This window comes from Mitsuokella apri (assembly GCF_047974105.1).
Taxonomy (GTDB): Bacteria; Bacillota; Negativicutes; order Selenomonadales; family Selenomonadaceae; genus Mitsuokella.
On the sequence record NZ_JBHYRS010000003.1, the window covers coordinates 287358 to 345028 of the forward strand.

At 52.4% G+C, this 57671-nt stretch carries 46 protein-coding genes (2 of these 46 cut by a window edge); 38 read left to right on the forward strand and 8 right to left on the reverse strand.

Translation table 11 applies throughout. The annotated features are described in order from the left end of the window. From iolG to ACE419_RS06350, 4 genes are all read right to left on the reverse strand, one after another. Nucleotides 1–503: the start of an inositol 2-dehydrogenase gene (gene iolG / locus ACE419_RS06335; RefSeq protein ID WP_435721384.1), read on the reverse strand. It extends 505 nt beyond the left edge of the window; the window shows 503 of its 1008 coding nt (coding positions 1–503); it begins with the start codon at nucleotides 501–503; its stop codon lies beyond the left edge, outside the window. A gap of 208 nt (nucleotides 504–711) precedes the next feature. After that, a complete protein-coding gene (locus tag ACE419_RS06340; RefSeq protein WP_435721423.1) occupies nucleotides 712–2259 on the reverse strand; it encodes a response regulator transcription factor in 1548 nt (515 codons plus the stop codon). 55 nt (nucleotides 2260–2314) lie between these two features. Then, nucleotides 2315–3253: a sugar ABC transporter substrate-binding protein gene (locus ACE419_RS06345; protein WP_432647121.1), complete on the reverse strand. Its 939-nt coding sequence runs from the start codon at nucleotides 3251–3253 to the stop codon at nucleotides 2315–2317. A gap of 16 nt (nucleotides 3254–3269) precedes the next feature. Continuing rightward, nucleotides 3270–5051 carry a cache domain-containing sensor histidine kinase gene (locus ACE419_RS06350; protein ID WP_435721385.1) on the reverse strand — a complete coding sequence of 594 codons (1782 nt, stop codon included), beginning with the start codon at nucleotides 5049–5051 and terminating at the stop codon, nucleotides 3270–3272. Nucleotides 5052–5539: 488 nt separating this feature from the next. Here ACE419_RS06350 and ACE419_RS06355 point away from each other — a divergent pair, with 488 nt between their 5' ends. The 4 genes from ACE419_RS06355 to rfbA all read left to right on the forward strand — a co-directional run bounded on the left by ACE419_RS06355 (nucleotide 5540) and on the right by rfbA (nucleotide 10461). After that, nucleotides 5540–7084, forward strand: coding sequence for a capsule assembly Wzi family protein (locus ACE419_RS06355; protein ID WP_435721386.1), 1545 nt, complete (start codon nucleotides 5540–5542; stop codon nucleotides 7082–7084). Between the two features lie 219 nt (nucleotides 7085–7303). Then, nucleotides 7304–8809, forward strand: a complete 1506-nt coding sequence (locus ACE419_RS06360) for an IMP dehydrogenase (protein ID WP_435721387.1) — start codon at nucleotides 7304–7306, stop codon at nucleotides 8807–8809. A 179-nt stretch (nucleotides 8810–8988) separates the two neighbouring features. Then, nucleotides 8989–9555, forward strand: coding sequence for a dTDP-4-dehydrorhamnose 3,5-epimerase (gene rfbC / locus ACE419_RS06365; RefSeq protein WP_435721388.1), 567 nt, complete (start codon nucleotides 8989–8991; stop codon nucleotides 9553–9555). Nucleotides 9556–9588: 33 nt separating this feature from the next. Next, nucleotides 9589–10461, forward strand: a complete 873-nt coding sequence (gene rfbA, locus ACE419_RS06370) for a glucose-1-phosphate thymidylyltransferase RfbA (protein ID WP_435721389.1) — start codon at nucleotides 9589–9591, stop codon at nucleotides 10459–10461. Nucleotides 10462–10501: 40 nt separating this feature from the next. Here the strand turns inward: rfbA and ACE419_RS06375 are convergent, their stop codons facing one another. Beyond that, nucleotides 10502–11392 carry a DMT family transporter gene (locus ACE419_RS06375; RefSeq protein ID WP_435721390.1) on the reverse strand — a complete coding sequence of 297 codons (891 nt, stop codon included), beginning with the start codon at nucleotides 11390–11392 and terminating at the stop codon, nucleotides 10502–10504. A gap of 97 nt (nucleotides 11393–11489) precedes the next feature. After that, nucleotides 11490–12932 (reverse strand): translocation/assembly module TamB domain-containing protein, encoded by a 1443-nt coding sequence (locus tag ACE419_RS06380; RefSeq protein WP_435721391.1) that lies wholly within the window; start codon nucleotides 12930–12932, stop codon nucleotides 11490–11492. Between the two features lie 305 nt (nucleotides 12933–13237). On the opposite strand from ACE419_RS06380, the gene ACE419_RS06385 reads away from it, so the two are divergent. The 4 genes from ACE419_RS06385 (at nucleotide 13238) to ACE419_RS06400 (ending at nucleotide 18212) form a co-directional block, all read left to right on the forward strand. Next, nucleotides 13238–14623 carry a protein O-GlcNAcase gene (locus ACE419_RS06385; protein ID WP_435721392.1) on the forward strand — a complete coding sequence of 462 codons (1386 nt, stop codon included), beginning with the start codon at nucleotides 13238–13240 and terminating at the stop codon, nucleotides 14621–14623. Next, nucleotides 14610–15350 carry a 3'-5' exonuclease gene (locus ACE419_RS06390; protein ID WP_435721393.1) on the forward strand — a complete coding sequence of 247 codons (741 nt, stop codon included), beginning with the start codon at nucleotides 14610–14612 and terminating at the stop codon, nucleotides 15348–15350. The genes ACE419_RS06385 and ACE419_RS06390 overlap by 14 nt, the downstream gene beginning before the upstream one ends. A gap of 341 nt (nucleotides 15351–15691) precedes the next feature. After that, on the forward strand, nucleotides 15692–16624 hold the full coding sequence (locus ACE419_RS06395) for a LysR family transcriptional regulator (RefSeq protein ID WP_435721394.1): 933 nt from the start codon (nucleotides 15692–15694) through the stop codon (nucleotides 16622–16624). A gap of 316 nt (nucleotides 16625–16940) precedes the next feature. Further along, nucleotides 16941–18212: an MFS transporter gene (locus ACE419_RS06400; protein ID WP_435721395.1), complete on the forward strand. Its 1272-nt coding sequence runs from the start codon at nucleotides 16941–16943 to the stop codon at nucleotides 18210–18212. Nucleotides 18213–18325: 113 nt separating this feature from the next. Here ACE419_RS06400 and ACE419_RS06405 read toward each other — a convergent pair whose 3' ends face one another. Then, a complete protein-coding gene (locus ACE419_RS06405) occupies nucleotides 18326–20092 on the reverse strand; it encodes an Rqc2 family fibronectin-binding protein (RefSeq protein ID WP_435721396.1) in 1767 nt (588 codons plus the stop codon). A 177-nt stretch (nucleotides 20093–20269) separates the two neighbouring features. Between ACE419_RS06405 and dapF the strand changes: the two genes are divergently transcribed. From dapF to coaBC, 6 genes are all read left to right on the forward strand, one after another. Continuing rightward, complete coding sequence (dapF, locus tag ACE419_RS06410; RefSeq protein WP_435721397.1) at nucleotides 20270–21106, forward strand: diaminopimelate epimerase; 837 nt, start codon at nucleotides 20270–20272, stop codon at nucleotides 21104–21106. Nucleotides 21107–21162: 56 nt separating this feature from the next. After that, nucleotides 21163–22041 carry a YicC/YloC family endoribonuclease gene (locus ACE419_RS06415; RefSeq protein ID WP_432647369.1) on the forward strand — a complete coding sequence of 293 codons (879 nt, stop codon included), beginning with the start codon at nucleotides 21163–21165 and terminating at the stop codon, nucleotides 22039–22041. Between the two features lie 61 nt (nucleotides 22042–22102). Next, the gene (gene remA / locus ACE419_RS06420; RefSeq protein ID WP_432647368.1) at nucleotides 22103–22399 is read left to right on the forward strand and encodes an extracellular matrix/biofilm regulator RemA; all 297 of its coding nucleotides are present in this window, start codon (nucleotides 22103–22105) and stop codon (nucleotides 22397–22399) included. Continuing rightward, nucleotides 22396–22998, forward strand: a complete 603-nt coding sequence (gene gmk, locus ACE419_RS06425; RefSeq protein ID WP_432647367.1) for a guanylate kinase — start codon at nucleotides 22396–22398, stop codon at nucleotides 22996–22998. The genes remA and gmk overlap by 4 nt, the downstream gene beginning before the upstream one ends. Then, nucleotides 22995–23225: a DNA-directed RNA polymerase subunit omega gene (gene rpoZ / locus ACE419_RS06430; RefSeq protein ID WP_295713876.1), complete on the forward strand. Its 231-nt coding sequence runs from the start codon at nucleotides 22995–22997 to the stop codon at nucleotides 23223–23225. Before gmk ends, rpoZ begins: the two co-directional genes overlap by 4 nt. A gap of 17 nt (nucleotides 23226–23242) precedes the next feature. Then, nucleotides 23243–24463 (forward strand): bifunctional phosphopantothenoylcysteine decarboxylase/phosphopantothenate--cysteine ligase CoaBC, encoded by a 1221-nt coding sequence (gene coaBC / locus ACE419_RS06435; protein ID WP_435721398.1) that lies wholly within the window; start codon nucleotides 23243–23245, stop codon nucleotides 24461–24463. A 61-nt stretch (nucleotides 24464–24524) separates the two neighbouring features. On the opposite strand, the gene ACE419_RS06440 is transcribed toward coaBC, so the two are convergent. After that, a complete protein-coding gene (locus ACE419_RS06440) occupies nucleotides 24525–24974 on the reverse strand; it encodes a hypothetical protein (protein ID WP_432647365.1) in 450 nt (149 codons plus the stop codon). 207 nt (nucleotides 24975–25181) lie between these two features. Between ACE419_RS06440 and ACE419_RS06445 the strand changes: the two genes are divergently transcribed. The 24 genes from ACE419_RS06445 to ACE419_RS06560 all read left to right on the forward strand — a co-directional run. Next, entirely contained in the window at nucleotides 25182–25994 is an 813-nt protein-coding gene (locus ACE419_RS06445; RefSeq protein ID WP_435721399.1) for a hypothetical protein, read from the forward strand. Between the two features lie 104 nt (nucleotides 25995–26098). Further along, the gene (locus tag ACE419_RS06450) at nucleotides 26099–26560 is read left to right on the forward strand and encodes an Rrf2 family transcriptional regulator (RefSeq protein WP_432647363.1); all 462 of its coding nucleotides are present in this window, start codon (nucleotides 26099–26101) and stop codon (nucleotides 26558–26560) included. A 6-nt stretch (nucleotides 26561–26566) separates the two neighbouring features. Beyond that, the gene (locus tag ACE419_RS06455) at nucleotides 26567–28084 is read left to right on the forward strand and encodes an ArnT family glycosyltransferase (protein WP_432647362.1); all 1518 of its coding nucleotides are present in this window, start codon (nucleotides 26567–26569) and stop codon (nucleotides 28082–28084) included. Between the two features lie 20 nt (nucleotides 28085–28104). Continuing rightward, the gene (locus ACE419_RS06460) at nucleotides 28105–29130 is read left to right on the forward strand and encodes a glycosyltransferase family 2 protein (protein ID WP_432647361.1); all 1026 of its coding nucleotides are present in this window, start codon (nucleotides 28105–28107) and stop codon (nucleotides 29128–29130) included. Further along, the gene (locus tag ACE419_RS06465; RefSeq protein ID WP_435721400.1) at nucleotides 29120–29527 is read left to right on the forward strand and encodes a GtrA family protein; all 408 of its coding nucleotides are present in this window, start codon (nucleotides 29120–29122) and stop codon (nucleotides 29525–29527) included. Before ACE419_RS06460 ends, ACE419_RS06465 begins: the two co-directional genes overlap by 11 nt. A gap of 171 nt (nucleotides 29528–29698) precedes the next feature. Further along, the gene (locus ACE419_RS06470; protein WP_435721401.1) at nucleotides 29699–31267 is read left to right on the forward strand and encodes a nitrite/sulfite reductase; all 1569 of its coding nucleotides are present in this window, start codon (nucleotides 29699–29701) and stop codon (nucleotides 31265–31267) included. Between the two features lie 288 nt (nucleotides 31268–31555). After that, a complete protein-coding gene (gene thiS, locus ACE419_RS06475; protein ID WP_435721402.1) occupies nucleotides 31556–31753 on the forward strand; it encodes a sulfur carrier protein ThiS in 198 nt (65 codons plus the stop codon). A gap of 122 nt (nucleotides 31754–31875) precedes the next feature. After that, the gene (locus ACE419_RS06480; protein ID WP_435721424.1) at nucleotides 31876–32643 is read left to right on the forward strand and encodes a thiazole synthase; all 768 of its coding nucleotides are present in this window, start codon (nucleotides 31876–31878) and stop codon (nucleotides 32641–32643) included. Nucleotides 32644–32659: 16 nt separating this feature from the next. Then, complete coding sequence (thiH, locus tag ACE419_RS06485) at nucleotides 32660–33922, forward strand: 2-iminoacetate synthase ThiH (protein ID WP_435721403.1); 1263 nt, start codon at nucleotides 32660–32662, stop codon at nucleotides 33920–33922. Next, nucleotides 33909–34541 (forward strand): thiamine phosphate synthase, encoded by a 633-nt coding sequence (locus ACE419_RS06490; RefSeq protein ID WP_432647720.1) that lies wholly within the window; start codon nucleotides 33909–33911, stop codon nucleotides 34539–34541. The genes thiH and ACE419_RS06490 overlap by 14 nt, the downstream gene beginning before the upstream one ends. 261 nt (nucleotides 34542–34802) lie before the next feature. Further along, nucleotides 34803–35012 carry a sulfur carrier protein ThiS gene (gene thiS, locus ACE419_RS06495; protein WP_432647721.1) on the forward strand — a complete coding sequence of 70 codons (210 nt, stop codon included), beginning with the start codon at nucleotides 34803–34805 and terminating at the stop codon, nucleotides 35010–35012. Next, on the forward strand, nucleotides 35009–35827 hold the full coding sequence (locus ACE419_RS06500) for a HesA/MoeB/ThiF family protein (RefSeq protein ID WP_432647722.1): 819 nt from the start codon (nucleotides 35009–35011) through the stop codon (nucleotides 35825–35827). The genes thiS (ACE419_RS06495) and ACE419_RS06500 overlap by 4 nt, the downstream gene beginning before the upstream one ends. Before the next feature lie 24 nt (nucleotides 35828–35851). Next, the gene (locus ACE419_RS06505) at nucleotides 35852–36271 is read left to right on the forward strand and encodes a M67 family metallopeptidase (protein ID WP_432647723.1); all 420 of its coding nucleotides are present in this window, start codon (nucleotides 35852–35854) and stop codon (nucleotides 36269–36271) included. Nucleotides 36272–36802: 531 nt separating this feature from the next. Next, nucleotides 36803–37663, forward strand: coding sequence for a ferredoxin-like domain-containing protein (locus ACE419_RS06510; RefSeq protein WP_435721404.1), 861 nt, complete (start codon nucleotides 36803–36805; stop codon nucleotides 37661–37663). Then, nucleotides 37660–37914 (forward strand): sulfurtransferase TusA family protein, encoded by a 255-nt coding sequence (locus ACE419_RS06515; protein ID WP_432647725.1) that lies wholly within the window; start codon nucleotides 37660–37662, stop codon nucleotides 37912–37914. The genes ACE419_RS06510 and ACE419_RS06515 overlap by 4 nt, the downstream gene beginning before the upstream one ends. Nucleotides 37915–38293: 379 nt before the next feature. Beyond that, nucleotides 38294–39595: an ammonium transporter gene (locus ACE419_RS06520; protein ID WP_435721405.1), complete on the forward strand. Its 1302-nt coding sequence runs from the start codon at nucleotides 38294–38296 to the stop codon at nucleotides 39593–39595. A 5-nt stretch (nucleotides 39596–39600) separates the two neighbouring features. Then, nucleotides 39601–39981 carry a P-II family nitrogen regulator gene (locus ACE419_RS06525; RefSeq protein ID WP_435721406.1) on the forward strand — a complete coding sequence of 127 codons (381 nt, stop codon included), beginning with the start codon at nucleotides 39601–39603 and terminating at the stop codon, nucleotides 39979–39981. Between the two features lie 442 nt (nucleotides 39982–40423). Beyond that, nucleotides 40424–40960, forward strand: a complete 537-nt coding sequence (cobO, locus tag ACE419_RS06530; RefSeq protein WP_435721407.1) for a cob(I)yrinic acid a,c-diamide adenosyltransferase — start codon at nucleotides 40424–40426, stop codon at nucleotides 40958–40960. 96 nt (nucleotides 40961–41056) lie between these two features. Next, nucleotides 41057–42709: a dihydroxy-acid dehydratase gene (gene ilvD, locus ACE419_RS06535; RefSeq protein WP_435721408.1), complete on the forward strand. Its 1653-nt coding sequence runs from the start codon at nucleotides 41057–41059 to the stop codon at nucleotides 42707–42709. Nucleotides 42710–42836: 127 nt separating this feature from the next. Beyond that, entirely contained in the window at nucleotides 42837–44495 is a 1659-nt protein-coding gene (locus ACE419_RS06540) for an AAA family ATPase (RefSeq protein WP_435721409.1), read from the forward strand. 41 nt (nucleotides 44496–44536) lie between these two features. Then, nucleotides 44537–46210, forward strand: a complete 1674-nt coding sequence (locus tag ACE419_RS06545; RefSeq protein WP_435721410.1) for an AAA family ATPase — start codon at nucleotides 44537–44539, stop codon at nucleotides 46208–46210. Between the two features lie 324 nt (nucleotides 46211–46534). Further along, a complete protein-coding gene (locus ACE419_RS06550; RefSeq protein ID WP_435721411.1) occupies nucleotides 46535–53149 on the forward strand; it encodes an ESPR-type extended signal peptide-containing protein in 6615 nt (2204 codons plus the stop codon). A gap of 41 nt (nucleotides 53150–53190) precedes the next feature. Beyond that, nucleotides 53191–53418 carry a helix-turn-helix domain-containing protein gene (locus ACE419_RS06555; protein ID WP_435721412.1) on the forward strand — a complete coding sequence of 76 codons (228 nt, stop codon included), beginning with the start codon at nucleotides 53191–53193 and terminating at the stop codon, nucleotides 53416–53418. Nucleotides 53419–53579: 161 nt separating this feature from the next. Next, nucleotides 53580–57671, forward strand: the 5' portion of a protein-coding gene (locus ACE419_RS06560) for an ESPR-type extended signal peptide-containing protein (protein ID WP_435721413.1). The gene runs 3477 nt beyond the window's last position; the window shows 4092 of its 7569 coding nt (coding positions 1–4092); its start codon is at nucleotides 53580–53582; its stop codon lies off the right edge, out of view.

Here is a 57671-nt window from a genome sequence, read left to right on the forward strand (position 1 = left end):
CCGCCCGAAACTTTTACATAGTCGATGGATGGCGGCTCCGGGTCACGCGAGCTGATGCGGATGAGGTGCGGCTGTCCGACTTTGCCGGATTTTACCATATCGTAAACAGCGCGGTGATTGTGGTCGAAGCGGCGGCAGAAGCCAATCTGCAGCTTGACGCCAGCTGCTTTGGCCGTGTCGATGGCTTCGTGAACGCGCTTGAGGTCGTAGTCAATTGGCTTCTCGCAGAAAATGTCCTTGCCGGCTTTAGCCGACTCAATGATGAATTTTGCATGGGTATTCGTCGAGGACGCGATGATGACAGCCTTGATTTCCGGGTCATTCAGGATGTCAGCAGCGTCTTTCGTGACATTCTCGATGCCGAACTGCTTGACATAGGCTGCTGTCTTATCATTCATGAACGGGTCAGCGACCGTCTTGATTTCCATGTCTGGTACGAACAGGGAAATGTTGCGGATGTGAACCTTGCCGATGCGTCCTGCGCCGATGATACCAATTTTCATGATGAAAACCTCTCTTTCATTTGTATAAGTGCTGTTCCGTTTGACAGTTACTATTATAGTTTATTATCTATTGTACGTGTTTTTGAGCTTTTTGGATGGTTTGTCATTTCCTTGGCTGATTTTTGACAGCAGGACGGATAGGCATAAAAAAATACGGCAGCCTTGTCTTTTTTTGACAAGAGTTGTCGTATTTTTGGATAAGGGATTGTTAAATTTTTTGAGAGCGGTATTCCTGCGGTGTCAAGCCAACGAGGCGTTTGAAGAGCCGGCAGAAATAGGGATAATCATCAAAGCCCTCCGCTGCAGCGATGTCCTTGATGCGTTCCGTGCTTTCGGCTAAACGTTGCTTGACGGCTTTAATGCGGCGCTCGGCTAAGTATTCGCTGAAGCCCTTATTCATATTCTTTTTGAACAAAGTCGAAAAGTAAGCCGGATTCAGATGTACGGCTGCGGCAATGTCTGCCTGCATGAGGTTTTCGTGGTAATGCTCTTCAATAAAGCGCAGGGCCTGGCGGATGGACGGATGAAGCTGACTTTCGGCCTGTTCTCTGGCAAGCATTTGACCGAGTTCCTGCTGCAGGGCTTTGTAATCTTCTGCCTGTCGTAATGCTGCCCAACTGGCTTCTGTGAGCTGTGGAAACTTTTTTTCCAAGCATGACAGGAGGGCTTCTTTTGTCAGATTTTCTTTGGCGAGCAATGGCAGAAATTTTTCGGCTGACAGGTCAGGGGATAATGACGTTGACGATTTGGCGGCGGGTAGTTCATCAGCTGTGTATATGCCATCCGGCAGATAAAAGCAGGTATCTTTTTTCGTGAGCAGTGCCCAATAGCTCGTCATGAGGTGTGCCCAGTCGGACTGCGGAGCGGTTTTCACGAGCAAAATACGCAGATCGAAGTACCGCTCGACTAAAGTCTGCAGGTGACGGGACGTTTCATAAAGCTTTGGCAGCAGTGCGGCACGGCTGACGGCATCGGGGAAGATGAGTATGAGCCCCCAGAAGCCGCTTTCTTCATCGAGCAGGAAGGGCCAGCCTTTGCAAGTATCTCGATGGCGGTCAAGAAAGGTCTGGAGCATTTCGACAAAAGCCTGATGAAAGGAGAGGCGTTCTTCTTCGTTCAGAGCCTGACGGCGTGCCTGCCAGCCGCGCAGCTGCAGGAAAAAGGCCGCTGCCAGGCGGAAAGAGGCAGGCAGCCCTGCCCGCTCTGCTGCTGTGGGAATTTCAGCGCTTGGGAGAAGCCCCTGTCTGCTGAAAGCCAAGAAGAAATCATGGCGGAGTTTTTCCTGACCGATGCGGGCCAGCTCTTCCTTTGATACATTTGAGAAATTTGATACGTTTGAGACAGATGATGCAGGTGAGGCAGTCGGACTTTCCTCTTTTTCTGATTCACAGGGGGCATCCTTTAGATGTTCCTTGAGAAAAGTCAGCATATTTTCCGGTGTCAGATCATCTTTTAAGAGATAATCATCGATGCCGAGTTTCATGGCTTCGTGAACATAGGCAAAATCATCGTGGCTGCTCAGAACGAGAATGTGGCCGGGAAGATGGCGGGCGCGCATGGCGCGGATGAGGCCGATGCCGTCTAAAACTGGCATGCAGACATCGGTGATGATGAGGGCAGGATGTTCTTTTTCGATGAGTTCCAATGCTTCCTGGCCGTTTTTAGCGTTCCCGACAATAAGAAATCCATGCTTTTTCCACGGAATCATCTGTTTCAGATAAGTGCGGACCAGAAAATCATCGTCCGCAATAATCACTTTATACAAAAAGAAGCCCCCTCTGTGTTTCTATGGTCTGTTTGTATCAACGTGTTCATTCTTCTTTGATTTGATACTCGTCGGCTTTATCCTGCGTAATAACATCATTCTGGATGAAATTATTTTCGTCAACGCCGTTGCCAGAGAGCATTCTGGTAATGACATCGATGGCCAGCTGCCCTGTTTCATGGCCGTCCTGGGAAATCATGGCATCGATGCGTCCCTGTTTCAAGGCTGCCAGCGTGTCATTCTGTGTGTCGACGCCGATGATGTGAACGGCAGGACTGTGTGTTTCCGTGGCGTCGATGGCACCGAGCGTCATCATGGCACTCGTTACGAAAAGTCCCTGTATATCAGGATGACGGCGCAGCATTTGCTCACTCTCCGTCGTGGCCTGACGGTATTTCGTCTCATCAGCTTCTACATCAACGAGATGCAGGGCATGGGTCGAAGAGAGATAATCGCGGAACCCTGCTACGCGCTGGATATGGGCATCCTGATTGGCACTGCCGGCAACGATGCCGACTGACGTTCCCACGGGCAGATGTGCCGCCATTTCCTTGGCAGCTGTCTGGCCAATGGCATAGTTATCCGAACCGACATAGGGGATGCCTGCAATCTTTTCGTCAATGGTCAGGAGCGGCAGATTGCGTTCCTGAGCTTCCCTGACCCATTGCTCCGTGTGGTGGATATTGACCGGTGAGACAATCAGGGCATCGATGCCGCCCGCAAGCAGGTCCTCAATGATTTTGTTTTGTTCGTCGTAAGCCGATTCATTTTCCGGTGTCATGACAATCAGACGGATATTTTTTTGCTGGGCAGCCTCCTGCATACTGGAACGGACGGCCAGCCAATGCTCGCTGTCCATGGCTTTGAGTACGACTCCTACGGTGTAAGTAGGACGGGCAATGGTATCTTCATGACTCTGTATGGGCAGAAGCAAGATAAAAATGCCGGTGAGCAGTGTCATGAAAATCATCATCATAATGCGCATCGAATTCCTCCTTGCTTTAAATTTCGTATTCATGGACGTCATGGGAAACAGGCAGGGTGATTTCCGCCTTCGTGAAACTTTTTCCGTCGCTTTCGTAATGAAGACGGGCCTTCTCTCCATAATAAAGATGCAGTCTTTCCATGATGTTATGGACGCCGATGCCCGACAGACCGCCATGGGCAGGAGGTCTGCCGGTCTTGGCTTTGTGCTCAAGTTCTTCGATTTGTTCCGGCGTCATGCCCTGACCGTCATCCCTGACGATGAGGTGCAGCGCATTTTTTTTGATATAGGCCGTTACTTCGATATGGCAGCAGCTCTGCGTGGCGGAGGGGCCATGCAGGATGCTGTTTTCAACAAGCGGCTGCAGGAGCATGCGCGGTACAATACAGGCAAGTGTATTGTCTTGGATGGAGAAATGCACGGTAAAGGCATCCATCAGACGGAATTCCTGCAGGGAAATATAATGGCGCAGGGTGTCAAGCTCTTCGGACAAGGGGCTGAACACGCCGCTGCGGTTGGTGCTGGCGCGCAGGAGCTCGACAAAGTCGGCCAGCAGCTTGCCGAGATTGCGCGCGCCCTGCATGATGGCGGCAAAACGAATGGCATTGAGCATGTTGTAGATGAAATGCGGGCGAATCTGATACTGCAGGGCCTTGAGCTCAGCTTCTTTTTTCTGTTCTTTTTCGCTGGCCAGACGCTCGATGAGTTCATGCATTTTCTGCAGCATCTCATTGAAGGAAAGGGCCAGATACGAGATTTCATCGCTGCCAGTCACTGGGGCACGTACCGCGAGGTTGCCGCGTCCTGCCTCGTGCATGGCCTCAGCGAGTTCTTCAGCCGGACGCGCCAAACGCAGGGAAATCCAGTAGAGGAACACGGCCGACAACAGCAGCAGAACGAGTGCGGAAAGAACGCAGAGCACCTGCATCTGTATGATTTGGGCGTGAAAATCATGTTGGGATTTTATCAGGCAGAAGACATCTCCGGAAAAAGGCAGGGACAGCCAGACGGCAAAATAATCCTGATTGTGCAGATGGAGAGAAGTCTGTCCGTCGGGATTTTGGGCAATCTTGTCGTGGAGAATGGTCTGAACGGGGCCCGCCTCGTCATCATCGAGGCTGCCGCTCAGGAGTGTGCCGTCGGCTTGATAAAGCAGGACGGCACTTTCTTTTTTCTGTACGATAGGCGCAAGGTAGGCATAATAAAGTCTGCGCTCACTGCATGACGTTGTCAGATAGGCAAGGAGCTGTCCGTCTTTATCGTATACAGGCTGATGATAAAGATAGACTTTCTGCGGTGCCGCGCCAATGAGGTCCTCACCAAGGAAGGGCTGGCGCCCTTGCTGCTGGCTGATGGTATCGAGCCACATCTTTCCTTCATTATAAGGATCAAGCATAACAGTGGAATGGTATTCATCCGAGCGAATCAACCGGCCCGAAGCGGGTTCATAGAGGCTGATGCGGTCAATCTGGGCATTGCGGTTTTGGTAGTCACGCAGGATAGCTGCGATTTCTTTGGCAGTCTCGGATGACTGGCTGTCAGCCGCGGAGAGTTTTTCACGCAGCGTCATATCAAACGCCGCATCTGCCGTGGTCTGATAGAGGGCCTGCCAGCCGCTGTCGACAAGCGCGCCGTTGGCCCTGGCCTGTTCATAGACGGCATCGGCGTATTCTTGTTCGAAGAAAGAAAGTGAACGCTGTTGGAAAAAGATGGAGATGACCAATATGACAAGAAAGTTCAGCAGCATGACCGCGGCAAATGTGCGGATGCGTAAATTGTCACGGATAAAATGTTCCATCAGCAGTCATCTTCTTTCGTTAAATACATAAGAGCAAAAAGAAGCGGCTGACAATTGGGGGAGTCAGCCGCCAAAGGCAGCCGGGGAAGTGAAAGGATACCGGCTGCGAGGGATCGGATAGTCTATCACCACTATCCACTTTCTTTTTTCGCGTTTGAACATGAAAATCCTTCTGGAGACAGAGGATATTTGAAAATTTTCATGAAGGCTGTCCAGCTTTGTTTGCTGATAAAATCATGAAAATATACACGAAAGAGGATAAAACTGATATAATGGAACATAACGTTACGCTTTGAAACATTTGATGCAGATGTATATAAAGCAGGATTGGAGGATTAAGCTGCATGGCAAGTTTTCTTGAACAGCTGCTGGCCCTTTTGGCTGTAGTTTTTATTTTCGCAGGTACAATTTATGGATACCGCAGCTATCGCAGGAATAAAATGCGTTGAGTGAACGGGTGATTCATGGAATACAGGGGGAACAAGGGAATGAAAAAATCATTAGTCATTGGCATGATGGCAGCAGCTGCTTCTGCGGTGACGCCGGGACTGGCCGGAGCGCAGGCTGTTACGGCAGATGTGCCTGTAGGCAGTGTTTATTATGATTATGTCGATAAGCTCAGCGGCATGGGCTATATCGATTCGCTGCCGGATGGCGCACGTCCGTACAGCCGCATGCAGATGGCCAAGTGGGTGCTGCAGGCCGAAGAAAAGGCCAAAGTAAAACCGATGCCGCGGTATTTGGCAGAAGAACTTGCAACTCTGCGTGAGTCTTTTGCGGCAGAAGTAGAGACGCTTGAAGGACAGCGCAAACAGGATGATTTAGCGCTGCGTCAGGCTTCAGTGCAGCTCGCGAGCTATGACAGTGACCAGTCATCGTATAAACAGAGCCTAAAACGCGGCGACGGTCAGCCGAATGCCCGTTGGCAGCCGTTTGGCAATGGTACGAACGGTTATGATTATGCCGACGGCTTCAATGCTGTGGCTAAAGCAGAGGTCTCGGGCAATATCGGCCATCAGACGGCTGTTTCCATGACACCGCGTCTGAGCTTCAATGATGATGACGATGCCAAGCTCGCCTTGGAAGAGGGCTATCTCAAGACCAAAACCGGCATTGTCGAATATACGGCGGGCCGTGAGGCACTGAGCTATGGACAGGGCAAAACAGGCAAGCTTGTTCTTGACAACACGATGAAGCCGCTGACAGCGGTGCAGGTACATCTTGAGGACGATATGCCGGTCCGGGGCTTTTTCCGTTTCCTTGGCAAACAGAATTACCATGTATTCTATGGCCGGCTGGAAGGAAACCGCAGGGACCGTGCTGTTGGTCATAATGATTACAACCATGCAGGACTTCTTGGCCTGCGGGCGGATTTCACGCCGTCGAAGGCCTTCACGTTTGGCCTCATGCGTGTGTCGATGCTCGGCGGTGACGGCAATGGTCTCTCGAAGTCGGACTGGCGCCATTGGTTCACGGGACATAATGATGATGCGGGTGAAGACCGCTGGGATGATATCGCGGGCGGCGATTTCCGCGTGCGTCTGCCGGGCGTGCAGTTCTACGGCGAAGTTTACGGCGAGGATGCCGGCGGCCTGCAGCCGACAGAGCGCGGCTACCGTTTTGGCACGTACCTGCCGCAGCTCACGAAGGACGGTTCGTGGGACATGACGATGGAATATGCTTCGACGAATCCGTTCTGGTATGTCCATCAGAAATATCATGATGGCTGGACGTACAGCGATGACATCATCGGTGATTCGATGGGCAATAATGCCAGAAAGTATTATGTCGGCGTCAACCATTATCTGCCGGGCGAGAACCAGATTGGCGCTTATTTCATGCGCACGGAGTTCGACCGCAGCACGCTGAACCATCCAAGTGTTTATGAAGCAGCCCTGACGGGACGCGTCAAGCTGCAGGACCACTTCTTTATTGACGGTTCCCTCGGTCTTGCCAAAATTGAACACGCAGACTATACGCAGCGCAACGATAAGGATGTTTTTGCAACCGCGACGGCCCGCTGGCAGTATTGACTGCGTGTACAAGCGCAAATACATGAATTTCTTTACGCCGGACGCCTGCAGGTGATATAATAAAGCTGTAAATCCGCAGGTATCGAACGTGTCTTTTATATTTGTTGTAACATTGTAAACAAAGTTTTATAAAGGAGATTGACAGCCGTTCTCCTTTATAGTAAACTAGCAACAATATATCTAAGACAGGTTTCAGTATTCAAGAAAGAAGGGGTTACGTTGGCATTCTATTTCAAAGAACCATCACACACGTTTGGAGAGTATCTTCTCGTCCCGGGGTATTCCTCGGATAAATGTATCCCGAATAATGTATCTCTTAAGACGCCGCTTGTGAAGTTCAAGAAGGGTGAAGAGCCGAAGATTTCGATGAACATCCCGATGACGTCTGCTATCATGCAGGCCGTTTCGAACGATACGATGGCCATTGCACTGGCAAAAGAGGGCGGCGTATCTTTTATCTACGGTTCGCAGAGCATTGAAGCAGAAGCTGCCATGGTATCCCGCGTCAAGAATTACAAATCTGGCTTTGTCAGCAGCGATTCGAACATCAAGCCGACGACGACGCTCGGCGAGATTCTCGACCTGCTGCAGAAGACCAGCCATTCCACGATGGCTGTTACGGAAGACGGCACGCCGACGGGCAAACTGCTCGGCATCGTGACGAGCCGTGACTACCGCATCTCGCGCATGAGCCTCGATACGCCGGCTTCGTCTTTCATGACGCCGTTTGAGAAGCTCGTTTATGCCGATGCAGACACGACGTCGCTGACGAAGGCCAATGACCTCATTTGGGAGCACAAGCTCAACATGCTGCCGCTCGTTGACAAGAACCAGCGCCTGCGTTACATGGTTTTCCGCAAGGATTACACGGACAACAAAGAAAATGAGCTCGAGCTCATCGATGACAACAAGCGCTACATCGTCGGTGCCGGCATCAACACGCGCGACTATGCTGAGCGTGTTCCGGCCCTGCTGAAGGCCGGTGCAGATGTCCTCTGCATCGACTCCTCGGAAGGTTTCTCCGAGTGGCAGCGCATTACGCTTCGTTATATCCACGAGCATTTCGGCAATGACGTCAAAGTCGGCGCCGGCAATGTCGTCGATGCTGAAGGCTTCCGCTTCCTCGCCGAGGCTGGTGCTGACTTCATCAAAGTCGGTATCGGCGGCGGTTCCATCTGCATCACGCGTGAGACGAAGGGCATTGGCCGCGGCCAGGCTACGGCACTCATCGATGTCTGCGCAGAGCGTGACCGTTATTACGAAGAGACGGGCGTTTATATCCCGGTTTGCTCCGATGGCGGTATCGTCCACGACTACCACATGACGCTGGCTCTGGCTATGGGTGCAGATTTCCTGATGCTCGGCCGTTACTTCTCGCGCTTCGACGAGAGCCCGACGGATAAAGTCAAAGTCAATGGCACATACTACAAAGAGTATTGGGGCGAAGGTTCCAACCGTGCGCGCAACTGGCAGCGCTACGACCTCGGCGGTGCACGCAAGCTGTCGTTCGAGGAAGGCGTTGATTCCTACGTTCCGTATGCTGGCTCCCTCAAGGACAACGTCAGCACGACGCTCGCCAAAATTCGTTCGACGATGTGCAACTGCGGTGCTCTGACGCTGCCGGAGCTGCGTGAGAAAGCCAAGATCACGCTCGTTTCGGCAACGAGTATCGTTGAGGGCGGTTCGCACGACGTTATCCTCAAGGATAAATTCGGCCGCGACTAAGCTCAGCGCTTTTTAGCGAACTGTATAGGATAAAATCCCTGCGGGGCTCTGTGCATCAAGGCACAGGCCTGCAGGGATTTTTTATTTCGGAGAGGCTTGCACGGTCATCGGAAAAATTCGACAGCCCAGGCAGCGCTATGTTATAATGAAACGGTAATCATTGAAGGGGGTCTTTCGTCGTGAAAGTTACGGAAACAAAGCTCAAGGGTGTATATGTGCTGGAGCCACAGGTCTTCGGCGATGCACGCGGCTGGTTCATGGAGAGCTGGTCCAAGCGCAAAATGGAGGAAGCAGGCCTGCATGTTGACTTTGTACAGGACAATCAGTCGTATTCTGCGCAGAAGGGCACGCTGCGCGGCCTTCATTATCAGCTCAATCCGATGTGCCAGGCCAAGCTCCTGCGCGCGACGCGCGGTACGATTTTTGATGTGGCTGTTGATATCCGCAAAGGTTCGCCGCAGTTTGGCCAGTGGGTCGGGGTGGAGCTTTCGGCAGAAAATAAGAAGCAGCTCTTTATTCCGCGCGGCTTCGCCCATGGCTTTATCACGCTGACAGACGATGTTGAAGTGCAGTATAAGGCCGACAATTATTATGCACCGGAATGCGACGGCAATATCCGTTGGGACGACCCCGATATCGGCGTGGCCTGGCCGATTCAGCCGGTGATTCTGTCCGGCAAGGACCAGAAGGCACCATCCTTAAAAGAGCGCGTGGCAGAGTCGCTGAATTTCGTATACGAGGGCTGACTTTTGGAGAGCCCAAAATGGGGGAAATAAGGAATGATACGTAAGGGAATCATCCTGGCCGGCGGCTCAGGCACGCGCCTTTATCCGCTGACCATCGCTGTGTCGAAGCAGCTCATGCCGGTCTATGACAAACCGATGATTTATTATCCGCTGTCGACGCTGATGCTCGCGGGCATCCGCGAAGTCCTCGTGATTACGACGCCGGCAGATAACGCGAACTTCAAGAGACTGCTCGGCGACGGCTCGCAGTGGGGCATTTCCATTTCGTATGCCGTGCAGCCAAAGCCGGAAGGGCTCGCTCAGGCTTTCCTGATTGGCGAGGATTTTCTGGCCGGCGAGGGCTGTGCTCTCGTGCTCGGCGATAATATCTTTTATGGTTCTGACCTTTCCGTGCTGATGCAGCGCGCGGCAGCGCAGGAGTCGGGCGCGACGGTCTTTGCGTATTATGTCAGCGACCCGGAGCGCTATGGCGTGGTCGAATTTGACAAGGACGGCAGGGCGGTGAGCCTTGAAGAAAAACCGGCGGCACCGAAGTCGAATTATGCGGTGACGGGGCTGTATTTCTACGATAAGGACATCGTGGATATAGCCAAATCCATTAAGCCTTCGGCCCGCGGGGAACTGGAAATCACGGATGTCAACAAGGTCTATCTTGCGCGTCAGGAACTGCACGTCGAGACGATGCGGCGCGGCTATGCGTGGCTCGATACCGGCACGCACGAATCCCTGCTGCAGGCCGCCTCGTTTGTGCAGACCATCCAGGCAAGACAGGGCCTTAAGATTGCCTGCCTCGAGGAAATTGCCTACCGCATGGGCTATATCGGCAAAGAAACTGTAGAAAAGCTTGCAGAGCCGCTGAAGAAAAATGAATACGGCAAGTATCTGCTGCGGATGATTCAGGAATAAATAAAAGCTCCCGTTTTGGGGAGCTTTTTTCATGCGAAATTTATTTTTGTCTGGCCAGGATAATGACGGTGGCGAGGATGCAGATGGTGCCCAAAAGGTCATAGAGGCCGAATGCGATATGCAGCAGGACGACGGACAGCAGGATGGCAGCGAGCGGTTCGGCCGAGCCGAGAATGCTCGTCTCACTGGGCTGGATGTATTGGAGACTGCCGAGGTAGCAGCCAAAGGCGATGACCGTGCCAAAGAGAATGATGTAGGCAAAGAGCAGCAGGGCGGTCAGATCCATCTGTCCCGTGAAATCCCAAGGCCGCGATATGGGCACGAACAGCAGTCCGCCGAGCAGCATGCCCCAGCCGGTGACGAGTGTCGGACGCCATTTGCAGATGAGTCTTTTGGGCTGGACGGTGTAGAACGCGGCGGCAAACGCGGATAAGAGTCCCCAGAACAGGGCCGCAGGCGAAATGGCCAAGGCTGCGAGACTGCCGTGGGTCACGAGCAAAAATGTGCCAAGCACGGCGAGAAATACGCAGAGTACCTCGACGGGCTTGGGCCATTTTTTTGTGCGCAGTGCTGTATAAAAGACAATGACAATCGGCATGAGATACTGGAGAACGGTACCTGTAGCGGCATTGCTGTACTTGATGGCGGCAAAATACGTGTACTGGACGCCGAGCATGCCGAAAATAGCGAAGGCGACGACTTCAAGGGCATCGCGCTTTTCGCGGAAAACGGTGAGGAGATTTTGGCGGTAAAAGATGAAATCGCAGAGCAGAAGCAGGGCACCGGAGACGAGCATGCGGACGCCGACGAGCCATTCCGTTGAAAAGCTACAGTCCTGCAGCAGGTACTGACCGGCCACGCCGGAACCGCCCCAGAGAATGGCTCCGGTGAGTGCAAGGCAAATGCCTTGACGGCGGGAAGATTGAGACATATTGGCAGCTCCTTTCCGAGGTGTATTGGCTTATGGGGGTCATTGATAGATTTGATAAATTTCGGGAAGAATTTTGCCTTGTACAACCCGTACGTCCTTATTTCTCTGGCGTATAGGTGTAGAGAGGCTGGCCGTCCGGCGAGGTGAGTTTGATGGGACTCAGACTGAGCTTGCCGTTCGTGATATGGAAGGCATCGGTCGAGACGGTAAAGCCCGGCAGCTTGATGACGGCATCGTAGAAGTGCAGGTCGCGGTAATCGTCGATGACCTTGCCGGAAAGGCTGTCAAAGGGCAGCAGATGATAGCGGCCCGGACCGGAGACAAAGGAACCGGACGAAACCGTTTCTTTGGCAGAGCCCTTTGAATGAATCTCGAGGTCGAGGTCGACGCGCGTGTGCAGCCCGCTTTTTGGCAGGGCCGCTTCTGTCTGCAGGTCCGTGCCATGGCCGTAGAGGTTGTAAAAACGCGTGTCAAGATCGTAGTCGCCATAGGCCGAGAGTTTGCCCTTGTAGACATCGGCGGTGACATCGGTGAACTGCAGCAGGGAATTTTCGTAGTAGACCTTGCCCTCGACATTGGCAAAGTCAAGTCCCGGGATATGGAGTTCGTCCATCTCGATTTTGCCTGTGCCGATGGGATGCGAGATAGGGCCTGTGAAATACGTCGAGAGCGTCATTTTATCATGAATATTCATGCCAAAACCCAGGGAGGACGGGTCGATCTGATAGAGGACAAGTGCGAGATTGCATTCGGGCTCGGGTTCTTTTTGGAAGTCGACATAGCCGTTCAGGGCGATGGCATCGCCGATCATTGTACCGCCAAAGCCGCCGATGGATATATCCATGTTGAGCCTCTTATCGGTGTTGAGATCGACGGCCATTTGTACATGACTCATGAGATAATGGCGTTCACGATAGAAAATCTCGATGTGACAGTCGTGGGCATTGAGCTTCATTTTGAGTTTCTTGCCGGCCGCATTGAAATTCTGCCAGTTCTTCTGCATTTTCTGCTGCCGGTGCTCACGGCGCCACTGACCGACTGCCCGGCGCTGGGCAGCGTCGAGACTGGAAAGATTGACTTTTTCACGCCAGTCTTCCGGTTCTTTCTTGAGGTCGTCCATGTCGGGAGATGGGCGCACAAAGTCGACCTTCATGTCATCGGAGAAGTGAACGGAAATCGCCGCATTATTGACATTGAGCTCGCGGATTGTGGTGGATTTGAAATTTTTGGTGAGGACATCCCAGACATTGACGCGGAAGTCGCCGCTCGGAATTTCAAGGATCGTATTGCCCTCGGGGTCCTGCCAGGTGAGATTCGTGAAATAAACATGGCCCGTAATATCGGAAATCAGGCGTTCGACTTTTATCGTGCCGCGCAGCATGTCCTGATTGGCCATGGCATGGTTGAAAATCTGGGCAGCACCGCGGCTGATGATTTCCAGTGCGATGAGAATGGCGATACAGGTGCAAAGCAGTCCGAGCCCCAGCCGCTGCCAAAATTTTCGGCTGGGGCGCATGCTGGAAAAAGAAGGAAAGGTCATATGGCACCTCGAAATACTTTATTTATCTTGTCTTTTTACTTTGACTAATTGCCAGAATTGACTTTTTTCATGGTCTTATTCTATCATGGAAGGAGTTATTTTGAAAGATAGACAAAATTGATGAATCTGTGAAAATTTTCTGCAGATGAGATACATTCCTGCTTAGATGTGTTATGATATAGATAGGATAAAGATACGGAATATATCCGAAGTAGGGAATATCGGAAAGGAAGAGACGCGTGAGACGAATCTGCTGTTTGGGCCGGTTTTGCCTGGCTGTGACGATAGGACTGGGGGCTGCGGCCATGCCGTTTGAGACTGCCGAAGCTGCACCCATTCCCCTGCGCGGGATCATCGAAGGCTTTTACGGCACGCCGTGGCAGATGCAGGAACGCCTTGACATTCTTTCGTTCGCCCATAAGTCGGGCTATAATGCCTATATCTATGCGCCGAAGGATGACCCGTATCATCGTGAAAAGTGGCGTGAGCCATACCCTGCCGATAAACTTGCGGAGCTCGGGCAGCTCGTAAAGCAGGCCAAGAAGGAGAACGTACATTTTATTTTTGCCGTTTCGCCCGGCCTTGACGTTTCCCTGCATGGCTATAAGAGCCTGCAGGATGAAGAGAAGATGCTCATAAAGCTTGAGTCGCTGTACAGCCTTGGCGTACGTGACTTTGCCATCTTCTTTGATGATATCAAAGATAAGGACGGAGCAGGTCAGGCCGCGTTCCTCAACCACATCTATGCGCGGATGAAACTGCGCCATGGAGACCTCGGCAATTTCCTGACGGTGCCGACCGAGTATTTCTATGAGGATATGGTTACGGCAGAGGGAACGCGCAAATCTTATACCGATGCGTTTGCCAAAAATCTGAATCCGCATATTCTCGTGCTGTACACGGGGGAGGGTGTGGCCAAGGCACCTTTGACGGATGCTGAGCTTGAGAAGGCCGATAAGCTTTACGGCCGCGCCCTTGGCGTCTGGTGGAATTATCCGGTCACGGATTATATGGAAAACAAGCTGGCCCTGGGGCCTATGGACGAACTGCCGAAAAAGGGGCTGCCCGCTGTTTTCTTCAATCCCATGAAGTATGAGGCCCTTTCCAGGATTGCCCTTGCCACAGGGGCTGATTATGCCAAAGACCCTGCCCATTACAGCCCTGAAAAATCATGGCAGCAGGCCGTCTGTAAGCAGTATGGGCCCGCAGCGCAGGATATGCTGCTTTTTGCGGCCAATTCCCGCCATCTTGAGAACGACTGGGCCAATATCGGTCTGCCCGATGACCCGGATTTCCAGCAGAAGGCGGCAAAAATGTGGCAGTCGTGGCCAAATGGCAGGACATTTGCCGAGGACTATCAGGCTGTGGCGGAAGCCGTCAAAATGCGTCAGCGTTCTGCTGTGAAACTGCAGCAGAACCTTCCGCCTGCGGTGCTGGACGAGTGCCGCCCGCAGCTTTTGCAGTATGGCAGACTGGCCGATGCGTCGGAGACAGCCCGGCTGCTCCTGTCGGCAAAGAAGCAGGGCAAGGCGGTGCAGGTGCGCAGCCTGCAGCAAAAACTTGCCTATGAAAAAAAGGTCATCGAGCAGCATAAAAAAGAAGCAACGCTGAGCGAACAGGCCATGGGCGCGTTTATTCAAAGGGCCGAGGCCGCTGAGACTGCGGCGGGGAGTGTGCATGATGCGGAGTAAAGAACAGGAAAACAAACGCCGGCAGCGCCGGCGCAAAAAACAGCTCGAACGGGCCATCCGCGCGCAGTCGGTAAACTTGGAAACACTTGGCGGCCTGACGCCGCGGGCCGTCGTTTCCTTCGACCTTGAGATGGCAGGCGCTTTTCCGGATGATATCATCGAGATTGGAGCCATCCGCCTGCCGCTCGGCCGCGATACCATCGAGGTATTTCGCCGCCTGATACGGCCGCGCACGTTCATCAACCGCGCCGTGCGCAATATGACGGGGCTGACAAAGGAAGCACTGCGCGACAAATCGACGCTCGATGTCATCCTGCCGGAATTTCTCGACTTTGTCGACCCGGAAGATCTCGTCGTGGGCCATGCCATCGGCGACAATGACCTTCTGAGCATCAATCTTGCCCTCATGCGCATGAACCGCAAGAACGGCACGAATATCCTTTTCTGTCCGCGCTATCTCGATACGGTGCGCCTGGCGCAGATGATGCTGCCCAAGCGCAAAAAGTACAATCTCGTCGACCTGCTGGCCTCGTATGGCTGGCATTCGCGGCAAAAACACCGCGCCTTTGAAGATGCCCTGTCATCTTACGTTTTGCTGGAGTGCCTGCTGCAGGGGAGAAAGGAGAAGCCGGCCTGGCTGCCGGAACTCTTTACGCGCAAAGGCGGGGAAAAACTCGTCCATTCATACCTCACGTATGAAAAGCCGACGGATGGAAATGACGCTTGATTTGTATGATTGTACAAATATTTTTGTACGAACATATGATGGTCTTGTCTTTCCGAAATGGACGGAAACGACTATAATAATAGATGAAGGGGGTAGGTTGGCAGCCTTCGGGCTTTATCTTGCCGGCTCCGGTCATGTCCATTGATTTGAACGCCAACCACAAGTCAACGCGATGGGAGCCGGCGCCCTTCGACCGGACTCATAGGGACTGCTGCAGGACTGTGGCAGTCTTTTTTATTGCCAAAAATGTATGCTTCTGATACAATGATAGTCAAACTCTTTGATAAATCGTATTTATTTTATGTTAGCTTGATGGCTAAAGAATGTGAGGCTTGGCAGATATGATTGGTGAATTACCGAGCATTCAGCAGATGGAATGCTTCATCATTTATGGCAGGGTGCAGAATTTTACGCGGGCAGCAAAAGAGGCGAATATCACGCAGTCCGCATTCAGCGCGCAGATGAAGAACCTCGAGAACACGCTTGGCGTGGCCCTGATTCAGCGCTCGAAGCGCGGCAGTCATCTGACAGAAGCGGGAGAAAAGTTCCTGAAGAGCATCACGGCGTGGATGGAAGGGCTGCACCGCATTGTTTACGAGCTGCAGAATATAGATGAAACGCAGCCGGTCGAGCTCAACGTCGGCATCCTGCGGACACTCGGCGATATCCAGATGAACCGCCATATCGCGCATTTCCGTCAGACGAACAAGAATCTGCGCTTCAACATCTTTGACCTTGAGACCGACCAGATCAACCGCGCGCTGCGCGATGACCGGCTCGATGTCGTCTCAACGTATTTTGCAGAGGACAGCATGCCGGAAGGCTCTGCCGACGAATTCGAGAGCGCGCATTTCTGCTGGGACAATCTCGTCTATTATGCGCCTTTGCTGCAGCCTGCCTCTGCTTTGGTCACGCGCGAAGAGATTTTAAGCGAACCCATTGTCATTTATCCGAAGAATTACTTTATGAACAAGACCTTTCGGCGTTATTTTCAGGGCGTCGATGCGGGCATCAAGCCGGTCGTCTCAGCAAGGCTTTCCACGCCGTACGCGATGGTCTATTATTGCCAGCAGAACGAAGCGGGGGCCCTGCTGCCGGAACGCCTTTTAAAGACCCTTGGCTGTAAGGACGGCTGGTATGAGCTCGCGGAGCCGCTGCGCGCCGATGCCTGCCTGCTCTACAAGAAGAACAGTCCCAAAATCCGGCAGATTCGCGCTTACGTCAATTATGTGCTCGAAAGCTTTGCCGCAGAGCAGGATAAGCGAAAAGAATGATTTCTATCGTCAACGATTACTATAAGATATGGAACTGATAGAAAACAGGAATTTTTTTAGCAGTACAGAGGGAACCTTCCTGCTAAAAGAGTGGAAAACTCCAGAGGAGACGGACGCTGTTATGCATGCCATGCACAGCAGCGCGGAATTTGAGAAATATCGATTTCATCGATAACGAATGATGCATGTTATCTATTTTTACGATAACATGCATCTTTTTTATGCGCTATACAAAATGGTGCGGCCCTATTATAATCTAGAACCATAACATATATAAAATATTTATTCTTCATAAGAAAGGTCGTTGGTCTTATTTATGGCTTCTACAGCTTCCGTAACTGCCAAAACTGCTAAACCAAGGTTATGGACAAAAGGTTTCATCCTTGATACGCTTGTAAATTTCCTGATTTATATCATCTATTATATGCTGATGGTCATCATCGCTTCGGAGGCCATTCATTCGCTGAATGCTTCGATGAGTGAGGCTGGCCTCGCTTCCGGCATTTTCATTCTCGGCACGCTCGTTGCCCGCCTTTTTGCCGGACGTTCCGTTGAACTTTACGGCCGCAAGAAAATGCTCTTTGCCGGCATCATCTTCTACCTCGTGACGACGTTCATGTATTTCGGCATTCACTCAATGGCTATGCTTTTTGTCGTCCGCTGCCTCAATGGTATCGGCTACGGCATTGCTTCGACGGCCACGAGCACGATTGTCTCGACGATGATTCCGGCAGAACGCCGCGGCGAGGGCATCAACTATTATGCCCTGAGCATGAGCCTCGCAGCCGCCATCGGCCCGTTCATCGGCATGCTCATGCAGCAGATGTTCCCGTTCAACGATATCGTTTACTTCTGCATCGGCATGATTGTCGTCTGCCTCGGTGCTGCTGCTGTCATGCATGTTGACGAAATGGAACTCACGGCCGAGCATCGCGCTGCCCTGAAGGAAATCCACATCGCCAACTTCCTTGAGCCGAAAGTCTGGGCCATCTCGGTCGTCGCATTCTGTGTTGCCGTCTGCTACTCGAGCGTCCTGAGCTTCCTCGCATCCTATGCAGCTGAGCTCCAGCTCATGACGGCCGGTACGCTGTTCTTCGTTGTTTATGCTCTTGCCATCACGATTGCCCGCCCGATTGCCGGTGTCATGTTTGACCGCAAGGGTGAGGACTTCGTCATGTATCCGACGTATGCCTGCCTCGCTATCGGCCTTCTGCTGCTGTCCATTACGACGCAGAGCTGGATGATGCTCGTCGCCGGTGTCTTTGTCGGCCTTGGCTACGGCACGTTCATGTCGAACGGCCAGGCCATCTGCGTCAAGCTTGTCAAGGAAGTCCGCATCGGCGTTGCCGTCTCGACGTACTTCATCGCTCTTGACCTCGGCCTTGGCGTTGGCCCGTACATGCTCGGTGCGTTCAAGGAATCCCTTGGCTTCCAGGGCATCTACTTTGCCGTTGGCGTCGCTGCTGTCGGCTGCGCTGCTCTCTACTACATCCTCTATGCCCGCCGCCGCAAGACGCAGGCTGATGAAGAAGCTGAGCTTGAGAAAGCCATGGAAGAGGAGCTCGAGAACAGCGAGGAATTCGCTTAATTCGTTCCCCTTGCCGCCTGACTGCGTCCCCCGCAGATGGGCAGCATCATAATAAACCCCAAAAAGACAGCCCGCCATCTTCTTTTCCCGATGATGGCGGGCTGGTTTTTATATCAGGACTGCAGGGCTGCGGGATCCTGTGCGAGGATGGGGGCGAGGGCCTGATCATCCGGTGTGATATAGAGCGTTTTCTGATTCGTGAAGATGACGAAGCCCGGCTTGCTGCCCGAAGGCTTCTTGACATAGCGGACTTCCGTGTAGTCAACGGGGATTTTTGAAGAGCCGCGGGCCTTGCTGAAATGGGCGGCGAGGCTCGCAGCGAGCAGGATGTCCTCTGCGGAAGGCTCGGCGCCGCCATTTTGCAGGACGACGTGGGAGCCTGGAATATCCTTGGTATGGAACCAGGTGTCGTTGAAGCGGGCCGTTTTGAATGTCAGCTTGTCGTTCTGGTAGTTGTTTTTGCCAACAAGGATGTCCGTGCCATCCGGCGCCTTGAAGTGGAAAGGATGGGCGGGCTTATCATTGTTCTTTTTCTTCGGTTTTTCGCGCAGGTACCCCGAAGCGATGAGTTCGTTGTGGATTTCCGCAATCTCGGCAAGGCTCGAGGAGGCCAGAAGCGAGGCTTCAATGCTCTCAAGATACGCGATGTTGTCCTCGCATTCGCGGCGCTGAACCTGCAGGAGTTCCTGCGCGCGCTTGAGCTTATCGTATTTTTTATAGCAGGCCTGCATATTCTCGACGAGTGTCAGGCGCTGGTCGAGGGGAATTGTGATGGTTTCGCCTGTTTCGCTGTAAATATTTGGCACCGTGACGCTGGCATCTTCGCGGTCCTTGAATTGATACTGGTATGTCATGAGATTATCGCCGCGTACCTTGAATTCCTCGGCATTTTCCGCTGCGGCGATTTCCTCATCGAGTTTGACGAGTTTATTCTCGGCGCGGTTCAGTTCGTTTTTGACAAGTTTGCGGAAGCGGTCCTTGTCCGGAAGGACATAGGAGCCTAAGAGACTGTCGGCCTTTTCAAGCATGGCGCTGATGGTCGGGAAGGAAAGGACCGTGGCGTCCGGCAGGTAATGCAGCGGGAAGGACGCCATGGCGAGGACCTTGTTGTTTTCGCCGAGCAGCAGCACGGCCTCGCTTTTTTCCGTGGCGGCTGTGCGGATTTCCGCAAGGCCCTGACGGACGGCCGCAAAGTCGGACTCGTCGAGTTTCTCGATGCGGATGGATGGCGCGAGTCCCGCTGAAAAGCAGACTTCTTTTGCGGAAACCGGACCAAAGCCCATGCAGGCGGCGAGCAGGGCCTTGTCGAGGCGCAGGCTGCCGTCTTTCTTGACGATGGCCATGATGGCGTCGAGGTCATCCGTAAAGAGGTCGAGTTTATCCTGTCCGGGCGGCAGCTCGTAGGCCTGACCGGGAAGGACCGTGCGCACACGGCTGCTGTTTGCGCCGATTTTTCTCAGGGCATCGATGATCTGGCCATCCTGCACGAGGATGATGTTGCTGTATTTGCCCATGAGCTCGAGTACAAGCGTCTTCGTCACGATGCGTCCGCCGGCAGCCAGCGAGTCGATGTCGATGAGCAGCAGGCGGTCGAGCCCGTGCTGGCGGATTTTCGCGATGCGTCCCGTCTCAATCTGCTTGCGCAGGACCATGCAGAAGACGGGAGGCTCGGGCGGATTCTCGAGATTCTTCTCCAGAAGATGGGCAGACGGATTCTGCGAGTTGATGGAGATATGCAGAAGGAAATTCTGTCCGGGCTGACGCACGGACAGGATGATGGATTGTTTATTTGGCTGGGTGATCTTGTCAATGCGGCCGCCGGCGAGTGCGTCGTTGAGCTCGCGTGTCAGCGGGTGCATCGAAAAGCCGTCAAGACTCATGATAAATTCCTCGTTCTTTCTTTAGACTGTTTCCTTCTATTATAATAGGAAAGAAACCGCTTGTATAGTCTCAGGAGAGAGCCGGATAAAAGAACCTGAGTACGGAAAGGGCTTGCAAGATGTGTGCAAAACAAGTACAATAAAAAGATGAAGTAATTATGAGGAGGGACGTATCTCATGAAATTCTCGAAATGGCAGGGCTGCGGCAATGATTTTGTCCTGATTGACTGCTTTAAGGAAAACGTCAAAGATTTTGCAGCCTTTGCGAAAAAAGCCTGCGACCGCCATTATGGCATCGGCGGCGATGGTGTGCTCTATGTGCTGCCGTCCGACAAAGCCGATTTTCGCATGCGCATTTTCAATACGGATGGCAGCGAGGCGGAGATGTGCGGCAACGGCATCCGCTGCTTTGCGCGCTATCTCCATGATTACGGCCTGACGGATAAAGTCGAGTTTACCGTCGAGACCGGTGCGGGCATTCTTGTACCGCATCTGCAGATGGAAAATGGCAGAGTCACGGGCGTGCGCGTGGATATGGGCGAGCCTGTTCTCGAGGGAGATAAAATTCCGGTCAAAGGTTTTGGACTGAATCGCGTCATCAATGAAGACCATAAAGTCAAAGGCAAGACGTATAAGATGACCTGTGTTTCGATGGGCAACCCGCACTGCGTCATTTTTGTCGAGGACGCCGAGAATTTCCCGATTTATGAGCTCGGCCCGTCGTTTGAGTCGCATCCTTCTTTCCCGCGCAAGACGAATACGGAATTCGTCGAAGTCAAAGACCGCAGCCATGTGCGCATGCGCGTCTGGGAACGCGGCGCTGCCGTGACGCTGGCCTGCGGCACGGGCTCCTGCGCTACGGCCGTGGCCGGCGTGCTGACAGGCCGCACGGACCGCAAAGTCGAGGTCCAGCTCGATGGCGGCAAACTCGTCGTCGAATGGGATGAAAAGACAAATCACGTCTTCATGACCGGCCCGGCAGAACTCGCCTTTACCGGTGAAATCGCAGACTGAGCGTTTTTGCGGTTGGCAAAGCTGCACAATAGAATCGATTGGAAGGAAGATACTGCATGATTAAAAGTATGACCGGTTTTGGCTCGGCAGCGGGCGAGAATCAGGATTACAAAGTCACGGTCGAACTCAAGGCCGTCAATCAGCGCTTTCTGGAGATTGCCTTTCACGAGCCGCGTCAGCTCACGGTTTTTGAGGATAAGCTGCGAAAATGCATCCGCCAGACGGCCGCGCGCGGCAAGGTCGATGTCTTCATTAATTACCTTGACAAGCGTGAAAAGGCAGCAGCCATTCACGTTGACAAATCCCTCGCCAAGGCCTATCATGCGTCTCTTGATGAGCTCAGCGATTTTCTGCACCTTGCACGTCCGGATGATGTCATGCAGGTGGCATCGTATCCCGATGTCCTGCAGGTTGTCGAAGAGGATGAGCTGGAGGGCTTCGAGCCGCTGCTTTTAGAGACCGTGCAGAAAGCCCTGACAGGCTTTGACGCGATGCGTCAGGCGGAGGGCGAAAACATCGGCCGTGATTTCCTCGTGCATCTCACGGAACTCGAGAAGGGTGTGGCAAAGCTCAAGGAGCTGGCCCCACAGATTGTGCAGGGGTACCGCGAACGCCTGCAGAAAACTCTCGAGGAGCTTTTGTCCGCACAGGATATCGACGAGACGCGTATCATTCAGGAGACAGCCATCTATGCGGACAAAGTCAACTACACGGAAGAAGTCGTGCGGCTCGGCAGCCATTTTCAGCAGTTCCGCGCCATCCTCGCGGGAGCAGAAGGCCCCATTGGCCGCAAACTCGATTTTCTCATTCAGGAAATGAATCGCGAGACGAATACGATTGCCTCGAAGGCAAACAGCTCTGAGGCAGCTCAGCTTGTCGTCGATATGAAAAGTGAAATCGAAAAACTGCGTGAGCAGGTACAGAACATTGAATAAGCATATGATATAGTCCCTATATTATATAGAAGTACATGAACTGAGTGGAGGAGGAACCACCATGGATATCAAATTAATCAACATCGGCTTTGGCAATATCATCTCCTCGAATCGCATCGTTGCGATTGTAAGTCCGGAATCGGCACCCATCAAACGCTTCGTCCAGGAAGCACGCGACTGCGGCCGCCTGATTGACGCCACGTATGGCCGCCGCACGCGCGCCGTCATCGTCATGGACAGCGACCATGTCGTCCTGTCGTCCGTTCAGCCGGAGACCATCACGCACCGCATCGTTGTGGATATGGATGAAAAGGATACGGCCAAGGGAAATAAAAAAGGAAAAGATGAGGTAGAATGAGCAAAGGTTTATTGATTGTTGTATCAGGCCCTTCGGGTACGGGCAAGGGCACGGTCTGTGCGGAACTTTTGTCGAGCACGCCGGAACTTGCTTACTCCATTTCGGCCACGACGCGCCAGCCGCGTGACGGTGAGGTCGACGGCAGGAACTATTACTTTTTGGAGAAGGAAGAGTTCGAGCGCAAGATCAGCGAGGGGGACTTCCTCGAGTATGCCAATGTCTACGGCAATTATTACGGCACGCCGCTCGGCAAGATTGAGGAGCGCCGCGAGGCAGGTCAGGACATCCTGCTGGAAATCGATACGCAGGGAGCGCTCAATGTCATGAAAAAGTGCCCCGATGGTCTCTTTATTTTCCTGCTGCCGCCGTCCCTGCCGGAACTTGAACGCCGCATCCGCGGCCGCGGCTCGGAGACAGAGGAATCGCTGGCACGCCGCCTCGGCTCCGCCCGCAAGGAAATTGAAATCGGCCGTCAGTATACATTTGTTGTCATCAATGACACGGTACAGAGGGCAGTCGGCCGCATCAAGGCCATCATGACCGCAGAGCACTGCCGCCGTGACAAAGAAGATATGATCAATGAGGTGTTGGAGAAATGAAAACGAATAACGTAGAGATGAGCATGGTCAATCCGTCTACGGATGCCCTGATGAAGAAAGTGGACAGCCGCTACGGTCTCGTCGTCCTCGCAGCAAAGCGCGCCCGCCAGCTGCTCGACGGTGCGGAGTGCAAGGCTACGAAGGCCCGCTCGACGAAGAACGTGACGAACGCACTGGAAGAAATCGTTGAGGGCAAGATTTCGTACAAGCTCGATATCGACGAATAATAAGAGGGTTATGCGCTATGGAAGCTTCTGCGCTTCAGGCCCTTGCGGGCAGGAAAATCGTCCTCGGCGTCACGGGCGGCATTGCTGCCTATAAGGCCGTAGAAATCACAAGCCGCTTGAAGAAAGCCGGTGCCGAGGTTCACGTCATCATGACGCGCGGCGCCGAGAATTTTGTCACGGAGCTGACATTCCGCGAAATCAGCGGCCAGCCGGTTACAACGGATATGTGGGCAAAAGTCGCCCATTACCATGTCGAGCACATCGCTCTGGCGAATCTTGCCGATGCTGTGCTGATTGCGCCGGCCACGGCCAATGTCATAGCAAAGGCTGCCTGCGGCCTTGCCGATGACATGCTGACGACGACTTTGCTCGCGACTAAGGCACCCGTGTTTGTCGCTCCGGCAATGAATACGAATATGTACGAAAATCCCGTCACGCAGCGCAATCTGCGCGAACTCGCCGCGCGCGGCTTCCATCTCATTGAGCCGGACAGCGGCATGCTGGCCTGCGGCGTATCGGGCAAGGGCCGCCTGCCCGAGCCTGCTGACGTTGTCGGCATTCTGGCAGATTTCTTCGCGAAGGGACAGGAGCTTGCCGGCAGAAAGATTCTAGTGACGGCCGGCGGCACCATTGAGCCTTTGGACCCTGTGCGCTATCTTGGCAACCGTTCGACGGGCCGCATGGGCTATGCGATTGCTCAGCAGGCAGCAAACCGCGGTGCCGAGGTCGTGCTCATTTCGGCGCCATCTGCTCTGTCTGCCCCGGCTGGCGTGCGCATCGTCCGCGTGGAGACGGCCCGCGAGATGCGCGAGGCTGTTCTGCGGGAATTTCCCGACAGCGACATTGTCATCAAGGCCGCTGCTGTGGCAGACTACCGGCCCAAGGTTGTGGCAGCCAACAAGATTAAGAAGCAGGAAGGGGAGTTCACGCTCGTCTTGGAGCGCAACCCCGATATCCTCTATGAGCTCGGTCAAAAAAAGACGCATCAGCTGCTCATAGGCTTCGCTGCCGAAACCACGGATGTCGAAACCTATGCCAGAAAAAAACTCGCGAAAAAGAACCTCGACTTCATTGTGGCCAATGACGTTTCGGAAGAGGGAGCCGGCTTTGGCGTCGAGACGAACCGCGTCAGGATTTTTGCCCGCGACGGGCAGGCGTGGGAGTATCCGCTGCTCTCTAAGATGGAGCTCGGCGGCATCATCCTCGACCATGTGGAAAAGCTGCTGAAGGCAAAATAAAAAAGGGCTGCCGCTTATGCGACAGCTCTTTTTCACAGACAGACTGATGAAGGCAAAATGCTTATTTTTTCTTCGTGTCAGCCTTGGCATTCTTGGCGTTATCCGTGTTGAGCGGTGCCAGGATGAAGGAATCGAGTTCACCCTTCTTGTTGAAGATGAGTTCGCAGCGGACAGCCTTCGTCTTGTCAAAGCTCATGAGATACGTCATCTGGTCGACATTGTCGAAGCGCGTCCAGGCAACGAAACGGGTCTCTTTGAGGCTGCCGAGTTCTTTTGCCATGCGCTGTTCTGCTTTCTGCAGGTCAGCGGCCTTGACGCTTTTCTTCGCCTCGGCACTCATCATGGCATAGGCACCGTTGGCATCTTTATTCGTCAGCATGGTGTTGATCCACTGCGTGGATACCGCTTCCTCGTTGGCGAAAGCCTGTGCATTCTGCGATGGCGCTGCCATGACGGTAGCCGGCAGAATCAGCAGGCAGAGCATCATAGCGATGATATAAAATTTTTTCATAAAAACACCTCCTGCTTGCCATTGTACCGCATTTTCAGCGGGTATGCAAAAAATAATGATACGATAGACTGGCAGACGCGGAAACTGTGAAAGCTGTAAAAGCTGTATTGTTTGTCTGAGCCTGTCTGAGCAAGTGGCAGAGCGGGAGCAGGGAAGGAGAAAATGAGAGCTTTGCTCGAACAACTTTGTTTTACTATAGGAGGCCCTTTGACGGCCGGCTGCTGGAAAGTGGAAGCCGTCGTGCGCGAGCGCAGGGTCTATGTCGGCGCGGCGCAGGCGGCAAGTTTTGAAAATCTGCCCGCAAAGCTCGACACGGAAGAGCTGCCGGGCGGCCGCCGCTGGCTCCGCAAACTCGATAAACTGGCCATTGCCCAGCGCTGGCGCTCGCGCTTCTTTGCCGAAGAACAGCTTGCGGCCGATACGCACTGGACGCTTCTTTACAAGGAACTGGGCAAGCCGGCGCGCCATATCACGGGCTGCGGCGCTTTTCCGGAGAATTGGGCTACATTTATTGACTGCCTCAATGAGCTGCCGAATGTGGCTATTCAGCAGGAAAATCATCTCGAGTACGTCCGCTTCCTTTTGATTGAGACCGTGCCGGTACGGCAGGGACGCAGGCAGACCATGGTGGAGCTGCGCGAAAAACTCGTGCTGGACCGGCGCAAGCGCATGATTCTCTACAACCGTCATAAAGAGGATTTCGGCACGGAGCGTCATGCCTATGAACTGCCAAAGTCCGTCAGCCGCCTGCTCGATGAGCTCGATAAAATGGCACCGTTTGAATCGCGCCTGACGGCGCGCAATCTTTCGTCAGATGACAAGAGCGCACATCTCGTCGTCCGCTGGCAGCGCCATGACCGCGTGGAAGCAGGCTTAAGCTGTCATTACGATGCAGAGGACATGCCCGGGGACTGGAAGGTATTTTTGCAGGACCTGCATGAAGTCATGGGCGGCATCCACGGCCGTTTCTTTGCACCGGAACGCTTTGCGGCCGCGCAAAAGCAGCCGGCAGCCAATTGACACAGGCCTGCTTTCTGCCATACAGAGATGCAGAGAAGCTGCAGTGTACTGCAAAAGTTTGTTGACGGAGAAGAAAACTTAGAAAGAGAAGGGGAGAAGAGTTTATGCAGATTTCCAGTCGTTTTACAATAGCTGTCCATATTTTTGCCTGCATTGAGGCCTTTGGCAAAACGCACAAGCTTACGAGCGATTTCCTCGCCGGCAGTGTCAATGTCAATCCGGTCATCATCCGCAAGACGATGTCGCAGCTCCAGAAAGCCGGCCTCATCAAGGTCGCGCGCGGCACGGGCGGCATCAAGATCACGCGTCCCTTGAATGAAATCACGCTGCTCGATGTCTTCAAGGCAGTTGATGTGCTGGAACATGAGAGTTTGTTCCACTTCCATGAAAATCCGAATCCGGCCTGCCCGGTCGGCCGCAATATCCATCACATCCTCGATGGTCATCTGGAGTCTGCCCAGAGCGCGCTTGAACAGGACCTTGCGCATACGACGCTGGCAGATATCCAGCAGGAGACGCAGGCCTGCCTGCACCGCGATGCGGCGCAGACTGCGGGGCAGGAGTAACAGCGGATGAATAAAGTTGCACAATTCCTGCGGACGCGGCAGCCGCTGGTGTTTTTGCTGGCCCTTATCGTGCTCGTGCTGGCCGGCAACGGCCAATTGGCCATCACGGATCCCGTGGAATCCAATTACGCGCTGACGGCGAAGGAGATGCTGGCCTCAGGCGATTATATCTCGCCGCGCATCTACGGCAATTATTGGTATGATAAACCGATTTTCTTTTATTGGGAGCTTTTGGCGGCTTTTTCGGCCTTTGGCGTGAATGAATTTGCCGCCCGCTTTTTCCCTGCGGTCTTTTCGGTGCTCAATGTGCTGGAGACCTATTATTTTGCGCGGAAGCTTTATGATAAAAGCACGGCCCTGCTCTCGGCCTTGATTTTCGGCACGACGACGGCGTTTTTCTATCTTTCGAAGGCCGTCATCACGGACATGACGTTTGTCTTTTTCTTTAATGCTGTACTCATTGCCTTTTTCCTCGCTTACAGGAGCGGCCGGCGCAGCCTCTATGTACTGGCCTTTCTCTTTTCGGGGCTGACTGTCCTGACGAAAGGGCCGATTGGCTTTTTGCTGCCGGGCTTTATCCTGCTCGTCTTTCTCTGTGTCAGGCGGCGTCCCAAAGAGCTTTTGCGCATGAAGTGGTTTTCCGGCATGGCCGTTTTCCTGCTCGTGGGCGGCTCGTGGTACTACGTCATGTACCGGCTGCACGGCATGGACTTCATCGATACGTTCTTTGGCGTGCATAATTTCCTGCGTGCGCGCGTCGCCGAGCATGCCCGCGATGATGTCTGGTTCTACTACATCCTGATTTTCCTGCTGGGCTTTTTGCCGTGGTCGTTTGTCGTACTCTGGCAGGTGAAAAAACGCTGGCAGGAGCTCAAGGCCCGCGTCAAGGAGAGGTCTTTCAGCGAGGGTGCGTTGTTTCTCTTCATCTGGGCCCTGCTCGTCCATCTCTTTTTCCAGTGCATGGCCACGAAGTACGTCACGTACACGCAGCCGGCCTTTCTGCCGATGGCGATTCTCGCCGGACGCCTGCTGAAGGACCATGTGACTTTCGTGAAAAGACTGGCCCTTGCTTCGTATTTCGTTTATTTTGTCCTGCTCTTCGCGGCTGCCATTCCGCTCTGCGCGCAGCAGTCGGGCAGGGATGTGGCGGCAGCATTAAGAAATCTTAATCCGGAGCATCACCTTGTCGTTAACTACGGCGATTATAATAATGACCGTATCCATTATCGGACCTCGACGGTCTTCTACTATGGCGAAAATATCCCCGAACTCATCGGCAAAAGGGAGCTTGCGGAGATTCAGCCGGGCGGCATGAGCTGGAATGCCAAGAATGTCATGCCGTTCCTCGCTTATGAAGACCTGCCGCCCGAAACGACCGTTTACATCCTCTGTGAGACGCCGCGCCTGCCATTTTTGCGCGGCCGTCTGCAGGACAGCGCGCTGGAAGTCGTAGATGAACAGCACGGCACGTCCATCGTCAAGGCTGTTGTGCCGGCCCGCCGCACGGAGGAAGAGAAAAACTAGAAGAAGGGAAGCCCTTAGGCATGAAGAGCATAAAGAAAAGAAGATTATCCATCGTTGTACCGGTTTATAACGAAGAGGACAATTTGCAGCATTTTTACGAAGCCGTCAAAAAAGCTATGGCCGGTCTTGATTTCGATTGGGAAATCATCTTTGTTGACGATGGCTCGCGCGACAAGAGCCGCGCTATCCTGCATGAACTGGAGCACGAAGACCATCATGTCCAGCCGATGTTTCTGGCGCGCAACTACGGCCATCAGCTCGCGCTGACCTGCGGCCTCGACCATGCGGACGGCGATGTCGTCATCACGATGGACGGCGATATGCAGCATCCGCCCGAACTCATCCCGACGCTTTTGAAGTACTGGGAAGACGGTTATGAAGTCGTGCAGACCATCCGCGATGCGACAAAGGATGCCTCGTGGCTCAAGCGGACGACCTCGGCAGGCTATTACAAATTCCTCAACCTCATCTCCGAAGTGCCCGTACAGCCGGGCGGCTCGGATTTCCGCCTGATGGATCACAAGGCCGTCGTGGCCTTCCGCCGCTACCGCGAGCATGCGCGTTTTATCCGCGGGCTCATCGGTGCGATGGGATTCCGTCAGAAGCAGCTGCATTTCACGGCGCCGCCGCGCTTTGCCGGTGTTTCGAAGTTTTCGCCGCGCAAGATGTGGCGCCTTGCCGTCGACGGCGTTTTCACGTGTTCGACGTTTCCGCTGCGCCTCGGCCTTTACTTCGGCATGGCCAGCCTTATCGCGAGTGTCTTTGCCTTCATCTATGTATTGTACGAAACGCTTATTGAGGAGAGTACGACGGCCGGCTGGCCGACAATCATGGCCTGCATCCTGTTTTTTGGCGGCATGCAGCTTTTGATTCTCGGCATCATCGGCGAATACCTCGGCCGTACGTACGAAGAGACGAAACGCCGTCCGCTGTATCTTCTGGAGCGCGGCAAGCCTGAAGACCTTGTGCATGGCCTTGACGATGCGGATGAGGCCGAGAAAGCAGAGGAACCTGCGGGAAAGGGGAAGCCCCTGCATGAAGTTTAATTTCGAGGCCATCAAGCATCACTTTTTTACGCGGGCATTTCTGTTCTTTCTCGTCGTCGGCTGCATCAATACGTTTCTCTGCAGCTTTCTGGCGAAAATCATCGAACCACTCGTTGCAGGCGATGCCAATCTCGCCTTTAATATCGGCTACATCCTTTCGAATATCAATGCGTATCTTTTAAACAGCGTCTTCGTCTTCCCGACAAAGATGAGCCTTGTGCGCTATGTAAAATTCTTCCTTTCCTATGTGCCGAACTACATCATCCAGAATATCATTGTCTTTGTTGTCTACAATTTGATGGGGCTGCCGTCGCTTGCGAGCTACCTGATTGCCGCCATCCTCGGCGTGCCGATTACGTTTCTGTTCGTCAAGATCTTTGCGTTCGGACGCAAATAAAGACCGTAAAAAATATAGAAGTGTGACTTTGGTCACAGACGCATAGTAAAGTGCTATGTTATCTTGATAAAGCAAAGAGTAACTGACCAGCAAATGGAGGTTCCTGCATATTCTGCAGGAGTCTCTATTTTTTTACCCTAAAACAGGAAAGATATCGACAGGAGAGAAAAAATGGAATTTGGCAATCGCAATGAAAAATGGAAATACGAAAAAGACGGCCTTGAGATTTTCAAGGACCTCAAAGATTTGGCACAGAAAGAATTCAAGGAGATCGACCCCGGCGATGTGGAACGCCTGAAATGGGCTGGCATCTATGCCCAGCGGCCGCGCGACGGTCATTTCCTCGTGCGCGTCAAGCTGCCGTCGGGGCAGGTGACAGCAGCGCAGGCAAAAGTCCTGGCGGAGTTAGCGGAAGAATACGGCAAAGGCGAAATCCAGATCACGATTCGTCAGGCCGTGCAGATTCATAACATCACCTTAAAAGACGCGCTTGACATTCTGCCGCGCCTTGAAGCAGTCGGCCTGAGCTCGGTCGAGGCCTGCGGCGACGTACCGCGCACGATTCTCGGCAATCCGCTTGCAGGTATCGACGCTGAAGAGCTCCTCGACACGCGCCCCATCGTCGAAGAAGTCTTCCGCTTCTTCCTCGGCAATCCGGAATTTTCCAATCTGCCGCGCAAACTCAAGATCTCGATTTCGGCCAATCCGCATGACGCAGGTTTTGCGCGCATCAACGACCTCGCCTTTGTGCCGGCAAAACTTGACGGGGAAGCAGGCTTCCATGCCTACATCGGCGGCGGCCTTTCGGCAGAGCCGTATCTCGCGAAAAAACTGCCGTTCTTCATCCATCCGGAAAATGTCCTGAAAGTCGCGCAAGCTGCAGCCACGCTGTTCCGCGATGAAGGCTACCGCGAAAAGCGCACGCACTGCCGTCTGAAATTCCTCGTCGATGACCTCGGCATCGAGACCGTGGCGGCAAAAATCGAGGCCCAGACGGGAGAACTGCCGCGCGGCGGCGAAGAAGTCACGAAAGGCTGGAACTACGGCCGTTTCTATGGCGTCCATGACCAGAAACAGGCAGGCCTCGTCTATGTCGGACTGCATCTGCCAAACGGCCATGTACAGGCCAAAGACCTCGCACATTTTGCCGAACTTGCAGAAACATTCGGTCAGGGCCGCCTGCGCACGACCAATTCACAGAACCTCATCCTGACGGACATTCCTGCAGAGAAGGCAGAAGAACTCACTGCCGACGAAATCTTTACGCGCTATCCGCTCGCGCCGGGCTTTTTCACGGGCTATGCTTCCTCGTGCACGGGCAATGCCTACTGCAACTTCGCACCGATTGAGACGAAGTACCGTCTGCAGAAACTGGCTCTGGCCATGGAAGATGAATTCCCCGCCATCGGCCTGCCCCTGCGCATCAACCTTACGGGCTGCTCTCATGCCTGTGCCCAGCCCCAGCTGGCCGACATCGGCCTCACGGGCGGCCGCGCCAAAGTCGGGAACGAAATCGTCCCGGTCTATACCCTGCAGCTCGGCGGCCATCTCGGCCCGCATGCCGCTTTTGCGAAAAAAGTCGAGGGGAAAATCCCCGATAACCAGCTCGAAGCCTGCGTCAGGGCTTTGATTCAGCACTACCTGAATCTGCGCGAAGCAGGCGAATCGTTCCATCAGGTCATTGCCCGCACCGATATATCTGTATGGCAGAACCTTGTCAATCCATACAAGGCAAGCTGAAAAAATCTATTGTAATTGCCAACGAAACGGTCTATACTAAAAAAGTATTATAATTTCATAGCTGGGGAGCTTGCGGACAGAGCTTAAAAATTTGTCAAAGCAGGCTGAGAGGGAATTTGTGATTCCGACCCATGACCTGATTTGGACAATGCCAACGTAGGAAACCAGCGTGTGCAAGCGCAATTTGCAAAATACATCAGAAAATGATTGAAATGCAAGCATCAGAGGGAATGCCCAAACGGGCATTCCTTCTTTTTTTATTTTGAGCAGTGCAGAAGAGGTGACGATATGGTAACAATCAATGGAGAGCCGCAGGCAAAAGCGGGTGTGCTGCTGACGGATTTTTTAGCAGAAGCAGGCTATGACAGCCGTGCCGTGGCCGTCGAATACAACGGTGAGATTCTCGCGAAAGAGGACTATGCGGCGACGCGCCTGAAAGACGGCGATGTCGTGGAAGTCGTCTGCTTTATGGGCGGCGGCTGCTGAGACAGGGGCTTTGCAGGCTTTTGCCTTAAAAGATGGTTATCTTATATTAATGGAAAGAAGCGACATAAATGGAACAGCATAACGAAAGCAAGAACAATAAGAGTGAAAATCTAGAAGCAAAGATGGCAGAAGACGCTTTGGTGCTCGGCGGCCATATCTTCCATTCGCGCTTTATCTTAGGTTCCGGCAAATATTCGCTGCAGCTCATCGATGCGGCCGTGCGCTACGCCGAAGCCGAGCTCATCACGGTGGCCGTGCGCCGCGCCAACACGAAGGAAAAAGAAAACATCCTCGACTATGTGCCAAAGAATGTGACACTGCTGCCGAATACCTCGGGCGCCCGCACGGCGGATGAAGCCGTCCGCATCGCACATCTCGCGAAGGCCATCGGCTGCGGCAATTTCGTCAAGATTGAAATCATGCGCGACTCGAAATACCTGCTGCCGGACAACAACGAGACCATCCGCGCGACGGAAACGCTTGCGAAAGAAGGCTTTGTCGTCCTGCCGTACATGTATCCGGACCTCTACGCCGCCCGCAGCCTCAAGGACGCCGGCGCCGCTGCCATCATGCCGCTCGCCGCGCCGATTGGCTCGAATAAAGGCCTCGCGACGAAAGAATTCATCCAGATTCTCATCGACGAGATGGACCTGCCAATCATCGTCGATGCCGGCATCGGCAAACCGTCGGAGGCCTGCGAGGCCATGGAGATGGGCGCTGCTGCCATCATGGCGAACACGGCCCTCGCGACGGCCGGCAATGTGCCGCTGATGGCCTCGGCTTTCCGCGATGCGATAAAGGCCGGCCGCAAGGCGTATCTTGCTGGCCTCGGCCGCGTGCTGCAGCGCGGCGGTGCCGCTTCCGACCCACTGACTGGTTTTTTGCGCTGATAGGGGGGAAGAAAAAATGAGTGAGAAAAAAGAAAATCATTTCTTCATTGACTCCGATAAACTCAGTGAAAAGGCCCTTGCGAAGAAACACCGTCTTGAGACGGACCCATCATGCCGCACGAATCCGATGGACTATCTGCCGGACATGGAGCAGATTCATTCGGACGTGCGCGGCAAGGTCATCTCGGCCATGAACGCCTATGACCCCGACGCCTATACGATTCTCGACGCGAAAAGGGCTCTTGAGCACGAGACCTGCACGATTGAGGACTTCAAGGCCCTGCTCTCGCCGGCTGCCGCGCCGCTTCTTGAGCAGATGGCGGAGCGCGCGAGCCGCGAGACGAGCCGTCATTTCGGCAATACGGTCTACCTCTTTACGCCGCTCTACATCGCCAACTACTGCGAGAACTACTGCGTTTACTGCGGCTTCAACTGCTATAACGACATTCACCGCCTGCAGCTGAATCCCGAGGAAATCGAGCACGAGATGAAAGTCATCGCGGACAGCGGCATGGAGGAAATCCTCATGCTGACGGGCGAGAGCAAGACGAAGAGCAGCGTCGAGTACATCGGCGAGGCCTGCAAGCTTGCGCGCAAGTATTTCCGCAATGTCGGCCTTGAAGTCTACCCGATGAATGTCAAGGATTACGCCTATCTGCACGAATGCGGCGCCGACTACGTCACGGTCTTTCAGGAGACGTACGACCTCAAGAAATACGAGACGCTGCACCTCATGGGCCATAAACGCGTCTGGCCGTATCGCTTCGAAGCACAGGAACGCGCGCTCATGGGCGGCATGCGCGGTGTCGGCTTCTCGGCGCTCTTAGGCCTTGCCGACTTCCGCAAGGACGCCCTTGCAACGGCCCTGCACGTCTACTATCTGCAGCGCAAATACCCGCAGGCCGAGTTCTCGCTGTCATGCCCGCGTCTGCGCCCAATCATCAACAACGAAAAAATCAATCCGCTCGATGTCGGCGAGCGTCAGCTCTGCCAGATTCTCTGTGCCTACCGCATTTTCCTGCCGTATGTCGGCATCACGGTGTCCTCGCGCGAGACGGCCAAATTCCGCAACGGCATCGTGCGCATCGCCGCGACGAAGATTTCCGCCGGCGTCTCGACGGGCATCGGCGACCACGAGGAGAAATACACGGGCAAAGAGGAAGGAGAGACAGGCGACGCCCAGTTTGAGATTGCCGATACGCGCAGCCTCAGACGCATGTACGACGACATGGCCTCCGAAGGCCTGCAGCCTGTCCTGAACGACTATGTCTACCTTTAATTCCGGTCATGCTGATTTTCAGTCGGACTTTGACCTTGAAAAAGTCATCTGCGTGACGAATCGCAGACTCTTTAAAAGTCAGGCTGACTTTCTGCAGCGTCTTGAAAAAATCGCCGCGGCAGGGCCGAGGGCCATTGTGCTGCGTGAAAAGGATATGACGCCCGAAGCTTATGAGGCCCTTGCCAGAAAAGTCATGGCGATTTGTGCAAAGCATGACGTTCCCTGCATCCTGCATCAATTTATCGAAGCAGCCCAAAAACTTCGGCCTGCGGGCCTGCATCTGCCGCTGCCGCTTTTGCGCAGGGTCAGGGCAGAGGGAAAAGAGCTGAATTTTGCCGAGCTTGGCACTTCGTGTCATTCCGTGCAGGATGTCAAAGAAGCTGCAGAGCTCGGCTGCACGTATGCCTTTGCCGGTCACATCTACGCGACTTCGTGCAAGCCGGGCCTTTCGCCGCGCGGACTGACTTTCCTGCGCGAAGTCACTTCGTCGTCAGACCTGCCGGTTTTTGCCATTGGCGGCCTGACGCCGGCGCGGCTCCCTGAAGTCCTCGCGGCCGGTGCCGCCGGCGGCTGCGCGATGAGTTCCCTGATGAAGGGCAGCCTGTGGCTCAGAAAATGACAAATGACGATGACTTGCCATGACTTTTACGATTTTGCTGATTTTACGCGACTTTTTGTGACTTTTTACAATCCGTGTTGACAATCGTCACATACGGCTGTATAATAACCATAAATTGTTAAACATATTTATTTTATATGTATTGTAAAAGCATATAGGAGTTATTCGTCAACGAAAGCTCATGATATGGATATTCCTGCTCGCAGTCTCTGTCTGCCGTGGGTTCTTTATCGTGGGCTTTTTCTTATGGAGGGATTTTTCATGAAGGTAACGGTAAATGGCAAGGATCTCAGTCTCGAGAAAAGCATCAACCTCAAGGAACTGCTCGTCGTCGCGAAGGCCGAGCAGCCCGACTATGTGACGGTCGAACTCAACGGTGAGTTTGTCGACCACAAGGGCTTTGAGTCGACTTTTGTCAAGGATGGCGACAAGATTGAATTCCTCTACTTCATGGGAGGCGGTGCCAGATGAGCAGTTTGACGAATGAACAGATTGAGCGCTATTCGCGCCATATTATATTGAAGCAGGTCGGCGGCAAAGGGCAGGAAAAAATCCTGAACAGCAAAGTCCTCGTCATCGGCACGGGCGGCCTCGGCGCGCCGGCTGCGATGTACCTCGCGGCTGCCGGTGTCGGCACGATCGGCCTCGTCGACTTTGATGTCGTCGACCTCTCGAATCTGCAGCGTCAGATCATCCACCAGACGGCCGATGTCGGCAAGCCAAAAGTCGAGTCGGGCCGCGAGACCATTGCGGCGATGAATCCTGATGTCAAGGTCCATACGTACAACGAGATGGTGACGTCGAAGAACATTCGCGACATCATCCGTTCCGAGGATTATGACTTCATCATCGACGGCACGGACAATTTCCCCGCGAAGTTCCTGATTAACGATGCCTGCGTCTTTGAGAAAAAGCCTTTTTCGCATGCCGGCATTATCCGCTTTCAGGGACAGCTCATGACATATGTGCCGGGGCAGGGACCGTGCTACCGCTGCGTTTTCCCGACGATGCCGCCGAAGGACGCGGTGCCGACCTGCCGTCAGGCCGGCGTGCTCGGCGTCATGGGCGGCGTCATCGGCACACTGCAGGCGACGGAAGCCCTCAAATACATTCTGGGCGTCGGCGACCTTTTGACGGGGTATCTTCTGACATACGATGCCCTGACGATGAATTTCCGCAAGATCAAGATCCCGAAGAATCCGAAATGCGGCATCTGCGGCGAGCATCCGACGATTACGGAGCTCATCGACTACGAACAGCCGGCCTGCGATTTGCGCCAGCATTAAAGAGAAGGGGAAGTGAGGCAGAATATGATTGTGCATTTAAAACTCGCGGACTATCTCGCCCTCGTGCAGCACGCGCGCAAAAACGCGCCGAATGAGGACTGCGGGCTTCTGGGCGGCCGCATCGATGAAAAGACAGGTGAAAAATTCGTGGAGCACGTCTTTTTCCTGACGAATCTCGACCACAGTCCCGAGCATTTCTCACTCGACCCAAAGGAGCAGTTCGCGGCCGTTAAGGAAATGCGCGCCGAAGGTCTCGAACTCCTCGGCAACTGGCACAGCCACCCCGCCACGCCGTCACGACCGAGCGAAGAGGATAAACGGCTCGCCTATGACAGCAGGGCAAGCTACTTCATTTTGTCCCTGAACGGCGGCGAACCTGTGCTGAACAGCTTTCACATCGAGAAGCAGCAGGATGTCACCAAAGAAGATTTGCGCATTCGGTGAGGTGAGGGGAGAGAGGGGATGGAAGGCGGGAAGGGCCGGCCAACGCTGCGCGGCATTTGTCTGCTAAACTTATTTTTTGCCTTTTAATTCAGCCTTGCAGGGAGCTAAACGCACTTCGTTTGAACGACGCTCCCTTGCAAGGGTTCTAGCTGGCAAAAAATAAGTTCTTCACGCAGACAAATGAACGCTTCGCTTTTGTCCAGCCCTTCCCTTACTTCCAGCATACTCGTCTCTCGGTTCGAGGACGGACTTTGCTTCGCTCGTCCTTGCAGATATTAAGTTTGGGAGGAGTATCGATAAGCGGAGCTTCAGCCTGCTGCGCGGAGCGTTCGATACTCCTTCCAAACGCCATAGGTGCTACGATGTATTGCTAACCTTGCATCCATGTTTTATCAGCATTGAGTTTTCAGGGGGCATTTATAAGTGAAGCTTCAGCCTGCTGCGCGGAACGTTAAATGCCCCCTGAAAACGCCTTGTACACCACGATGTAACACAAATTATATATCTTAGGAGTTTTAGGAGGAAATTTCCATGGCAGTTGATTATAAGGAGCTCAAAAAAGGCGGTTTCATGCGCCAGCGGCAGAAGGATTGTTTTTCCATGCGCTTAAAGTCGGTCGGCGGCCATTTCACGGCGGCGCAGCTCGGCACGATTCAGCAGGTCGCAGAAAAATACGGCAAGGGCTATGTGCATCTGACGTCGCGTCAGGGTATCGAGATCCCGTTCATCCATCTGCAGGATATCGACGAGGTCAAGAAGGCCCTGCACGAGGGCGGGGTGTCCGTCGGCGTCTGCGGTCCGCGCGTGCGCACGATTACGGCCTGTCAGGGCTGTGCGATCTGTGCGTCGGGCCTCATCGACACGCAGAAACTCGCGAATGAATTTGACAAGCGCTACGGCGGCCGCGAGCTGCCTCATAAGTTCAAATTCGGTTTCACGGGCTGCCACAACAACTGCCTGAAGGCCGAGGAAAATGACTTCGGCGTCAAGGGTGGCATTAAGCCGGAGTGGAAGCAGGACAGCTGCGTTTACTGCGGCGTCTGCGAGGCCGTCTGCCCCGAAAAGGCCATTACGGTGGATGCAGCAAACAGCGAAGTCCGCATTGACCGCGAAAAATGCGTTTACTGCGGCAAATGCATCAAGAGCTGCCCGACGGACGCCTGGCAGGGTGAGGCAGGTTTTGTCATTTCGTTCGGCGGTCTTTACGGCAACCGCATCGCCGTCGGCCGTCATTTCCTGCCGATTGTTTTTGAAGAGGAGAAGCTCTACGCGATTGTCGATGCGACGCTGGCGTTCTTTGAGGAAAATGCCAAACCGAGCGAACGCTTCGCAAACTGCCTGGACCGCGTGGGCTGGGATAAATTCCAGAAGAGAGTGGAGGAAATCTTATGAGTGAAGCAGTAAAGACGGACGCAGAGCTCGATATCACGGATGTTGTCTGCCCGATTACGTTTGTCAAAGTCAAGATGGCCCTCGAAGACCTCGAAGACGGTCAGACGCTTGCCGTGCATCTCAATGACGGCGAGCCCATCCAGAATGTGCCGCGCAGCCTCAAGGATGAGGACCACAAGGTGCTTTCCGTCAAGAAGCGCGAAGATGGGACGTACGATCTGATTGTCAAGAAGAACGGCCTGCTTGCATAAAGGCGTTTTTTTGCAGAGCATGATTTTCAATCTAATTTTTGAGAATACATGTATACATGACAATTTGGTGTTGACGAAAGTCACAGAGCCTGTTATTATATACACATCAGCAAGAGGCAACGGAGCCCCGAAGGATTTAGGTACCAAATCCTTCGGGGTTTTTATGTTTCAAGCTGTCAACACTTTCCGTTGAAAATCCCCAAAACCAAACAGCGGCCAGAAGTGGACAATGGCGTCCGGCAGGCATGACCTTTGTGTCATGCGGCTGGACGCTTTTTGCTTTTTGGCCGGCAGAGTGCAGCGGGGAGTCAGGGGAAAAGCTATTATATTTTCCACAAATCGCATTTTTTTCGAGCTAATGGGAAAGGATTTGATTTACATGATTGACACTGGCGATACTGCCTGGGTGCTGATAAGTGCAGCCCTGGTTTTCATTATGACACCTGGTCTTGCGTTCTTCTACGGCGGCATGGTTCGCAGCAAAAACGTCCTGACCACGATTATGCAGAGTTTCTTCATTGTAGCAATGATTTCCGTTGAATGGGTCATCATCGGTTATGCCATGACGTTCGGCACGGATATCAATGGTTTCATCGGCAGCCTCGATAAGATCGGTCTTGCAGGCGTCGGCCTCAACGTTCTCGAAAACGGCACGATTCCGGAGCTCGCGTTCGTTGCCTTCCAGTGCATGTTCGCCGTCATCACGCCGGCCCTCATTACTGGTGCATTTGCAGAGCGCATGCGCTTCGCAGCTTTCGCCGTTTTGATCCTGCTCTGGGCAATCTTCATTTACAACCCGATGGCCCACTGGGTATGGGGCGGCGGCTTCCTTTCGCAGCTCGGTGCTCTTGACTTCGCCGGCGGCCTTGTCATTCACATCCTCTCCGGTGTTTCGGGCCTTACGATTTGTATTCTTCTCGGCGCACGCCGTGGCTACGGCCAGTTTGCCATGATTCCGCACAACCTGCCGATGACGGTTCTCGGCGCTACGCTTCTTTGGTTCGGCTGGTTCGGCTTCAACGCCGGCTCGGCTCTCGGTGCTAACGGCCTCGCTGCCAATGCTTTTGTCACGACGCAGGTTGCTGCTGCCGGTGCAACGGTTTCCTGGGTACTCGCTGAGTGGATCCGCAACGGCAAACCGACCATCCTCGGTGCTGCTTCGGGCTGCATCGCCGGCCTCGTTGCCATCACTCCTGCTGCCGGCTTTGTTAAGCCGATGCCAGCTCTGGCCATTGGCCTGATCGGCGGTATTGTCTGCTACTTCGCCGTTGCCGTCCTCAAAGAAAAACTCGGTTATGATGATTCCCTCGATGCTTTCGGTGTTCATGGTATTGGCGGTACCTGGGGCTCCATCGCTACGGGCCTCTGGGCTACGACGGAAGTCAACCCGGCTGGTGCAAACGGCCTGTTCTACGGCGAGACGCACCTCCTCTTCGCTCAGGTTGTTTCGGTTATCGTCGCATATGCCCTGGCCATCGTTGGCACGTACATCCTCTTCAAGATTGTCAGCCACTTCATGAAGGTTCGCGCTGATGAGACGGAAGAAATTGCAGGTCTCGATGTTGTCGAGCACGGCGAGCGCGGTTATGCCAGCTCCATGATGGCCGGCAGCCCGATTGCTTCGCTTGAGAACTCCAGCGAGATGCTTGCAAATACGATTCTGAGTACGCAGAAGGAGTAATCATCATGGCTACAGAAAATACGGAAAAGAGAAAAATTACCAAAGTAGAAATTATTACCCGTGCCAGCAAGCTCGAAGAGCTCAAACAGGCACTGAACGATATCGGCGTGCTCGGCATGACCGTCAGCCAGGTCTTTGGCTGCGGCCTGTCGAAAGGCCACACGGAAGTTTATCGCGGCAAGGAATATGACATCAACCTCGTGCCAAAAATCAAGCTCGAGACTGTCATCTGCGAGATTCCGGTAGAACGCGTCCTTGAGGTCGCACAAAAGGCTGTGCGGACCGGCAACATAGGCGATGGCAAAATCTTCGTCTACGAACTCACCGATGCCGTCCGCATCCGCACCGGCGACCGCGGCCCTGAGGCCATCATGGACACGAAATAAAGTCCGACAAATTCGTTTCCTCAATCCCTACATATTCATAGAAAGAGAGCCCTGCGGGGCTCTTTTTGTTTACATCGTGGAAGGGGCGGGGACGGCTTACATCGATACAGAGGCGAGGGCGCCTATTTCGGCTTCGTCGCTCTGTTAAATGGGTCCTATGGTTTTTGTTTATGCACTTAGTAATTTCGCCGCCTGCCGCGGCGTTCTCACATTATCATATTTGGCTGCAGCCGTTTAGGACCCAGCCTTCGGCAATCACGCCGCTTCTGCAGGCGGAATAGGCACCCTCGCCCTAGTTACATTTAAATGTAGTAAGCATCCTCGCAGGGACAGTATATCTTTGTGACTAGGTCCCCGCCCTTTTCTCGATGTAAACCCATGATGTAAACCCATGTTATAATAGAAGCAAACCGTTTATTTTATGCAGAAATGGGGGAAGTTTATGGAACGTCAGGGACTCTTGATCGTCCACACGGGCAAAGGCAAGGGCAAGACGACGGCGGCACTCGGCCTTGCGATGCGGGCCTGGGGGGATGGGCTCAGGGTGCTCATTTTGCAGTTTATCAAGGGCGGCTGGAAATACGGGGAGCTTCATGCCATCGAGACTTTGGCAAAGGCCGAGGGCCGCATCGAAGTCCGCCAGATGGGGCTCGGTTTTACGCGCAAGGGGGAGACACCGCGCGCAGAGCACCTCGCGGCTGCGAAAAAAGCCCTGCAGCTGGCCGAGACTGAAATCACAAGCGGCAAATGGGACATGGTCATCCTCGACGAAATCAACTACGCCGTAAAATTCGGCCTGATCAGCGAACAGGAGCTGGCAGATTTGCTTGCCAAACGCCCGCAAAATCTGCATCTCGTCTGCACGGGCAGGGACGCGCCGGCCGTGCTTTTGGAGCAGGCCGACCTCATCACGGAGATGAAATCCCATAGGCATCCGTTCGAGTCTGGAATAAAAGCACAAAAAGGCATTGAATTTTGACTCGTAATGTTGTAAACTAAGTATCACATTACCAATTGCATCTAAAATGTCTACTATTGCTAGACACGCGATACAAAAAGTTAGGAGAGTTGTCTTATGAGAAGTGATATTGTCAAAAAAGGCGCTACGCGCTGTGCGCATCGTTCCTTGTTCCATGCCAATGGCTACGGTCCTGAAGACCTCAAAAAGCCGCTGATTGGTATCTGCAATTCCTTCAATGAAATTATCCCGGGCCACATCCACCTGCGTGAGATCGCCGAAGCTGCCAAGCTCGGTGTTGCAGCTGCCGGCGGCACGCCGATGGAATTCCCGGCAATCGGCGTCTGCGATGGTATTGCCATGGGCCATACGGGCATGAAATATTCCCTCGCGAGCCGCGAGCTCATCGCCGACTCCATCGAAGCCGTTGCCATGGCTTCCGGTTTTGACGGCCTCGTGCTGATTCCAAACTGCGATAAGATTGTTCCGGGCATGCTCATGGCCGCTGCCCGCCTGAACATTCCGGCCGTCGTCGTTTCGGGCGGCCCGATGCTGCCAGGCCGTTTCCATGGCCGTGACGTCAGTGTCAGCCAGGCCTTTGAAGCTGCCGGCAAATTCGCCGCTGGCCAGATGGATGCTGCCGAGATGGCTGACCTCGAGTCGAAATGCTGCCCGGGCTGCGGTTCCTGCGCCGGCCTGTTCACGGCCAACACGATGAACTCCCTGACGGAAGTCCTCGGCATGGGCCTGCCGGGCAACGGCACGATTCCGGCTGCTTACAACGGCGAACGCCGCCTGCTCGCGAAACGCGCTGGTGCAGCCCTGATGGAACTCATCAAGAAAGACATCAAGCCGCGTGACATCATGACGCGCGAAGCTTTCGAGAATGCCATCACGGTCGACATGGGCATCGGCGGTTCCTCGAACACGGTCCTGCACCTCACGGCTATTGCCCATGAGGCTGGCATCGACCTGCCGGCACCGCTGTTCGATGAGATTTCGCGCCGCACGCCGTACATCACGAAGCTCAGCCCGGCCGGCAAGCATCATATGACGGACCTCAATGAGGCCGGCGGCATTCCGGCTGTCATGCATGAGCTCTCCAAGAAGGGCCTGATTCATCTCGACGCCCTGACGATTACGGGCACGGTCGGCGACCGCATCAAGAACGCCGAAGTCCTCGACCGCAATGTCATTCACAGCGTCGACGACCCGTACCGCAAAGAAGGCGGCATCGCCATCCTCAAGGGCAACCTCGCACCGGATTACGCCGTTGTCAAGGCTTCGGCCGTCGCTCCTGACATGCTGACGTACACGGGCAAAGCAAAATGCTACAACTCCGAGACGGAAGCCTGCGATGCCATCATGGCCGGCGATATCCATGACGGCGACGTTGTCGTCATCCGCTACGAGGGTCCAAAAGGCGGCCCAGGCATGCAGGAAATGCTCAACCCGACGGCAGTCATCACGGGCCGCGGCCTCAAAGTCGGCCTGATCACCGACGGCCGTTTCAGCGGTGCCAGCCAGGGTGCCTGCGTCGGCCACATCTCGCCGGAAGCCATGGAGGGCGGCCCAATCGCTCTCATCGAAGACGGCGATGAAATCACCATTGACATCCCGAACCGCAGTCTGACGCTTGCCGTCAGCGACGAAGAACTCGCCAAACGCAAGGCCAACTGGAAGAAACCGGAGCCGAAAATCAAGACCGGTTACCTCTCCCGTTACGCCAAACTCACGACGTCCGCCAGCACGGGTGCCGTACTCAAATAAAATCGGCAAAATCAAAATGCAGACAAAGACTGCAGGGGCTCACTGCCTCTGCAGTCTTTTTTCATGCCGTCTGTTAGGTGCCTATGTTATAATGAAGGAAACATGCAAAATGAGATGAGGTGAAGACATGAAAAAAGCCATGCCGATTGGCATCGAGGACTTTCAGGAGCTGCGCGGACGTTATTATTTTGTTGACAAGACCGATTTTATCCGGCAGCTCATCGACCAGCACAGCAAAGTAACGCTTTTGACGCGTCCGCGGCGTTTTGGCAAAACGCTGACGTTGAACATGCTTGAATACTTCTTTGCGATTGACAAGGAAAAAGAATCCCGTCATCTTTTTGATGGACTAGCCATTGAACGGGCTGGGGCGTCCTATATGTCTGAACGCGGTCAGTATCCAGTGGTTTTTATAACGCTGAAAGATACGAATGCCTTGGATTGGATCTCAATGCAAGCGTATTTTCGGATTTTTTTCAGCAGTCTTTTTATGCGGTTTCGTTATTTAGAGCAAAGTCCGACGATATTAGCAGACAGCAAAAAGTTCTTCAGCAAAATTATTGATCGGCAGGCATCATTGGATGAACTTTCCTATGCATTATCATTTTTGCTGGACCTGCTACATCAGCATTATGGCAAAAAAGTCATCTTGCTCATTGATGAATATGATGCACCGATTCAGCAGGCATGGGAGAACGGTTTTTATAAGGAATGTATTTCCTTTATGAAACAGATGCTTGGCAGTGCCTTAAAGAGCAACGATGACCTTGAATTTGCCGTTCTCACGGGTGTCCTGCGCGTTGCCAAGGAAAGCATCTTCAGTGACCTCAACAATCTTGATGTTTGCTCTGTCTTGAGCTCGCAATACGATGATGCCATCGGCTTTACGCCGGCAGAAGTCGAAAAGATGGCCGCTGACCTCGGCATGGAGGACAGACTGCCGGAAATCCAGCAATGGTACGACGGCTATCGCTTTGGTCAGGCAGAAATCTACAATCCGTGGTCCGTCATCAACTTTTTCCGCAATGGCGAGATTGGCGATTATTGGGTCAATACCTCGGGCAATGGCATTATCCGCGAGATGCTGCAGCAGGCCAATGACGATACGATACAGAACCTGCAGTCTCTCTTGTCAGGGGCAAGCATCCAGACGGCGATAAGAGAAGGCGTCATCTATGACGACATCGGTGAGGATGAGGATGCACTTTATACCATGCTGCTGACCACAGGCTATTTGACCATCAAGAGCCGCCGGCGCGGCATTGGCGGACTCATCTGCGAACTCATGATTCCCAATCGTGAAGTGCAGGACATTTATCGCTATGAAGTCCTCAATAAGACACGTCAAGGCCGTTCTATGGCACGCCTGTCCAATCTGCTTGACAATCTCATGCAGGGAAGAGCGGAAGCGTTCGCCGAGGGGCTGACTTCCTACATTCGCAGCCTTGTCAGCACTTACGACGCCGCCAATAAAGAAAGTTTCTACCATGGCTTCATGCTGGGCATGACAGCTCTTTTTGTACCGGATTATATCATCGAGTCGAATCGCGAAAGCGGCTACGGGCGTTTTGACCTTGCCATCTTCCCCAAAGACACGAAAAAAGCCGGCGTCATCATGGAATTCAAGGCCGCGGCCAGCGAAGATGAACTGCAGACTAAGGCCGAAGATGCCCTTCGTCAGATTGCAGAAAAAGCCTATGATGCTGAATTCCAGAAACGCGGCATTATGAATGTATGGAAGTACGGCATTGCCTTTTGTGGCAAGAAGATTTCTGTAAAAGCATGAACAGATCATATCCGTTAAGTAAGTCGGGACGAGGTGAGTTTATGAAAAAAGCCATGCCGATTGGCATCGATGATTTTGGAACACTGCGGGCAGGGTATTATTTTGTCGACAAGACGGATTTTATCCGGCAGCTCATCGATGAACACAGTGCCGTGACGCTTTTGACGCGTCCAAGGCGGTTCGGCAAAACACTGACGATGAGCATGCTCGATTATTTCTTTTCGCTGCAGCGCGAGCAGGAGAGCCGTTTTCTTTTTGACGGGCTCGCCGTTGAGCGGGCTGGACAAAAATACATGCAGGAACGCGGGCAGTATCCGGTGATCTTTGTATCGTTGAAGGATCTTAAGGATATCACGTGGGAGAAAATGTTGGATACTTTTCGTTCTTGGATCAGCAATTGGTTTATTTCCTGTGCTTATCTGGAAGAAAGTCCGCGTGTTGACGAGGACTTGAAGGCTCGTTTTACAGCGTTGAAGCAAAGAAAAGCGGATATTTCCGAGATGCAGATGTTTCTTGCCATCTGGATGGAGATGCTTCGCCAGCATCACGGCAAAAAAGTCATTCTGCTCATTGACGAATATGACGCACCGATTCAGCAGGCATGGGAAAATGGTTTCTACAAAGAGTGCATTTCCTTCATGAAGCAGATGCTCGGCTCCGTGCTTAAGGGCAATGAAAATCTGGAATTTGCCGTGATGACGGGTGTGCTGCGCGTGGCGAAGGAAAGCATTTTCAGCGACCTCAATAATCTTGACGTCTGCTCCGTACTCAGCACGCGCTATGACGATGTGATCGGCTTTACGCCGGATGAAGTCAAAAAGATGGCTGAGGACCTCGGCATGAGTGACAAACTGCCGGAAATTAAGCAATGGTACGATGGCTATCGCTTTGGCCAGACCGAAATGTACAATCCTTGGTCGGTCATCAACTTTTTCCGCAATGGCGAATTTGGCGATTACTGGGTCAACACCTCGGCCAATGGTATTTTGCACGTACTGCTGGAGCACGCGGATGCCGAACGCATTGAGGCTTTGCAGAATTTATTGGCGGGCGGCACGATTTCGGTGACCCTTAATGAACGCGTGATTTACGAGGATATTGGCAGAGATAAAAGCGCACTTTATACGCTTTTGCTGACAACGGGCTATTTGACGGCAGAGTCGGCTTCACGCACGCGCCGCAACCGCTATGCCCTGCGCATTCCAAATGACGAAATCCGGGACGTTTACGCAACGGAAATCCTCAATCACCTGGCACACGGAATTGATACGGATACTTTCGATGATTTATTTGATTATCTGTTTCATGGTGACCATGTCCGTTTTGCCCGTCAGCTGCAGAAAATCCTGACTGGGATGGCCAGCACATTTGACACGGCAAATAAAGAGAGTTTCTACCATGGTTTTATGCTGGGCCTGACTGCTCTTCTGCAGGGCAGCGGCTATGCAGTCGAATCGAATCGCGAAAGCGGCTATGGGCGTTTTGACCTTGCCATCTTCCCCAAAGACGCGCAAAAAGCCGGCGTCATCATGGAATTCAAGGCCGCGGCCAATGAAGATGAACTGCAGACTAAGGCCGAAGAAGCCCTTGCCCAGATTGAGGACCGCGCCTACGATACCGAATTCAAGAAGCGCGGACTCACCGAGGTCTGGAAGTACGGCATGGCCTTTTGCGGCAAAAAAATATACGTCGCCGTACCGAAAAAGTCGGACTAAAACAACACGCATAAAACGTAATGTATTGCTAAAACAGTATGAAATTGGATGACAAAACAAAATGATGTCATACTTAGTGACAAAAAGGCGCCCATAAAGATGAAATCTTGAAGATTCTGTGCCAACGTTCCATAAAACAGCATAATGACAAAGAAAAGACGACCATTCCTTGAGGAATATGGCCGCCTTTTTTATTTTCTTCTGTTTTAAAAGCCAGAGAAGACGTCAAAACATACTGTATTGACCCTCTTGCGAGATGAGGCCGTATGCTTAAGTCAATATTAAAGGCTAAGCAAGATTTAATATCGTAGGGGGAACCATAAGATGAATAAAATATATAAAGTCATCTACAGTAAAGTCAAGCAATGCTACATTGTTGTCTCGGAGCTTGCGAAAAGTCACGTCAAAAGCTCGCATGGCAATGGCGGGCAGCAGAAAGCGGCGCTGACAATGTCCGTTTTGCTTGCGTTGGGAGCGTTTACCTTTGCGTTTGGGCCGGTGAATGCAGAAGCGGCAGATAAAACGGATACCACAGGTTGGCAATATATAGGTGTTCAGCATAAAACTGAAGAAAATAATGAGTCTCAAAACTATCAACCAGGTGGAATCGGCGTCAATAACAACGGTGCATTAGGTGAACATGCCATTACCATTGGTGTTCATACTCAGGCTGGTGATCATACTATCGTTATCGGAGATCGCTTACAGCCAATGTCGAAGGATAGCATATTTATAGGTTCAAAATATGATGCTAATAGTGTCGTCAAACCGGGAACCGGCACGGATGTGGTAGTTATTGGCTCAGAGGCTGATGCAACCGGTACAGGATCTGTTGCTATTGGTTATGGGGCTTCTGCGGATCCTTGGGAAAATATCAGCGATACAGATAAAAAGAATGCTAATGCAAGTAAGAAATCTGTTGCCATCGGCTATCAGGCTCAGGCAACAAACGATAACATCGCCATTGGTGCTAATTCTGATGCAACGATGACTCTTGATTCTACAAAGAAAACGTATGCAAAAGATGGGACACCAGTCGCCAATTACGTGTCTGTAGGTTCAAACAGCATCAAACGCCGCATTTCGAATGTTGCAGATGGTGCAGACGATAATGATGCCGTTACCGTAGGCCAGTTGAGTACAGCCGTAACGACTATCAATAGTAATAAAGCGAATATAAGCCTCAACAATATCACTCCTGATGGTCATTCTGTAATTTATGTAGATGCTCAAAAAGCCATTGATATTGTGGATGGCGCTCATACCACTGTTTCTTCTAAGATGAACGGCAGTGTAAAAGAATATTCCGTTAATATCGAGACAGGACAGGTAACTTCTGGTGATGATAATCTCGTTACTGGGGGCACGGTTTACGATGCGATTCAGAATGCTAAGATTTCCGGCGGCAGTGGTACAACTGTAGGTCTCAGCGGCAAAGCAGATGTTACTGCTGGAAACGTCGGTTTGAATTTCAATAACTTCAGTGATGATACGAAGAAAATTACTGATGCTGATAAAAAAGCTGCTGCAGAAAAAGAAGAAATCACAGCCAATGAAAATAAGTGGGGCAAAGCTTTGGGCACTGGTAGCGTAGCGGATTCCAAGGCCAGCGATGCGGATACCAATGGCAGCAAGCAGCTCGTTACTGGTGGTACGGTATATAGCGAAGTACGGCCAGAAGATGGCACGTATGTGAAAAAAGCTAGCACAACTGCAGAGAATCTAAAAGCCTTGGACACCCAGCTTTCTGATATTGATAGCAGTACTGTCAAGTATGATATGGCTGCCGATAAAACCATCGACAAGACAAAGATTACTCTGGGCGATGGCACGAATGATACGACTGTTACCCATGTGAAGAGCGCCTTGGCGGAAGCTAAAGACAGCAGCGGTCAGAAAGCTACTATCACCACGGCAACAGGGGAAGCTCTGAAAAATGCAGTCAACCTCGGCGATTTGCAGACGGCCTACAATACACTGGATACCAAAGTCAATAATAACAAGACCAAGTATTACAGTGTCAATGATCAGGTTCCCAACATCTTCAAGAACGCGGCCGCGGAATATGCACAATATCTCAACGCTGATGACAACGGAGCCAAAAAATTTGCAGGCCAAGCAGCTGGTTATATGACTCATACAGACGGCATTGCTTCTACCGTAGGTGGTTCCTTCTCTGGTATCACGAATGAAGCACCACAGTCGGGCAGCATTGATTTCCGCGGTGCTGCAGCTCTTTCCTATGGCACGTTCAACATTAACGACAATACCAGTACTTCTCAGCCCTTCAGCGGCGTTGCCAACAGCATCGTCGGTCAGGCTAACGTGACGACTGACTCCAATGCTGCCATCATTGTCGGTGCAGGCAACAGTGTCACCAATTCTTATCGGGCCATCAGTCTCCAAAATGCCAGTGCAATCACGCAGAATCTGAAAGACCCGCAGAAACTGAACGATGCCTTGAAAGCGGCCGTTCCGGACAGTGGAGCCCAGGTCATGGTTATGGGTGGCGGCAACACCGTTGATAAAGCCTATATGACCCAGGTCGTAGGTGTTGGCAACACAGTGAAAGGCAGTGATACGGAATATACAGAAGGGACCTCTACTCAGCTGAACTATGTGGACGGCTTCTACAACAATGTGGAAAACGGCAAGAATGATTACGTCATCGGTTCCAACAACACCATCACCGGCAGCAGTGTGGATACGAACAAGTCCAATCTGGTGCTCGGTGACAATCATAAGTTGACGGACAAGAAAAATAACGTCATCCTGGGTTCGGCAGATGATAAGGATACGGTAACAGATGCTTCTGATGCAGTTATTATCGGGCACAGTGCAAATGTTAGTGTAGATGGCGGCGTAGCTCTCGGCAATGGTTCTGTATCTGTGGCAACAGCTGAAGCCGATGCAGAAGGCTATGATCCTACTTCGACTGCTACCAATAAAGCATCTAGCGTTGACTCGGCAACTTGGAAAGCCACAACTGGTGCTGTTTCCATTGGCGGTGTTAATGGAGACAAGACAACTACTCGCAGAATCACGAATCTGGCTGCTGGCTTTAATGATACGGACGCCGTTAACGTAGCTCAAATTAAGAAACTGGCCAATATCGACGCTTCCAATATCGGAGCCAACCTGAAATTCGGAGCTGATGGAACAACAGCAGCTACAGATGATGACAAGACAAAGAATAAAGAAGCCTGGGCTACAGCTATCGGCACCGGTACTGTGACCAAAGATGGCGATGGTTCGAAGCAGTTGGTCACCGGTAGCACAGTGTACAACGAAGTACGGCCGACAAAGGACGGCACGTATGTAAAGAGTAGCCAGACCACCGGCGAGAATTTGTTGAAACTGGATGATCAGGTGAATACCAATACTGGTAAACTTTCCGAAGTAGATAGCCGTTCTGTGAAATATGATACCAAGACGGAAGATGGCAAGACCGTCGTTGACAATACGAAGATTACTCTCGCCGGAGAAGGCGGTACAACTGTTACTAACGTCAAGAGCGCATTGACCGATGCCAAAGATAGAAACGGCAAGGTAGCTACTATCACTACGGCAACAGGGGCTGCCCTGGGAAATGCAGTCAACCTCGGCGACCTGCAGATTGCCTATACTGCCCTTGATTCCAAAGCCGGTGCTCATACCGAACTTACTGTAGAAGGTAAAATAGCAGCTGCAACGGAAGCAGACAAATATGCCGGCAAGAACATTTTGCTCCACAGCGATACAGATTCGAATGGCAAAGTTACCTATGATCTGAAGCTGGCCAAGGACCTCACCGGTATTACCTCCATTGGCAATCAGACAACGACAAAGGATGGGGATAAAGAAACTACTACAGGTGCAAAAATTACCTTGAAGACTGATGGCAGTATCAATGCTAACGGTGGTAAGATTACTGATGTTAAGAGTGGCCTTACTGCGACAGATGGAACCTATGCAGATTCAGATAAATCTAATGCTGCTAACATCGGTGATGTGTACAGCATGATTAACAAGGAAGCTGGCAATACCGATACGAAGTTAGCAGATAAAGCAAATGTCGATGCTTCCAACATTGGTACCCATATTACTGATACAGACAAGAAGACGAAAAATCTAAATGACTGGGGTGCAGCTATCGGTACTGGTAAAATCACTGATAAGGCTGATGATGGCAGTGGTCAGCTCGTTACCGGTAAGACTGTCTATGACGCACTCAATGGTGGAATGACCAAGATTGTTGTTGGTACACCGGGTGAAGATGGTAAAGACGGCACACCTGGCACACCTGGCACACCTGGTACTCCTGGTACAATTGGCTTAGTTGGCCCTGCTGGCGCAGATGGCAAGAATGCGGAAGTTGATATTACCATCAAGCAGGGTACCGATGATGCAAATAAAGGTATCAAAGGTGCTAATGGCGTCGACGGCAAGGATGGAATCACCCGCATCGTCTACACAGATGCGGCGGGAGATCATCAGGCGGCTACCATGGAAGACGGCCTGAAATTTGCCGGCGACGATGGCCAGACTGATGACACTAAAGTCATTGCCAAGAAACTGAATAACACTCTCAATATTATCGGCGGTGCAACAGGCGACTTGACGGATGGCAACATCGGCGTGAATAACAAGAACGGTAAACTGAAAATCCAGCTGGCCAAAGATCTGAAAGGCATCACCTCTATTTCCGGCAGTACAGACGACAAAGGTGCAAAGCTCACTCTGGATACGACAGATAAGAATATCAGTGCCAACGGCGGTCAGATCACCAAAGTAGCCGATAGTTTAGGCCAAAGCGGTACATATGATAAAGATGCAAACGGCACCAATGCAGCTAACCTGAATGATGTTAACAAGATGATTAAGGACGCTGCGGCTGATGGCGGTACCATAGGCAATGAATTAGTAAAAAAAGCAAATTATGATGCTTCCAATATCGGCGACAATCTGAAATACAAGGAAGACGGTACCGCTGTGACCGATGCTGACAAGACGGCTAATAAAAATCTCTGGGGCAAGGCCATCGGCACAGGCAATATTACTGATTCCCAAGCAACAGATTCTGCCAACAACGGCAGCCAGCAGCTCGTCACGGGCGGTACGGTCTACAATGAAACCCGTGCTGCCAAGAAGGATGCGGCTGGAAAGACAATCAAGTATCGTTACATTGATGCTGATGCAACAGCAGGCGAGAACTTTGCCAAACTGGATTCTTCTTTGCAGACTATCAGTAAAACGGCCGGTGCCCATACCGTTCTGACTGTGGAAGGCAAGTCAGCTGGCATGGACAAGGATCCTTATAACGGCGGCAATCTGCTGCTTCATGCAGAAAAGAATCAAACAACAGGTCAGGTGACTTATGACCTGAAGCTGGCAGATAAAATAACTATCGGCGGCTCGACGACAGGAAACAAGCCAGTTACCATCGACGGCACCAAAGGCGAAGTTTCCGGATTGAACAATACGGATTGGAGTAACGATAAAGCTTCCGACTATAAGAACTCCAATAAGGCAGCTACGGAAGCTCAGGTACAAAAAGCTTACAATGCTGCGGTCGAAGCGGCTAAAACTGATGCAGCCAATAACGATATTCATGTTGCAGCTGGTGAACAGTCTGTAAGCACGGACAATAAGATTTCCATGAACCTTGTTGATGGAAAGGGCAAGACTCAGGGAACCGTCACGATTAAAGACGTGGCCAGGGCCAGCGATATGGGCAATGTTTCTGATTTGAATGCTGGCTTGAAGAAAACCGATGGTACGACCACTACGGTAGTAGAGGCTATCAACAAAGTGGATGATAAAATCGGTAATCAGCAATACTTTACGGAAGATGGCAAACAGCATACTGTTTCGAATGGCTCCACTATTACAGACGCCATTGGCGCTCTCGATAGTGCTGTTCAGAATGCGGCAAGCCAGGCTGGCAAGCATACCATCGTTTCGACCACGGATTCGAACCTTAAGGTCGCAAATATCGCCAATGCTGGTGAAGCCGCCAATTACCAGATTTCCTTGAATAAAAATCTCAATGTAGATTCTGTTACTGCCACGACCACGACCACGGATAACCTGACTGTGAGCAACAGCGCCACCATCGGCGGTGTCACGATTAAAGACCAGACAATCAGTGGTCTGAAAGATACGGACATCAAAGAAGGCTCCACCAATGCTGTCAACGCTGGGACAATCTGGAACGAACTCCGTCCTTCCGGCGGTACCTACATCAACCAGAACAGTTCTACGGCCCAGAACCTGACGAGCCTCGACAATCAGGTCAAGAAAACCAGCGACCTCATCAGTAGTGACAACAAAACGATCAAGATCGGCGGCAGCGACACTGCAACGAAGATTGATGTCAGCGGCAAGGATTCGTCCGGCAATTCGACGAGCCGCGTAATCACGGGCGTGAAGACGGATACGAGCGACCCGAATTCGGTGGCGAATGTCGGTTATGTCAATGATATGGCCGCAGCCAGCGCGCAGCAGATTTATCAGGATATGAATTCGGCCTACAGCCATGTCGAGAATGACATCAGCCGTGCGGCGGCGGGCAGCAATGCTTTGGCAGCTCTGCACCCGATGCAGGAGTTTGACCCGGACGACAAGGCCCAGTACGCTCTCGGCTACGGCCATTACCGCAATTCGAATGCCGGCGCGGTTGGCGTGTTCTACCAGCCGGATGAGAACAGTCTCTTCAGCATCGGTGCTTCGTTCGGCAACGGCGATGCCGGCATCAACGCTGGCGTCACGGTCAAGTTTGGCCCTGGCGGCTCGAACCACCATGCCCTGACGAAGACGCAGATGGCCAAAGTCATCAACGAGCAGTCGCAGGAGATTGACACCCTCAAGAAGGAAAATGCCGAGAAGGATAAGCGCATTGACGCCCTTGAGCAGAAGGTCAACGAGATTCTCGCCAAAGTCGAGAAGGATAAAGCCTGAGCCGCATTTTCGGCAATCCCTTATATTAAGGAAGTGAAATTATGAAAGCTGCACGCAAACTCCACATCTGGTCGACACGGCTCAAGGACCTGCGCATCCAGAATAATCTGTCGCAGAGCGACGTTGCCAAGGTCATTCATTGCAGCCAGGTCTCGTACGGCATGTACGAACTCGGCAAACGCAAGATTCCCGTCGACAAGATGGTGGAATTAGCCAAATACTACCATGTCTCCCTTGACTACCTCACGGGACTCAGCGAGACATTCTGATAAAAATTCAGGATTCCTATTACGCATAGGCGAATAGGGAGTGTGAAATGAAATCATCGCATGTCAACGACCCATCCGCAAAGATGGCGAGTGGGTGTGCGATGATTTTATTTGCGCGGAAACATATAGACATCTGGAAAATAGGGAAAAGAGGAATCGCTTTGAATCGGGTATATAAAGTAATTTTCAATCGCACAAAGGGGCAATACGAAGTCGTCCCGGAAATTGCCAAAAACGGCGGCAAAGCACCGAAACGCTCCACGGGAAGACACGTCCACCATTCTGCCGGCATCCTGCCCACGGCCGCGCTGCTCTCATCTTTGTTGTTTTCGGGCGGTACCTGTGCGGCAGCGGCATCAACTACAGTCAATGCAGGCGATACCATTGAGGCTGGAGATAATATTTCCGTTACATCTGAGCCAAAAGAAGGTACAGAGAAAAATATCGTCATTGCCGTTAACGGCGTAGCGACTAAGTTAGATCTCGATGCTGCCAAACAGGATGTGTCGGCGAATAAGACGCAGATTGACACAAATAAAACCGATATTGCGGCGAATAAGGATGATATCAAGAAAAACGCCGATGCCATTGCAGAAAATAAAAAGAGCATTGAGGACAACAAGGCGTCAATCGCTGCGAATAAAACGGCGACAGAGACAAATGCCACGAATATTGCCGACAATAAGACAAAGATTGACAATAACTCGACTGCCATTGCCGGCAATAAGTCGGACATTGCTGATAACAAAACGGCTATTGAGAAAAACAAAAATTCAATCGCCCAGAATGCCACGGCTATTGACGCTTTGCAGAAAGTCAACGCAAGTTTAGGCCTGAGCGGTGATAAGTCGGGCATCAAATATTTCCGCGCTAAGTCATCGGGCACGAATGATGACGCTTCGGCTACAGGAGAGGACGCCCTGGCAGTCGGCAAAAATGCATCTGCTTCCAAGGAAAAAGCTATTGCCATTGGCATGCAGGCCGACGCCAGCGGTAACGGCGCCATTGCCATTGGTGGCGAAATCCGGACCGGTACAGGTACGGACAAAGTCCGTAATAAAGGTGCCGAAGCAGCCGCCGACAATGCCACGGCCATCGGCACGAATGCCGAAGTGACAAAGTCGGCGACCAATGGCATCGCCCTTGGTCATGGAGCCATCACAGGTGTCCGCAGCGGTATGACGCCGGATGATGGCACAGCTGCTTTGATGGGCGGTGGCGGCAGAAATAGTATTTCCATCGGCAACGAAGCCAATGCCCGCGGCGGTTCGGCCATTGCCCTTGGTGATAATGCCGTTGTCATGAATGACGCCAGCGGTTCGACCGATGTAACAGGCCGCACGGTTTCTCAAAATGGCATTGCTATCGGTACGAAAAGCAAGACCGTTTCCGAAAATGCCATGGCCATCGGTTATAAAGCCCAGATTGATTATGGCAGTACCGGGGCCACGGCTATTGGTACAGAAGCACATGCCACGAAAGAAAATGCTTTGGCCATTGGTACAGGGGCAACAGTCGATCACGCAAATGCCTTGGCCGTAGGCACGAACGCAAAGACCACCAAAGACGAAGCAATTGCCATTGGTAAAGATACGCAGGCTGCTGGTGATGTGAGCATCGCCATGGGCAGCGGCGCGACGGCCAAAGCCAATAACGTTGTTTCCATTGGCCATGGTGCCGAAGCCAATGTTGTGAACTCTGTAGTCATCGGCGAAGAAGCTGGCCAGGGAATGATGAGTTATACGACGAATGTCAACGGCTCTCATGTAATGATTGGCAACAAAGCCGGCCAGAATGTCGATGGTCAGGAGGATATTTCCTTAGGCTTTAATTCTGGCAGCAACGTCAAAGGCAATTACAATATCGCCATTGGCTCAGAGGCAGGTACTTTTATCGGCAAACAGGCAACCAGCACGACAGAAAATTCCTCAGACGGGAAAAATGTATCGATCGGTTATCATGCCAATCATTACGATAAGGACACCGTAGCTTTCATTTCCGCAGCTACGGCCTTGGGCGCAGAAACCACTGCGAATAAATACAGTACAGCGGTAGGTGCGAAAGCGAAAGCGACGGCTGAAACGTCGACCGCGATAGGCTATACTTCTTTAGCAGCAGATGAGGACTCTATCGCGATCGGTAATGGAGCGGAAGCTCACGGCATCGGGAATATCGCCATTGGCAAAGGCTCTTTGGCAACAGATGCTATGTCCTCTGGCAATGCTTATTTAACGGGAACTACAGCTACACAGGTTGTTTCTATAGGCAAAAACACGACAGATGGTTTGCGTCGTATCGTTAATGTTGCGGATGGCTCCGATCTTCAAGATGCTGCTACTATTAATCAGCTGAAAACATTGCAGCAGCGTTTGGAGTCGCAGATTGCCTCCGCACCGGCGGGCAGCAGCAAGGGCGATACCGTAACCTATTCCGGTAACAATAATGAGTACGTACGTCTGGAAGATAAGAATAAGGGTGCCGTGCAGATTAAGAATGTCAAGGATGGTACAGAAACTACCGATGCTGTAAATAAAGGACAACTGGATAATACTGTCGAGCAAGCAAAAGTCCATTATTATTCGGTCAAGACGGATAATAACGGTACCGCTGCAGCAAACTATAAGAATAACAGTGCTTTCGGCACGAATTCCTTAGCGATAGGCATTAAAGCTCTCGCTACCACAGATGCAGAGCGCGGCGTGGCAATTGGTAATAATGTTCAGGCTCAAGGTATAGGCAGTATTGCTATAGGTACTGGTTACCAAGATGAAACAATAGGTAAACTGATCGATACTTTGGCTAAGTCGGACGATGACGGTCATGTGGTCTATCAATATAATATGGCAATTGGTGCAGGTGCTCAATCTGCCGGTAATAATTCGGTAGCCATCGGTACCAGAGCGATTACTCAACAGCAAGAGGGCAAAGGTGCGACTGAAAATAATGATGCCATTGCCATTGGCTATTTTGCTGAAACGTCTAATGTGCGCGGCGTAGCCATGGGCGCACAGGCGAAGAGCAGCGGTCACAGCGCTAATGCCATCGGCGATCAGGCCAAGGCCTTAGGTGAGAATTCAATTGCCTTTGGCACCAGTAGCCAGGCCAATTCGTTAAATTCCATCGCGATAGGCAATGAGACTTCTGCAACGGATGGCAATAACGCTACGGTAGTTGGCGAGAATTCACATACCAGCAAAGCAGCAAATGCCAATGTCTTTGGCAAGGATAGCAACATCATCAGTGAACAGCCCGACAATGACCATGAGGTCCGCATCAGTGACAGCAGCATCGTGGGCAATTCAAATGAGATTACCCGCAATGATGCAGCTAAAATTAAGAATGTCATGATCAGCGGTAACAGCAATAAAGTGCAGGGCAGCACGGAGAAGGATCCACTTGACGCCGATATACTGGATGAAATCAATATTACCGGTACGAGTAATACTGTAACCCTCAAGGACAATACCCTGCCGGTTAAGGATATTACCATCATGGGTAATGAAAACACAGTAGAAGGCAGCTCGGAACTCCCGATGAAGGGCGGTACTTCTTTATCCAAAATCCAAATTCTCGGTTCAAATGTCAACGCCACTGTTGCCAATTCCGTTTATTTAGGGACGGATTCGGCCGCCTCAGCCAGTGTGACAGACCGGACCGCAGGTATCAGTGAGTATATAGGTACTTATGACAGGCAAGCAGCTGGTCAGAAAGCTGCTGGCGTCGTGACCATCGGCAGCGTAGACCATGAACGCCGTTTGCAGAATGTCGCGGCCGGCCTCGTCAGCGAAAAGAGTACGGATGCCGTCAACGGCAGTCAGCTTTTCCTGCGCACGCAGCCGCTGCGCTTCGCCGGTGATAACTCGATTATTGGGGATACGTCGGCAGCTGACCAGAATGTTTTGCATCGGAATTCCGATCAGGCCATGTCCATTATTGGCGGTGCTGATATCAATAATCTCAGTGATAGGAATATCGGTGTTGTAGCAGATAAAGACAAGAATACGCTGACAGTTAAACTGACAAACGATGTTCATGTTAACAGTGTGACCACGGGCAATACCGTCATGAATACAGATGGCGTCACGAATGGCAAAACAACCCTGAATAAAGATGGCATTACGATTACGCATACTGCTGTAGACAAAACGGATATTGTCATCAACGAAGGCAATATCAGCTTCGGCGGCAACCAGGTCAAGAATATGGGAAGTGGCATCAATCCTAAGACTAATGCCTATGATGCAGTTGCCGAT

What these genes read in the sequence shown, in the direction of transcription:
- ACE419_RS06500 (WP_432647722.1), top strand. Translation starts at nt 35,009, where the DNA reads ATGAGCAGTTTGACGAATGAACAGATTGAGCGCTATTCGCGCCATATT.
- ACE419_RS06460 (WP_432647361.1), top strand. Translation starts at nt 28,105, where the DNA reads ATGAAGAGCATAAAGAAAAGAAGATTATCCATCGTTGTACCGGTTTAT.
- ACE419_RS06400 (WP_435721395.1), top strand. Translation starts at nt 16,941, where the DNA reads ATGGCTTCTACAGCTTCCGTAACTGCCAAAACTGCTAAACCAAGGTTA.
- ACE419_RS06395 (WP_435721394.1), top strand. Translation starts at nt 15,692, where the DNA reads ATGATTGGTGAATTACCGAGCATTCAGCAGATGGAATGCTTCATCATT.
- ACE419_RS06390 (WP_435721393.1), top strand. Translation starts at nt 14,610, where the DNA reads ATGATGCGGAGTAAAGAACAGGAAAACAAACGCCGGCAGCGCCGGCGC.
- rfbA (WP_435721389.1), top strand. Translation starts at nt 9,589, where the DNA reads ATGATACGTAAGGGAATCATCCTGGCCGGCGGCTCAGGCACGCGCCTT.
- ACE419_RS06540 (WP_435721409.1), top strand. Translation starts at nt 42,837, where the DNA reads ATGAAAAAAGCCATGCCGATTGGCATCGAGGACTTTCAGGAGCTGCGC.
- ACE419_RS06510 (WP_435721404.1), top strand. Translation starts at nt 36,803, where the DNA reads ATGGCAGTTGATTATAAGGAGCTCAAAAAAGGCGGTTTCATGCGCCAG.
- ACE419_RS06415 (WP_432647369.1), top strand. Translation starts at nt 21,163, where the DNA reads ATGATTAAAAGTATGACCGGTTTTGGCTCGGCAGCGGGCGAGAATCAG.
- ACE419_RS06470 (WP_435721401.1), top strand. Translation starts at nt 29,699, where the DNA reads ATGGAATTTGGCAATCGCAATGAAAAATGGAAATACGAAAAAGACGGC.
- ACE419_RS06440 (WP_432647365.1), bottom strand. Translation starts at nt 24,974, where the DNA reads ATGAAAAAATTTTATATCATCGCTATGATGCTCTGCCTGCTGATTCTG.
- thiH (WP_435721403.1), top strand. Translation starts at nt 32,660, where the DNA reads ATGAGTGAGAAAAAAGAAAATCATTTCTTCATTGACTCCGATAAACTC.
- coaBC (WP_435721398.1), top strand. Translation starts at nt 23,243, where the DNA reads ATGGAAGCTTCTGCGCTTCAGGCCCTTGCGGGCAGGAAAATCGTCCTC.
- ACE419_RS06505 (WP_432647723.1), top strand. Translation starts at nt 35,852, where the DNA reads ATGATTGTGCATTTAAAACTCGCGGACTATCTCGCCCTCGTGCAGCAC.
- ACE419_RS06520 (WP_435721405.1), top strand. Translation starts at nt 38,294, where the DNA reads ATGATTGACACTGGCGATACTGCCTGGGTGCTGATAAGTGCAGCCCTG.
- ACE419_RS06555 (WP_435721412.1), top strand. Translation starts at nt 53,191, where the DNA reads ATGAAAGCTGCACGCAAACTCCACATCTGGTCGACACGGCTCAAGGAC.
- ACE419_RS06385 (WP_435721392.1), top strand. Translation starts at nt 13,238, where the DNA reads ATGCCGTTTGAGACTGCCGAAGCTGCACCCATTCCCCTGCGCGGGATC.
- ACE419_RS06525 (WP_435721406.1), top strand. Translation starts at nt 39,601, where the DNA reads ATGGCTACAGAAAATACGGAAAAGAGAAAAATTACCAAAGTAGAAATT.
- ACE419_RS06550 (WP_435721411.1), top strand. Translation starts at nt 46,535, where the DNA reads ATGAATAAAATATATAAAGTCATCTACAGTAAAGTCAAGCAATGCTAC.
- ACE419_RS06380 (WP_435721391.1), bottom strand. Translation starts at nt 12,932, where the DNA reads ATGACCTTTCCTTCTTTTTCCAGCATGCGCCCCAGCCGAAAATTTTGG.
- ACE419_RS06375 (WP_435721390.1), bottom strand. Translation starts at nt 11,392, where the DNA reads ATGTCTCAATCTTCCCGCCGTCAAGGCATTTGCCTTGCACTCACCGGA.
- remA (WP_432647368.1), top strand. Translation starts at nt 22,103, where the DNA reads ATGGATATCAAATTAATCAACATCGGCTTTGGCAATATCATCTCCTCG.
- ACE419_RS06515 (WP_432647725.1), top strand. Translation starts at nt 37,660, where the DNA reads ATGAGTGAAGCAGTAAAGACGGACGCAGAGCTCGATATCACGGATGTT.
- ACE419_RS06545 (WP_435721410.1), top strand. Translation starts at nt 44,537, where the DNA reads ATGAAAAAAGCCATGCCGATTGGCATCGATGATTTTGGAACACTGCGG.
- ACE419_RS06455 (WP_432647362.1), top strand. Translation starts at nt 26,567, where the DNA reads ATGAATAAAGTTGCACAATTCCTGCGGACGCGGCAGCCGCTGGTGTTT.
- ACE419_RS06490 (WP_432647720.1), top strand. Translation starts at nt 33,909, where the DNA reads ATGTCTACCTTTAATTCCGGTCATGCTGATTTTCAGTCGGACTTTGAC.
- ACE419_RS06465 (WP_435721400.1), top strand. Translation starts at nt 29,120, where the DNA reads ATGAAGTTTAATTTCGAGGCCATCAAGCATCACTTTTTTACGCGGGCA.
- ACE419_RS06350 (WP_435721385.1), bottom strand. Translation starts at nt 5,051, where the DNA reads ATGGAACATTTTATCCGTGACAATTTACGCATCCGCACATTTGCCGCG.
- ACE419_RS06405 (WP_435721396.1), bottom strand. Translation starts at nt 20,092, where the DNA reads ATGAGTCTTGACGGCTTTTCGATGCACCCGCTGACACGCGAGCTCAAC.
- ACE419_RS06355 (WP_435721386.1), top strand. Translation starts at nt 5,540, where the DNA reads ATGAAAAAATCATTAGTCATTGGCATGATGGCAGCAGCTGCTTCTGCG.
- thiS (WP_435721402.1), top strand. Translation starts at nt 31,556, where the DNA reads ATGGTAACAATCAATGGAGAGCCGCAGGCAAAAGCGGGTGTGCTGCTG.
- cobO (WP_435721407.1), top strand. Translation starts at nt 40,424, where the DNA reads ATGGAACGTCAGGGACTCTTGATCGTCCACACGGGCAAAGGCAAGGGC.
- ACE419_RS06450 (WP_432647363.1), top strand. Translation starts at nt 26,099, where the DNA reads ATGCAGATTTCCAGTCGTTTTACAATAGCTGTCCATATTTTTGCCTGC.
- ACE419_RS06345 (WP_432647121.1), bottom strand. Translation starts at nt 3,253, where the DNA reads ATGCGCATTATGATGATGATTTTCATGACACTGCTCACCGGCATTTTT.
- ACE419_RS06480 (WP_435721424.1), top strand. Translation starts at nt 31,876, where the DNA reads ATGGCAGAAGACGCTTTGGTGCTCGGCGGCCATATCTTCCATTCGCGC.
- ilvD (WP_435721408.1), top strand. Translation starts at nt 41,057, where the DNA reads ATGAGAAGTGATATTGTCAAAAAAGGCGCTACGCGCTGTGCGCATCGT.
- thiS (WP_432647721.1), top strand. Translation starts at nt 34,803, where the DNA reads ATGAAGGTAACGGTAAATGGCAAGGATCTCAGTCTCGAGAAAAGCATC.
- dapF (WP_435721397.1), top strand. Translation starts at nt 20,270, where the DNA reads ATGAAATTCTCGAAATGGCAGGGCTGCGGCAATGATTTTGTCCTGATT.
- gmk (WP_432647367.1), top strand. Translation starts at nt 22,396, where the DNA reads ATGAGCAAAGGTTTATTGATTGTTGTATCAGGCCCTTCGGGTACGGGC.
- rpoZ (WP_295713876.1), top strand. Translation starts at nt 22,995, where the DNA reads ATGAAAACGAATAACGTAGAGATGAGCATGGTCAATCCGTCTACGGAT.